Below are 57,671 nucleotides of genomic sequence, written 5' to 3'. Positions count from 1 at the left end.
AGCCCCACTTTGGTTAGCACAGCATCCTGACGTTATGGCTTTTCACCAAGCGCCACTAGAATTTGGTGGTGATGGTGCGTTGTTAGTGTTGCTTTCAATTCCTGAAAAGTAACAAGCTTGCTGTAGACACGACGAAACGAAAAGGCAGGGATCTCCTGCCTTTCTTATTCTGTCTCTAATTTGCAAACGCTTATTTTGGTTTAGACACTTATGGCGTAATATGCCATAGCACTTCACCATTTTGTGTTTGTAAATCATATTCAATGCACACTAGGCCTGATGTAGGAAACATCGGAGGTGTCATGTCTTTTACAAACTCTGAAGTCAGATAACCGACCAAAGGCAAATGCGATACGAACAAAAGCGAGTCCAATTGTTCGACTTCGATTAACGCACTTGCGAAATCGAAGACATGCTCGGACTGGCCATAAGGTGTAATATCTTCACAAGTTTCAATGCTTTTTGCAGAGAAATACGCACTGATCTCTTGCCAAGTTTGTTGAGCTCTAATGTACGGACTCACCAACACTTTATCGAATTGCGCAAAACCCTGTTCTTTACAGGCTCTAGCAACCGCTTCTGATTCGACTCTGCCTCTTGGGGTCAATTGTCGTGCTGCGTCTGAATCTGCAAAATGCTCGGCTTCACCGTGACGCATGATGAATATTTTCATGTTATTTCCTAGGGATAGCTAACGCTACCAAAAGGTTGACTGCTATCTTTATTAGATAGACGGGGCTAACTTTAACAATGACGAAACAAAAATACTGATATAATTATCTGTTCATTATACCAATTCGCTTGTTAAAGATAGCGACTTTCTTAACAATCTATTAAAAGAATGTACTCAGCTCATCACACTATTTAACTGTGCAATGAGTTCAGAGCATTCACTCAAACAGTTCTTCCCCATACGCAAACGCGATGGGCCTGTGCAGAAGTCTACGAATAACAAAAATACGGCAAGCAGTATTTGTCGAAACGCAAACTTTGCGCCCCCCGCGAGGGGAGCCTACATTACTGTAATGCGAAATCTGGAGACGCATCGTGCATCTAAGTCCTAACGATTCAAATCAATACCGCTACATTACCTTGAGCAATGAACTGCGTGTACTGCTGATTCATTCCGATACAGCTCAACAGTCGGCAGCTGCTCTGGCAGTGAACGTTGGACACTTCGACGACCCAAACGATCGCCAAGGTCTGGCACACTATTTAGAACACATGCTTTTTTTGGGTACGGAAAAATACCCTAAAGTGGGCGAGTTTCAAAGCTATATTAGCCAACACGGTGGAACAAACAACGCTTGGACTGGTACAGAGCACACTTGTTTCTTTTTCAATATTGCTCCAAATGCCTTTGAAAGTGCCTTAGATCGATTTAGCCAATTTTTTACCGCACCTTTGTTTAACGAAGAAGCATTAGACAAAGAACGCCAGGCTGTCGACTCCGAATACAAGCTCAAACTCAATGATGATTCTCGTCGCCTGTATCAAGTTAACAAAGAAGTCATCAATCCAGAGCACCCGTTTTCAAAATTCTCTGTCGGAAACTTAGATACTCTTGGCGACCGAGATGGTAAATCCATCCGCGACGAAATTGTGGAGTTTCACCACTCTCAGTATTCCGCCGATTTGATGACACTGACTCTATTTGGGCCACAGCCGCTCGATGAACAGCAAGCTTGGGTAGAAGCCATGTTTGCCGACATCCCAAATCACCATCTTCGTGGAAAATCGATTGATGTACCGATCGGCAATGAGGAAAGCACGGGCATTTTGGTTCAAGTCGAGCCGCTCAAAGAGTTCCGTAAACTGATTCTCACATTCCCCATGCCGGGAATGGATGCGCATTATAGCGTGAAGCCACTCTCCTACTTTGCTCACCTGTTGGGTTATGAAGGAGAAGGCAGTTTGATGCTTCAACTCAAAGAAAAAGGCTGGATTACCTCTCTCTCAGCGGGCGGCGGCGCGAGTGGCAGTAACTACCGAGACTTTACCGTAAGCTGCACCCTGACGCCAAACGGCTTAGATCATGTTGATGATATCGTTCAAGCGGTTTTTCAATACCTCTCGATGATCAAACAAGACGGGTTAGATGAATGGCGCTATCTCGAAAAACAAGCGGTATTAGAATCGGCTTTCCGCTTCCAAGAGCCATCGCGCCCAATGGATCTCGTCAGCCATCTGGTGATCAACATGCAGCACTATCAACCGGAAGACACGGTTTATGGTGACTACAAAATGGCGGGCTACGATGAGGAGTTACAGCGTTCATTGCTGCGATACTTAACCATCGATAATGTACGCGTCACTTTGATTGCTAAAGGCCTGGAATACAACCGTACTGCCGAATGGTACTTTACCCCGTACTCCGTCACACCTTTTAGTGAAGGCCAACGTCGTTTCTATCAACAAATCGACCCAAGCTGGCAATTCGTCTTACCGAAAAAGAACCCTTATATTTGCTACGACCTCGACCCCATGCCACTCGAAAATGGTGATTCGCTGCCAGAGTTGATTGAGGATCTCGAAGGGTTTCGGCTGTGGCATTTGCAAGATGACGAATTTCGCGTGCCTAAAGGTGTCGTTTATGTCGCTATCGACAGCTCTCATGCCGTTGCATCACCAAAGAACATCGTCAAAACGCGCTTATGTGTAGAGATGTTCCTCGATTCGCTAGCAAAAGAAACCTATCAAGCAGAAATCGCAGGGATGGGTTACAACATGTACGCTCACCAAGGTGGCGTGACCTTAACCCTCTCAGGGTTCAGTCAAAAGCTGCCTCAGTTGCTAGAAATGATTCTGCACCGTTTTGCTTCTCGAGATTTCAGCCCTGCTCGCTTTGAAACCATCAAACAACAACTGTTACGAAACTGGAGAAATGCTTCACAAGATCGCCCTATTTCGCAGCTGTTTAACGCACTTACTGGGTTACTTCAACCCAATAACCCGCCTTTCGCAACCTTAGTCAAAGCGCTAGAAGAAATCGAAGTCGATGAACTCTCGGTATTCGTAGAATCCATTCTTGCAGAACTGCACGTTGAAATGTTTGTTTACGGAGACTGGCAACGCCAGCAAGCCCATGACATGGCAACGACCTTAAAGGATGCTCTAAGAGTTAACGAGCAACGTTATGAAGAGGCACTTCGTCCTCTCATTATGCTAGGTAAAAATGGCAGTTTTCAACGTGAGGTGCATTGTAATCAGCAAGATTCCGCGGTCGTTATTTACCACCAGTGCGAGGATATTGAGCCTCGTAGTATCGCGCTATACTCATTGGCCAATCACCTTATGTCGGCAACGTTTTTCCACGAAATCCGTACCAAGCAGCAATTAGGTTACATGGTAGGCACTGGCAATATGCCGCTAAATCGTCACCCTGGTATTGTACTGTATGTGCAGTCACCTAATGCAGCACCTGCCGAGCTGGTTACCTCAATCGATGAGTTTTTAAATGCCTTTTATATGGTGCTGTTAGAGTTAAACGATTACCAATGGCACAGCAGTAAGCGCGGCTTGTGGAACCAAATAGCAACGCCGGACACCACACTTCGAGGACGGGCTCAACGTCTTTGGGTTGCGATAGGAAATAAGGACACTGAGTTTAACCAACGTGACAAGGTACTGGCGGAGTTGAAGAAGCTGACGCGCGCAGACATGATTCGCTTCGTTGTGAACGAATTGAAACCTCGTACTGCAAATCGTTTGATCATGCACTCTCAAGGTCAAGCGCATTCGGAGGCTCCGCGCATCCATCTAGGACAAGAAATAGGATCGATTGAAGAGTTCCAACTTCGGCCAAAAGATTGCGGCTTGGGGTGATCTAGTTGCGCAGAAATAAAATTGTCGATTACTAGAATGTACCTACAAACCCATGAGGTTGTCGGTCTCATAGATTGAATCGGCACCATAATTGGCAGAAAATTGAAATTACGCCATTGCGGCTTATCTCTAATTACCGCACTAAAAATAACTTAATGAGGTAATCATGAAAAAAGCACTTTTACTTGTGGCTCTTATACTGCCATTGGCATCTGCTTACGCTGAAATCTCAGTCAAAGGCGATGGCTTCGAATTAAGTGACGACTGTGTGCGCCTTAGCGGAGACAATGTATCCATCAAATCAGATGATTGCTCTTCAAAGCAGTGGAATGATAAAGACAAAAAAGGTAACAGCAGCGTTCACGGGGACGACAACCCAGGTAAAGGCCACAATAAAGATAAGAAAGACAAGAAGAAGTAACCATTTCTTCTTTATGAAAAAGGCTTGCCACTGGCAAGCCTTTTTCTCTACCGAAGCAACGTTTAATAGAACGTTGTCCCTTCACCAGCTCGAGTAAGCAAACCATCACATGGCGCGTAACGATCGCCATACTTCGATGCAAACTCATTCATTTTCTCTACGAGCTCTTTAATGCCAAATTGGTCCATGTAACGGAACGGACCACCCAAGAACGGTGGGAAACCAATACCAAATATCGCGCCAATATCACCGTCACGTGGCGAGCGAATGATGCCATCATCCAAACAACGTACCGCTTCATTCAACATTGGCAGCACACAGCGCAACGCAATATCGTTATCGCTTAGCTTAGATTCAGGGTCGAGCTTAAGCAGTTTGTAAATCGATTTGTCGACATCTTTCTTCTTGCCCTTGTAAGTGTAAAAGCCCTTACCACTCTTGCGTCCTTTACGTCCATCATTTAACAAGATATCAAACACATCCGGGCCTTTGAATCGGTCACCTAACTCATTAACCAGAATCGGCATAATTTTCGCGCCAATGTCGACACCGACTTCATCCAGTAAGGTAATCGGGCCGACAGGGAAACCAAAGTCAAGCAACGCCGTATCAATCTTTTCGATCGGTTCGTTAGCCAACAAAATATGCGCCGCTTCGTTCATGTATGGCGCAAGAATGCGGTTCACGTAAAAGCCCGCTTTGTCTTTCACTACGATCGGGGTTTTACCTTGCTTCTTAGCAAGTGCAACAACTGTTGAAACGGTTTCATCTGACGTCGTTTCATGCGGAATCACTTCCACCAAAGGCATTTTTTCTACTGGGCTGAAGTAATGCAAACCAACTACGTTTTCTGGACGCTCTGCTTTTTCTGCAATTTTGTGGATAGGCAACGAAGAAGTATTGGTCGCAAAGATAGTTTCTGTCTTAGCGTTTGCTTCAATGTCCGCCACCATTTTTTGCTTAAGATCTAAGTCTTCAAAAACCGCTTCAATTACGACATCAATATGATTAAAACTGGTAAAATCGACACCACCAGACAGTTGCAGCATTTTCGCTTGCAGATCGGCCTTGGATAGAATGCGACGTTTGCGCTGTTTCTCAAATAACTTGTAGTTGTAGTTGAGCGCATTTAAAACGCCATCGTTGCTAACGTCTTTGATGCGAACAGGTACTTTTGCTTTTGCAACAGACACATGGCTGATTCCGGCGCCCATCAGACCACCACCAAGCACACCAACTTTATGAACTGGTGCTGGTTTCGCATCCGTGCCATTTTCTTTCTTCATTTCTGTTGTGGCAAAGAAGATCGAACGGAGCGCTTTTGACTCTGAGCTCATCACAAGCTCACCGAAGCGCTTCGCTTCAAGTTCTTGACCTTTAGCGAAGCCTTTCTCTAAGCCATGTTGAATAACTTCTAGAATTGCAACCGTTGCTGGATAGTTACCGCGAGTTTTTTGATTCGTTTTCTTCGCAGCTTGCTCAAATACAAACTTGCGCCCTAGCCCGCTACCAGACATCACCTTTTCTTTCGTCGATAGCTTTTTCGTGCCCTTGTTTTTACCTTTGTCGATAAACTGTTTTGCTACGTCGAGCAAAATGGTGTCAGGCACACAGGCGTCCACAACGCCCAATTTTTTAGCTTTCTTCGCACGAAGTTGTTTACCCGTCAGGATCAAGTCCAACGACGGTAACAGGCCAATCAAACGTGGCAGACGCTGAGTACCACCAGAACCTGGCAATAAACCAAGTTGTACTTCTGGCAGACCTAAACGCGTTTTGTCAGAATCCGTACAAACACGATAATCACATGCAAGAGCCAGTTCTAAACCACCGCCCAAACATGGGCCATGAATAGCCGCAACGACAGGATAAGGTAAGTCCGATAGCTGCTGGAACAACTCCTGACCTTGCCTTGCTAAGGCTTCCGCTTCACTTGCTGTGGTGCATGCTTCTAGCATTCGAACATCAGCACCCGCAACAAAATTGTCCGGTTTTAGGGAGTGGATGATCATCCCTTTAATACCACTGGAGTCTTTTAGCTGAGCAAAAATTTCTTTCATTTCGTCAGCAAAAGCCGCCTGCAGCGTATTCATTTTTTCATTAGGAACATCAATTGCTAACCAAGCAATATTTTGCTCATCAACCTTTAGACTAAATGCTTTTTGCTCGCTCATTACTCAACCTCCAGAATCATTGCCGCACCAAGACCACCAGCAGCACATGCGGTATTCAATGCAATACCACCGCCACGGCGTTTTAGCTCTCGTAGGGTTTGCGTCATCATACGCGCACCAGTCGCAGCAAATGGGTGACCATAAGCAATTGATCCGCCAAGCACGTTGAACTTATCCATGTCAATTTCACCAATCGCTTTTGAGCGACCAAGGTTTTCTTGAGCAAACTTATCGGAAGCAAACATCTTCACATTCGCCAATGCTTGAGCAGCAAAGGCCTCGTGCATGTCGATCAACGTCAGGTCTGACAGTTCCAAGCCTGTATTTTCAAGCACTTTCGCTGTGGCATAAGTCGGCCCCATCAGCATGTCCTTTTCCACGCCGATAGCAGAGAATGCATAACCTCGGATGTAACCAAGAACCTCCATTCCGAGCTCTTTCGCTTTACCTTCTCGCATCAACATCACTGCCGCACCACCATCAGTCAATGGCGTACTGTTCGCAGCCGTAACACTGCCATACTGACGATCAAACGCAGGTCGCAATTTCGCGTATCCCTCAACCGTTGAGTCATGACGGATATTGTTGTCTTCCGAAATCCACTTTTTGTATGGTTCAGGGAAAGCCGTCATCACTTCATCTTGGATTTTTCCTTCTTTCCAAGCTTGAGAAGCCAGCGTATGAGAACGATGTGCAAGCGCATCCTGTTCTGCGCGAGAAATACCATGTGTTTTAGCCATTTGCTCTGCAGTTTGTCCCATGGATAAACCCGTAGAGTACTCTGCTACTGCTGGTGGCACTGGCATCAGGTCTTTAAAGCTCAAGTTTTTGAGGATACTAAGCTTCTGACCCATTGTTTTTGTCTTACTAAGAGCAAGCAGATTAGCGGCCAGTTTCTTTGATACGCCAATAGGCAGGACGGAAGAAGAGTCTGCACCGCCAGCAATACCAATATCGATGGTTCCCGCCATGATGCTTTCTGCGACATTAACCGCCGCTTGAAAACTCGTCGCACACGCTCGAGTCACACTGTATGCATCAGTATGGATGTTCATACCAGTGCCTAACACGATTTCTCGTGCGATGTTTGGCGCTTCAGGCATTTGTACTACTTGTCCAAATACCACTTGTTCGATTAGCTTCGGATCAATATCTGTTCGAGCAAGCATTTCGCTTACTACCATTTTCCCTAAATCGACCGCTGGCACTTGGCTAAATTCCGTGCTTTGACGAGCAAAGGGAGTTCGAAGCCCCGCGACAATAGCGACACGCTCACCATTGCGTGTTTTTACTTCCTGCTTGCCCATTGTTTCTCCTTAAATACAAGAGGTCTGACCTGATGCATTGTAATGAATTTGTTAAATTTATCAAACGTGCGTTTAAATAAACGTGAAGCAAGTAGTTCAATTACTCTACTTCTTTGATTCTTATGCGATTACTAATGGTTAACTATAGAGAGTTAAAACGGTAAGAGGTATACGGAAAGTAAAATCGAAGCAAAAAAAAACCACACATAACTGTGTGGTCGGAATATCTATAAAACAATTAACTTACGCCAATTGAAAAGTAATCAGTTTCCTGATTAGGAGAAAGTAAAGTCAGCCTTCAAAAGGAAGTGTCATCTTGCTCAACATGTTAGTCGCAATGACTAACGAGATGACAAGGTGTACTATAACCCCTTCACTGCTTGATATTTTGAAATAGATCAATTTTATAGTGATTTTACGAGTTTTAAGCTCACCTAAAGCGATTATTGATTCAAAACAATTCAAGAATCCACCATCAGAAGTCCCTTTTAATGCTCCATCGAGTGAACTTATCCAAGCCATTGATTACTAATGATGATATTGTTAACAATATATATCAATTCGTGTTCGATGATATCTGACATTTGCGTATACACTTTTAGGTAACCACATGGCTTATTGTGTCAAAGGGGTTGCATGACAAATCCTGCAACCAAAACCGCTAAGCGATGAAGCAAGTAAAGTCATGCTCAGAACAAATAAGAAACTCACAGAGCGAGGATGGAGGCTCCTGTGGCCATATTAAAAATGTTTGGAAAGAAAAATTCCAACAGTCCGGTCAACTCTGATATGGACAAGCAAAGAAAATACGAAGCGCTCGTCCGAGGGTATCATCGTGACTTGTACCGCTACGCATATTGGTTGTGCAAAGATAAAGCGGTCGCGGAAGATCTAGTTCAGGAAACCTGTCTTAGAGCTTGGAAGTCACTCGATAGCCTCCAAGACGAAAAAGCTGCCAAGTCTTGGCTCATCACAATATTGAGACGAGAAAATGCGCGCCGCTTCGAACGTAAACAATTTGATTTAGTTGATATCGATGATTACGGCAATGATGCTAAAGTCAGCGATGACTCACATCATCAGCAAGAATGGCTGCAGGCACAGATCATGAAGCTCGATGTTGAATATCGTGAGCCTTTATTTCTCCAAGTTGTTGGTGGTTTCAGTGGAGAAGAAATTGGTGACATTCTTGATTTAAATAAAAACACAGTGATGACTCGACTATTTCGCGCTCGTAATCAACTTAAAGAGATGTTGGATTCTCAAGATACCAAGAGAGGACAAAAGAATGGATGATTTAGAATTTCGTCGTCGTATTTTGTCGGATCCAAAACAAAAGGATGAAGAGATTCTGCAAGCTTTAGCTGGTAGCGACGCCAACAATAAGTTTGTTGATGACGTTTTGGATCTCGATGTAAAAATTAAACAAGCCATGAATGTGGATGTACCCGAAGATCTCGCAGATAAGATTTTATTTAGCCAGACGTCGAGTGCACTTGATGAAGAGAAGGTCGTAAGACCAAACTTTGTCCGCAAAGCAATGGCACTTGCCGCTTCTATTGCGTTCACCGCAGGGTTATTAGTTGGCCAAGTAAACTGGGGAAATGTTTTGGTGTCTCCAGCACAAGCCAGTTTAGCGGATACCGCGATGAAACACGTTATTCATGAAGAACCGTTTGTTCGTCATCTTGATGAGGATGTACCGAGCTCGCAAATTAATGCGAAAATGTCGCCATTTCATTACCAGTTTAGTGAAAACTTTCCATATCACGTTTACTACCTAAACCACTGCGGTTTTGGTGAATCCAATGCGGTGCATATGGTGTTCCAAGGTCCAAAAGGTAAAGTAACGTTATTTATTACTGGTATTCCAAGCGAACAAAGTACCGACTTTAATAAGGATGGCATGACCGGAATCGTTCAGCCCGTCGGGAGTTCAAGCCTGATTTTAGTCGGGGAAGAAGGTGAAAATATTGATGCGCTCGCTACGACTCTTGCATCAATGATTAAGCCGATGTAACAACTTCGACGATTTCCAGTCTTCAAAAGGTTAAATGCCGCTAAATGATCTTATTTAGCGGCATTTTTGTATAAATAGAACGCAAAACATTCACCATCGCTATACCATTTAGAGCTTAAACTCTAAATTATGCATTTTAAGTGCAATTTCCCGTCTTTTAGACATCATTTCTGCAATTTTTATTCAATTTTATCCAATGGTCGGATTTGTCCAAGCAATTATTGATACTACTATCTGCGCCACTGAGCAAAAGCTCAATTTATCGTCCAAAGAGACGAATCTAATAAGGAAAAACAAATGACTCAGAACACGCGTCTGTTTAAAAAGACTCTCCTAGCAGTAACGGTAGCTTTTGCCTCAGGTCAATCGATGGCAGCGGGTTTCCAAATCAACGCTCAATCAGCAACTGGCATCGGCCGTGCATTTGCTGGTGATGCAGTAATCGCAGATAATGCAGCAGTAATGGCTCGTAACCCAGCAGCAATGGCTCTGTTTGATAAAATGGAACTTTCGCTAGGTTTCGAAAGCATTACTTCAATGATTGAAGTGAAAGATGCGAAATATTGTGGTTCAACGTGCCAAGTAGCACCAACACTGTTCAAGCCTGTCGACTCAAACTATGACGACGCTGGCAATACTTCTATTGCACCGAACATTCATCTAATCGTTCCTGTAAATGACAAGTTTGCATGGGGCGTAAACGCATACTCTAATTTCGGTACTAAAACAGAATTCGACAATAGCTTTGCGGCAAAAGAATATGGCGGCTTAACTGATGTTAAGAGCGTAAACTTTGGCCTTGCAGGTTCTTACCGTCTCAATGAACAATGGAGCTTTGGTGCTGGTTTAGATTTAATCTACGGCCAAGGTACAATGAAGCGTGAACATGCTGCAATAGGCACACTCGTCGATGTAGACGAAGCTGATGGTTGGGCTGTAGGTTTCAATGTTGGTACTGTGTACGAGCTAGATGAAAACAATCGATTTGGTCTTGCATACCGTCATAGTCCAGAAATGGAAGCAAAAGACGATAAAGGTCAAAAAATCACACTACCTTTACCAGATATGGCCGAGTTCTCCGGCTTCCACAAAATTCAAGACACTAAGTTTGCTGTACACTACAGCATCCAATACATTGGCTGGGAAACTTTCGATCAAATTGAATTCTCTAACTTAAAAGGCTCTCCTCTTGGCTCATCGTACGATAAACAGTACCAGTGGCAAGATGGTTGGCACTACTCGATTGGTGGTACATATTACCTAAGTAATAACTGGACACTTCGTGCTGGTTACATGTACGACACGAGCGCCCAAGCTGACTTAACGTCTGTTTCCGTTCCTGACTCAGATCGCCAATGGTTCTCTACCGGCTTTACTTATCACATTGATAGTAAATCAAATGTCGACTTTGGCTTTACGTACCTAATGGGTAAAGATGTTGAGGTAAATGAATCAACACCTAACCCAATGTACAACCCAAGTGACGCTCAAAGCCCTCAAAATATCTCGAGCTTGTCAGCAACAACACGCGCTGATGCTATTCTATTCGGCTTACAATACAGCCGTAGCTTCTAAACGCTTCGCTGTTAGTTAGTAGAAAAATACTTTATATAAAAGGCTGGATTTCCAGCCTTTTTTCATATCTGCGATTTATTGCCCACTCAATTTGAGTGAACACGTGTATCTAAATCTCACAATTAGGACGCACAGCTGTTCGCTGAATTCCGTTTACAAGCCTTTCACAGTTAGATAATTAAACCACCCAATCAACACTTGGAAGCATAATATTCCAAATGACTACTTATACTGGATTTTCATTTCTAAAGTAAAAACTCTACCTTTAAACTTTCGTCCCACGTTATAAATAAATCAGCGAACATTCGAATGAAAACCAACAAGACTCTTCTATCAACAGCAGTGGCATTAAGCCTACTTGGCGCAACGGGCATGGCTAACGCAGCAGGTTTCCAACTTGCTGAATATTCTGCAACAGGCCTAGGTCGAGCATATGCTGGTGAAGCTGCAATGGCTGACAACGCAAGTGCACAATGGCGTAACCCAGCAATGCTAACTTATTTGGAAGGCACTCAAGTGTCCGTTGGTGCAATCTATGTGAACCCAAATATTGATATTGAAGGTGATGTAAACTTCCACGGTAGCACTTCTTCTGCATCTTCAGATGACTTCGCACATGATGCAATCATTCCAAACTTCTACCTATCACACCAATATAATGAGAAATTCGCGATTGGTTTGGCATTTGGCACCAACTACGGCATGGAAACCGATTTAGGTAAAGGCTTTGGTGCCTCGCACTTCGGTAACGAAGCAAGCGTAACGACAATGGAAGCGAACTTGAACGCAGCTTACAAAGTCAATGAATCAATCAGCGTTGGTGGTGGTATCCGTTACATCATCGGCGAAGGCAGCTTTGGCGCAGCAGCTCCTAAGAATAACGTTGTAGGGTTAAATCCTGAAACTAATCAACCAATCAGTGTTCCTCAAGGTACCGCTCTAAAATACATGGAAGGTGACGATACCGCTTGGGGCTGGCAAGTTGGTACAGCATGGCAGATCAATGAAAATAACCGTATCGGCTTCGCGTACAAATCTGAAGTTGAACTAAAGCTTGAAGGCCATGCTGAAGGTCTTGGTTTTGGCTTCGGTACTTCTGAACGCGACAACGGCTACATGTATCTAAACCTGCCTGCAACGGCTGAGTTAGCAAGCTTCCACCAAGTAACAGACCAACTTGCGTTACACGCAAGCGTTAACTGGACGGATTGGAGCTCTTTCGAGAAATTGGAAGCACGTCTAAATACTGCTGGCACGCATATGGTTAAAGTAGAAAACTGGGAAGACAACTATCGCTTTGCTGTTGGTGCTACTTACCAGCTTGATCCTAAGCTAGCGCTACGCACTGGTATTGCATACGATACTTCAGCGGTAAGCGACAAAAACCGCACGATTACTATTCCAGAAACTGACCGTACTTGGCTAAGTATTGGCGCAACGTACGATTGGACGAAAGACTTCAGCCTAGACGCTGGCTTCACCTATATTTTTGCGAAAGACGCACCAATCGTTGAGTCTCGTGGTTACAAGTCAGACGACACTGCAGAACAAGTCGGCGGCCAATTTGTAGGCGAAACTACGGGTAATGTTTGGCTAATCGGTGTTCAAGCAAACTACCGTTTCTAACCAAGCTGCAAAATACAAAAAAGGCTTAGCATCAGCTAAGCCTTTTTTCATTTCTCTATTGTGAAGAACAACGCTTAAAAGTCTTCTAGATATTCATCTAAATACTCTTCTTCTTCGATGTTAACTTCTTCTACCGTTTCAACTTCTGCTTTAAAGTTTTGACGCTGGATATAAACATCGCGAGTTAGAATATATGGATCCGGCGACGAGTCTAGCTGCGCTTCTTGCGGTACTAATAAAGCACGCTTCTCCATTCCTTCAAACGCCCACTTACCCAAACTCGCCCAGAAGTTGAGATAAGAGAGGGGTAAATACGTACTATCTACGGTATCTGTCACTTCACGTAAGGTATACGGACCATAACCTGGAACCATGAAGTAAGGACCATTTCCAACACCATAGTGGCCTACTGCATCACTGAACGCTTTCTCGTCGTACTTCGTAATACCCGCGGCACTTGCAATATCGAATAAACCGAAAATACCGAACGTCGAGTTAATCCAAAAACGGTTAAAGTGGTCCACGGCTTTCGTACCATTACCCATGATTAAGTTATTAACCATGCTTGCTGGCTCATCTAAGTTCGATAAGAAGTTAGCGATACCAGAACGAATAGGAACTGGCGTGTATTCTACATACGCAAGTGATACAGGACGAACCAAATACGGATCTAAATATTCGTAGTTGAGTTCCCACATGGTTCGGTTAAAGCCTTCCAACGGGTCATACACATCAGAAGTCGTTTGATTTGTTTCTTGTCCTGTTACTGCTTCATCAGGCGCACTTGAACAGCCAACCAGTCCAACGGCTAACAGCAACAAGAAGGTAGATTTACCCTTGTTATACATTTTATTTTCCATAACGACTATTAATGTACCTAAGTCACCCCGATTAACCATTGTACGTATGTTGAGCAGGATACATAGTAAAGATGACTCAGATATGGGAATAAATAAAGGCCAGCAATCGCTGGCCTTCGGTATTCTACTCGATCGTTTAGAGTCATACCACTAAAGGCAACTGACTCTACCTCGTTGTCATGTTTCAGAGACAGATGTTAACAATTAATACTGCTGATCAATGGTCACTTCTACTGGTGCGCCAAATTCAACGACGTCACTTTCTCCGTGCCAATCTTGATCACGCGTTGCTACGTTACCGTCAGAATCTACACGCACACGGACGATTAGCTTATCGAGTGTAGATAACTTTTGCCCTTGCATCATGGCATTGCCATCATCTAATACGACTGTGCGAGGGAAAGTACCTAGCGGATAACGAGCAGCAGCCACAGGCATTGGGGAGCCATCTGAACGATGTACTGACACAATCAGAACTGCGTTTGGATCCAACTGAGCATTTGGTGCCACATTAATTGTCACAGCTACACTCTTATCCGGTGAAACCGCTTCGCCCATTTGCTTACGAGCACTCTCAATACTGCGTGACAACATCTCGTAGCGACTATCTTCTGGACCAATCATTTGCTGCATGATTCCCCAGTACTTGATGGCAGCCGGGAAGTCTTGACGCTCAAACGCATCGAACGCTAACAAAGAAAACACACGCAGATCGACATAGTCTTGCTGCATCAGCTTGCCGAGTAATGAGCGAGCCGTCGCTTGATCCATTTCCTCTTGAGACAGCATCAGAGCTTGTGCATAACCCAACATCACATCAGGATCTTTTGGCTCTAGGCGGTACGATTTTTCCATCGCATCGATAGCTGTGGTGACATCACGATTTGCTAACGCAATACGACCTAGCAGTAACCAACCTGTCGAGTCTTCCGGCTGGTAATGTAAGCGAGTTCGAAGGGCTAGGGTCAAATCCGCCATTTCATCGTCACTCAGCGGCTCAGAAGAAGCCGACATCAGCTTTTTCGATAACTCAGGTAGATTTGCAGACACTTCTTGCCATTGAACAATATCGTCTGACGCGCCAAATTTATAATACAAACCATAGCTCAGCACCACCGTCAGAATTACCGATGGAACTAAAACCGCGATTGGAGAAACCTTGGTTTCTTTTTGCGCTTTATCACCAGGGATATCGTCAAGCAGTGATTGCTTTAGATCAGAAATCAGTTCGTCTTCACTTTCAACCAGACCTTCGTCAGTTTCTTCTGCAAGCTCAGATAGTCGGTCTTTATAAAATGCCTTGTTGAGCTCATCGCGTAACACATCATCATTGTTCGCTTTTTGTTTAAGCAGCGGCAAAGCCACCAGCGCACAAGCAATAAGCGTGAGAGCAACGGTGGAAATCCAAAATAGTGTCATTACTTCTTATCTCCGTTGTTCTCTTCTTCAAGCAATGCTTTTAAACGAGCTTCTTTTTGCTCATCCCATTGCTCGTCACTGCTCGCTTTTGCCTTAACTTTAGATTTACGGCTACGCAGTACAATCAAACCAAAACCACCCAGTACTACAGCGAGTGGCCCTAGCCACAAAATCGCAGTCGCGACCGTAAATGGTGGGTTGTAAGTCACGAAGTTACCGTAACGGGCGATCATGTAATCAACAATCTCATCTTTGGACTTACCTTCTTTGGTCATTTCGTACACCTTATGGCGTAAGTCCTGAGCAAGTTCAGCGTTAGAATCCGAGATCGTGTTGTTCTGACATTTAGGGCAACGGAGCGTATGGCTTAACTCTTTGAACTGCTGTTCTTGTTCCAAATTATCAAACTCGTACACTTCAATGGCCGCATGAGCAGCAAGAGATAATGTCATCGCAGCAAAAACGGCAAGAATTAGCTTTCTCATTGCTTCGCCTCCTCAACCAATTTGTTGTAAAGCGGCTCCAGTGTTTCTGACCAATTACGTGGGTTTACATCCCCTACATGGCGATAGCGAATCACACCATTTGCATCAATAATGAATGTTTCTGGAGCACCATAAACGCCAAGGTCAAGGCCAAGCATACCACTGCCATCAAATAGGCTGATCAAGTACGGGTTGCCGAGATCATTCAGCCAACCTATTGCTTTATTACGATCATCTTTGTAATTCATACCGATGATCTTAACGCCCTTACCCGCCAATTCGTTTAGGTATTTATGCTCTGCATAACACGTTGGGCACCACGTTGCCCAAACGTTCAAGAGCAACGGTTCACCTTTAAAAATTGATTGGTCGTACTGTTTTCCAGGCTCAGCCAGGTCTTCTAAATGAAACTCAGGAACTGGCTTGCCAACCAAAACCGACTCCAATTTAGTTGGATCATCGCCCTCTTGGTTACGCATTAATTGGGTTGCGAAAATGCCCGCTAGAATCATGAAAGCGACAAGCGGAATAAATAAGATTTTCTTATTCATGTTATGCCTCCTGCTCTTTTGACTTCGCATTTTTCTTCGGCGATTTACGGAAGCGGTAGCGTTTATCAGAAATCGCTAGTGCGCCGCCTAATGCCATAATCAAAGAGCCAGCCCAAATCCAACGAACGAACGGTTTATAGTAAATACGAACAGCCCAAGATCGGTTGTCGTCTAAACGTTCACCCATTGCAATGTATAAGTCGCGGCTAATACCACGGTCAATGGCTGCTTCAGTCATCATAGACTTAGCCGTACGGTAGAAGCGCTTCTCTGCGTGAAGCGTATTCACGTATTTGCCATCGTGTGTGATCTCAAAGTCTGCGATGTAGCCATCGTAGTTTGGACCATCTTTATCACGCAAGCCTGAGAAGTAGAAATCATAGCCTTGAATTTGGAAGTGTTCGCCAGGTGCTAAACGTACATCACGCTCGATGCTGTAGTTCTGTACCATCGCAATACCGATAACAGATACCGCCAGACCAACATGACCCAACATCATTGCCCAGTGGCTACGTTGCAGCTTGCGAACACCTTCACTAAAGCTATGACGGTGCGTTGCGCGCTCGTACAGTTCAAAGCCATGCATCGCAATAATCCAAATCGCCATCACCCAACCAATGTAAGCCATGGTTGAGAAGAAATCGGCAAATAGGTACACGCATAGCGCGGCCAAGGCGAAAGCAAGAACACCTGAAACGAGCATTGGTTTCACAAGTTTAGATAAACTGTCTCGCTTCCAGCGAATAAGAGGACCAATACCAAGCAGAAAAGCAAATGGCATCATTAACCACGCAAATAGCATGTCAAAGAATGGCGCACCGATAGAGACCGACCCCAAACCAAGCTGCTTGTGTACGAGCGGCAACAGTGTCCCCACTAACACCACAACAAGAGCGGCGATAAGTAATACGTTGTTGGCTAAGAGCGCATTTTCACGTGAGACTAAGTCGAAGTTACCTCGTACACGCACTGCTGCCCCTTTTACGGCAAACAGCAATAAAGAGCCGCCGATAACGAAAACGAGGAAGCCTAGAATAAACATACCGCGCGACGGGTCAGACGCGAACGCGTGCACCGATACTAAAATACCGGAACGGACTAAGAAGGTGCCCAACAAACTCAACGAAAATGCAGAGATTGCCAATAGTACCGTCCACGCTTTAAATGTGCCGCGTTTTTCTGTCACGGCAAGAGAGTGCATTAATGCGGTACCCGCTAACCAAGGCATGAATGATGCGTTTTCTACTGGGTCCCAGAACCACCAGCCACCCCAGCCAAGTTCGTAGTAAGCCCACCAAGAACCTAGTGCGATACCAAGTGTTAAAAATACCCATGCAGCGGTTGTCCAAGGACGAGACCAACGAGCCCAAGCCGTATCAAGGCGTCCGGTCATTAGGGATGCGATCGCAAAAGAGAATGCAACCGAGAAACCAACATAGCCCATGTAAAGCATTGGCGGGTGAACAATCAAACCAGGGTCTTGAAGCAGAGGGTTCAAGTCACGTCCGTCAACCGGGAAGAACGGTAACGTACGTAGGAATGGATTTGACGTTAAGATGATAAACAGTAGGAAACCCACTGAGATCATGCCCATAACAGCAAGTACACGTGCAACCGACTCTTGCGGCATACCACGACTAAACGTCGCTACAGCGACAGTCCAAGCAGCTTGGATTAAAACCCATAGCAACAGTGAACCTTCGTGCGCACCCCATACTGCGGTTAAACGGTAGTACCAAGGAAGCTGACTATTCGAGTTGCTCGCTACATACTGTAACGTGAAGTCGTTGGTATAAAATCCCCAACATAAAATGGCGAAAGAGAACAACAGCATCAGGAACATAGACCAAGATAGCGGTCGCGCTGTGTTCATGAGCATGGTGTTATTATTCGATGCTCCCCACAATGGCAATACGCTCAACAGCACTGCCATTGCAAGCGAAAGAATGAGAGCAAAGTGACCGATTTCAGCAATCATTGGCCGCTTCCTTGTTTCTGTTCGGTGCTGTATTGAAGCGGTTCATGCGTTTTCTTCATCGCTTCTGCAATTTCTGGTGGCATGTATTCTTCATCGTGCTTCGCTAGGACCTCAAATGCCTCAACTGTTGTGGCATCTTTCAGTACACCTTGAGCAACAATACCCTGCCCTTCACGGAACAAGTCAGGAAGAATACCGTCATAGGTAATCGTCACTTTCGGACCGACATCGTGCAGGTCAAAACTCACTTTCAAAGAATTAGGATCTCGACGAACTGAGCCCACAACCACCATTCCACCGATACGCAGACGCTGGCCTACTTCTGGCTTGGTGCCATCTGGCTTACCATTAACCAATTCCGTTGGAGTGTAGAAAAGGTCCATATTTTGGTTAAGCGCATAAAGTATCAAACCAATGGTGGCACTAATACCGATAAAGATCGCTAGTACAATACCTAGCCTCTTTTTACGTCTCGGGTTCATAAGGTGTTCTCCATGTTCTTCGCTGCGTCGATACGAGCTTGACGGTCAATTTTTGCTTTCACTTCTTTCAATAATGCATCACCGCGGCGAAGGCTAGTGATCAGAAGAATCAGCATGGATAAGAAAGTAATACCAAACGCACTCCATACGTATGATGCGTAGCCACCCATGGCAAAAAAGTCGCTCAGAGATTCAAAATGCATAATCAGTTACCTCACTGAGTTTGTTCTGTTGCGAGTTTGCGCACCCAAGGGCGGTGACTTTCTTTACTGATGATTTCGTTACGAAAACGGACCATCGTCACGGCACCAAAGAAGAACGCAAAGCCAAAGATGTTCAGCAATAACGGCCAAAGCATGTCGGATGAAATAGAAGGTTGTTCAAATTTCGTGATCGTCGCACCTTGATGAAGCGTGTTCCACCATTCCACGGAAAAGTGAATGATAGGTAGGTTTACTACGCCTACGATCGCTAAGATACCAGCGGCTTTTGCAGCGGTTTTTTGATCGTCAAACGCATGGTAGAGCGCAATCACACCAAGGTAGAGAAATAGCAGAATCAATTCAGATGTAAGACGGGCATCCCATACCCACCAAGTGCCCCACATAGGCTTGCCCCAAACAGCACCTGTAAGTAGAGCAATAAAAGTAAATACTGCACCAATCGGAGCCATCGCAAGTGCCGCCATATCAGATAGGCGAACTTGCCATACTAGGCCAATAAATGCAGCGATCGCCATCGACATATAAACGCCCATAGACCAAATAGCTGATGGGACATGAATGTAGATGATTCGGAAACTGTCACCTTGCTGGTAATCTGAAGGCGCAAATGCAAGCCCCCAAACCGTACCAACCGATAAGCATACGAGGGCCAATACAGAAAACCAAGGCAGAAACTTACCACTCAAACGATAAGCTGCTTCTGGCTTGGCATAAGGATGTAGCCATTTCCACATGTTTTGTTCTCACTCTTACTTCAGGGACACTGTCTAAAGGGTTGAGACCGTAGCAGTGCTTTAATAATAATTCTTTGATCAAGCGCCGCTTCATTGGCACTTTATTGGGTTAGTTGACACTAACTCGTAATGCGGCACTGATGGCAAAAGGCGTTAATGTCATCGCCCCCATTAGCATCGCACCTAAAATCGCTAGTTGACCGTTATACGCCATACCGAGTGCGGCAGCATCAATTGCCGATGTTGCGAAAATCAAAATTGGGATGTAGAGCGGAAGAATAAGCAAACTCAAAAGAACGCCACCCTTTTGCAACCCAACAGTCAACGCCACACCAATGGCGCCAATAAAACTTAGTGTTGGTGTACCGATCATCAAGGTTAATACAACCGATAGCCAAGTATTGAAGTCGAGCGAAAGTAAAACCGCCAATAATGGGCTAATTAAAATCAGAGGTAACCCTGTTAACAACCAATGTGCTATGACCTTTGAAACCACTACAAGTTGCAATGGAATCGGCATTAGCATCATTTGTTCTAGTGCACCGTCTTGAAAATCATCACGAAATAGACGCTCTAATGATAATAAGGCGGACAGCAATGCGGCAACCCAAACGATGCCCGCTGCAATACGTGCTAACAAATTAGGCTCTGGTCCAATACTCAGAGGAAAGAGAGTAATGACAATAATAAAGAACCACAGCGGGTTCAGAATGTCTGCCTGACGGCGAAATGCGATTAGGAGCTCACGACGAATGATGGTGGTCATCGAGGAAATCATATCAGTCACCCAGCTTTATTTTTCTAAGTTTCGGGCTGTCCGCAAACATATCTTGATGCGTCGTCAACACAACAATACCGCCATTATCAGCATGACTTGCGAACAAAGATTCAAGCACCTTGACACCTTGCTTATCAATGGCAGTCAACGGCTCATCTAAGATCCATAAAATTTGCTTACTGAGCCATAACCTTGCCAATGCGACTCGTCGTTGCTGACCTGCGGAAAGTTGTGCTACAGGCACATCTTCTCGACCAGCTAATCCTACTTGAGTCAAAGCGATAAAGATTTCTTCGTCTGAAGAGCGATTATTTTGAATAGATTGATAAAAACGTAAGTTTTCTAATGCGGTAAGCTCTCGTTTCACTCCTGTTTGATGTCCTAAGAAAAGCAGATCTTGATGGAAAACATCACGAGATTTTTCAACCTCTTCGCCTTTCCATTTAATGACACCTTCTTCTCTATCACCTAACCCTGTCACAATCCGTAGCAATGTAGTTTTACCAGTACCATTACGCCCTTCGATCTGGACCAATTCACCAGGCTTAATTTCAAACTGCAGGTTTTCAAACAGAACCCTTTCATCACGGATTGCTGTCAGGTTAGACACTTCTAACATAGAGCTTCAACTAAAAAATGAACGAGCCGCTATATTAGCACAGCTTAGTTATGACAAAACAGGATAAGAGGGCTAGGTTACATGTAAGTTCATGTATTTTTGTTAATTAATCATCACACTTTAATAAAATTAACTATAAGTAGTTATAAGCGCTCATTTTGAATTTGAGAGGCCAGAACTAAGAGCAAGATCGACTGAAGGTTGTCTAGGGTTGTATTTAAGAAGAGCATTAGAGGCTAAAAACAAAAAAAGAGGCGTAATAACGCCTCTTTTTTTCGCTTGATAACCTTTAGCGTCGACGACGTCCACGCGTTGGATATTCTGAGTCATCTGATGGCTGACCACTTCATGGTGGAATCTTCTCTTTCCCCGCCAGTTTCTTCTGCAGTGAAAGCATCAACTCAGCTTCGGCTTTTGGTAGTTCGCACTCTTCAATCAGCTCGTTGATATCAGCGCCAAGCTGTACCATTTTAGAAGCGCGACTGTACAAGCGACCATCAGTATCAGCGTGTTCGAGTTCGCGAATTCTCTCGTTTAAGTGCTGAATAATGTCTTGTTGCTCGGTCACTTTTTGTCCAAGACCAACAACAACCGAGCGCACTTCGAGTAACTGCTTACTCAACTTTTGCACTTCTTTATCTGCGTGTCGAGATTGAGCTCGTCGTTGATCTAACTGCTTTTGTAACCCCGAGCGAATCCGCAGTTGCAAAACAACCAATACCAACACGATAAAAGCAACGCCACCCGCAAGGAATGGGGCAGATAAAAGAGTCTCTTCAGCCATCATCATTCAGCCATTAAAGGTGAGCCATCTCGTCCCACTCGTCATCTGTTAGCAGCTTGTTCAAATCCACAAGGATAAGAAGCTTGCCGTCACGGTTGCTCACACCCTGGATGAACTTCGCACTCTCGTCGGTACCAACTGAAGGCGTGGTATCAATTTCAGAAGAACGCAGATAAACAACTTCTGCCACGCTATCTACTAAGATACCAATCACTTGACGCTCAGACTCGATCACAATAATACGAGTGTTGTCAGTGACTTCGCCTTCCATCAGGCCAAAACGTGAACGTGTATCGATAACAGTAACTACATTACCGCGTAGGTTGATGATACCAAGTACATAATCTGGTGCACCTGGAACAGGGGCAATTTCAGTATAACGAAGTACTTCACGAACTTGCATTACGTTGATGCCGTACGTTTCTTCCTCTAGCTGGAACGTCACCCACTGAAGAACTTCGTCATTCGATGCATCTTTCTTCACTTCTACTTCAAAAGCTTGAGACATAGTTAATCCTCGTTAATGTCGTTCCCGACTTAAATCTAATTCAGTGATTTGACATCTAAACCGGCGTTTAGCATGTCAATGAGCGCCTGGACATGAATTAAGGCACACATTTTTTCTTTTACCATGCCCGCTAGCCAAGGGCGTTTACCCGCCTGCTCACGCCAGCGAACCTTGTCGATATTAAGCGTTTCAGTCCCCATTAATTGGTTACTGGCCAACCCCCACATGCTCTCACCAAGCATGACGACATATTGGTAGTTATCTTTATAGCTATCATCACGAAGCTTATCTGCCATCACCCATTTCGCGGTATCGACGACATCAAACTGTTGCTCGCGATTTGTTTGTAGCCCCAAATACCAGGCGGGTTTTCCTATCAAATGGTTAAGCTCGCTAATGCGATGAATACCACCTAACTCATCAAGAGGTACAGCAAACGTGACACCATTCACATCAAAGTAAAGAACTTGGAAGTCCTCACTTCGCTTCGTGCTTTCCCAGACCGTTGGTATATCGGAATCTGCTTGTGTTTCGAGTTCAGTATCGACGTTCGATTCTATATTGATACTTTGTTCGATCACTGCGTGAGGTTCATCCACCTCTGGTTGCGCTTCCTCAAAAACTGGCTCATCAATCACCCAGTCCTGTATTTCCTCAACACCCTGAAGCTCAGGCACCTCACTAAAGGTTTGTACCTCAGGCTCAGCCGCTTTTATCTCTGCTGCAATATCAATCGTATTTTGTTCAAGAATACTATCAATATCCAACTCAGCCACTGGGTTGCTTGCTTCAAGCTGACTTAATAGCCTTTGAACATCTTCCAGGTTTGGAGCTTCCAACTCTGGCGGATATGTTTCTTGAAACTGGTACGTTTCTGGCTCCGAGTATTGTAGCTGTAATTCTGGCTCTGGCTCTGGCTCTGGCTCTGGCTCTGGCTCTGGCTCTGGCTCTGGCTCTGGCTCTGGCTCTGGCTCTGGCTCTGCAGATGATACCTCTTGAGCCAACAGGTCAAGGTCTTCCTCAAGAGTCGTTATTTCAGTTTCATCATCCAGTAATGCATTAAAGTAGTCATCAAGTGCTTGTTCACTGGACAGCACATCATTACTGCTCATCGAACGCCAACCTCTCCAGGTAAATCAGTAGCTGTTTATAGGCAAACACACCACGGCTACCAGATGCAAAATGCGAAGCTGGCAAGTGCTTTAAACTGGCATCGCGGAACTTAGTATCAATAGGCACCGCTGAGGTCCACACTTGATTTGGGTAATCTTTTTTCAGTTGCATCAATGTCTGCAATGACGCTTTCGTGCGCTTATCGTACATGGTTGGGACGATAGTCACTTTGAAACCGCCCGGGCGAGATTTTTGCATAATGGTTAGCGTACGCATCATGCGCTCTAGACCTTTCATCGCCAAAAACTCTGTTTGAACAGGAATCAAAATTCGGTCACTGGCTGCCAACGCGTTCACCATCATCACGCCAAGGATTGGCGGACAATCAATCAACACATAGTCATAGTCTTGTGAGACAGTTTGCAGCGCCCGTTTTAATATTAATCCCATACCACTGCGATTACCCATTACGCGATCAAGCGTGGCAAGGGACATATGCGCGGGAATGATATCCATTCCTTCCAGCTCTGTTTCTAAAATCAACGGTTTAACCGTCTCACGAGAAAACGTCTTCAACTGGAATAAATCAAATAGGCTCGAAGTTACTGCATCAGGATCATAACCGAGATAAGTAGTCAGTGAGGCGTGAGGATCAGTATCAACCATCAATACTCGATGGCCTTTCTGGCTCAATAAGCCCGCCAATGTCACTGTTGAGGTGGTTTTACCCACGCCTCCTTTCTGGTTTGCTACACTCCAAACAATCATGATGAATCCTAAGCTAGGCCAACTTCCACCAACATGCGTTCAGCAATGCGGTCAAGCGGTAAATCTTCTGAAGAAATGCCTGCTTTAGCAACCGCTTGGGGCATGCCATAAACAACACAACTTTCTTCATCTTGTGCCCAAATAGTTGAGCCTGAAGACTTCAACATGCGAGCGCCCTCACGACCGTCTGCACCCATGCCTGTCAACACTAAAGAGAGCACTTTGTCGCCATATACTTTTGCGGCAGAACCAAAAGTCACATCCACACATGGTTTGTAGTTCATGCGGTCGCCGCCATCAATAATGCGAAGACGAGCAGCGCCCGCTCGTCCATCCACCATCATTTGTTTCCCACCTGGTGCAAGGTATGCCACACCGGGCTGTAACACATCGCCATCTTGTGCTTCTTTCACTTGAATCTTGCACAAGGTGTTCAAACGACTGGCAAACGCAGCAGTAAACGTTGCTGGCATGTGTTGAATCAATACAATCGGATGCGGATAGTTCATCGGCAAACGCGTCAGAATTTTTTGTAGAGCAACGGGGCCACCTGTTGATGTGCCAATTGCCGTCAGTTGATACTTCTTACCAGAAGCACGGTACTTTGTCGCAGCAGGTCGAGTTGGTGTTGGAGTCACAGGTGAAGCCGTTCTTGAACCTAATGATCGAGTAGTCGTGCTGGTACTCGCTGTTGGGCGAGCGATAGGTCGACGCATGAAAGCGCGCTTCGAGGCAATCTGAATCACACGCTGTTGAAGTAATGACACCGCTTCTTCACGGTTACGCGCAATGTCCTCAAACTTTTTCGGTAAGAAGTCCAATGCGCCCGCATCTAGCGCATCAAGCGTAGCTTTCGCCCCGTCGTGGGTCAGGGACGAAAACATTAGAATTGGCGTTGGAGCAGCGGCCATTATTTCACGTACAGCTGTAATGCCATCCATCACTGGCATTTCAATATCCATCGTGATGACGTCAGGTTTGAGAGATTTGGCTTTCTCAACCGCCTCTCTACCATTTACCGCAACGTCAATCACTTCTAGGCGCGATTCTGAGTTGATGATTTCGCTCACGCGACGTCGGAAAAAACTCGAATCATCAACGACTAGTACTTTAATCGCCATCTTATTCCTTTTAATAACGTCAGCTTTGCTTAAAGGCGTGAAGCCGCAGCATATCGCTTAAGTAAATCAGGCACATCTAGAATTAATGCAATATGGCCATCGCTAGTAATTGTCGCACCAGCCATACCTGGAGTGCCCTGTAATAGATTATCGAGTGGCTTAATAACCACTTCTTCTTGACCAATAAGCGTATCCACAACAAAACCAACGCGCTGGTTACCAATCTGTACAATCACCACGTGACCGTGACCAGTACGCTCTTGGACGTTTTGCGATTTGGATGCCAACCAGTTTTGTAAGTAAAATAGTGGGATAGATTTCTCACGCACAATAATCGTCAGCTGACCATCTACCACGTTTGTACGACTAAGATCCAAGTGGAAAATTTCACTCACCGAAGCCAATGGTAGAGCAAAAGGATGACCGCCAACACCAACCATCAGAGTCGGTAAAATCGCTAACGTTAGTGGTACTTTGATCGTAATCTTAGTGCCCTTGCCTAGCTCAGAATCGATATCGATTGAACCGTTTAAGGTATTGATCGCCGTCTTAACCACGTCCATACCCACACCACGACCAGAGATGTCAGAAATTTTATCTTTACTTGAGAAACCAGGTGCGAAGATAAGGTTGAAGCACTCTTTATCTGTTAAACGTGCCGCCGCATCTTCATCCATCATGCCACGCTTCACCGCGATGCCACGCAGTTTGTTCGGGTCCATACCGCCACCATCATCTACGATGGATAGTTCAATATGGTCCCCTTCTTGCGATGCTGACAAAATCACTTTACCTGTGCGTGATTTGCCTGCCTTCGCGCGTGCGTCTGGCATTTCAATACCGTGATCAACCGAGTTACGCACCAAGTGAATCAACGGATCGGCCAATGCTTCTACAAGGTTTTTATCGAGATCGGTTTCTTCACCGCGCATTTCTAGCACGATGTCTTTATTTAGGTTACGAGCCAAGTCACGGACAACGCGTGGGAAACGGCCAAACACTTTCTTAATTGGCTGCATACGCGTTTTCATTACCGCGCCTTGTAGATCCGCAGTTACCACATCAAGGTTAGCGACCGCTTTGGACATCTCTTCGTTGTCGCTATTCAAACCAAGGCTTAGTAGACGGTTACGCACCAATACGAGCTCACCCACCATGTTCATGATGGTATCAAGCGTCGAGGTATCAACACGAACGGTTGCTTCAGCCTGAGGTTTTTTAACCGCTGGTGCTTTGGCTTCTTCTTTTACCGCGACTGGTTTAGATTCTGGCTTTGGTGCTGGCGCTGCTTGAACAGGTGCAGGCTTAGCAACAGGCTCAGGTTTCGCAGGGCTTTGCTCTACGTTTGCTGAAGCAGGCTTCGTTGCCATGTCCAATTCTTCTAGCGTTGGGCCTTTACCTGAACCATGTAGCTCATCGAGTAACTTTTCGAACTCTTCGTCCGTCATTAAGTCACTGTCTTGATTTGATGAAGATGCCACTGGAGCGGAAGGCTCTGCCGCTTTAGGTGGCTCTACTGGTACGGATGCAGATGCAGCAGCCTCTGCCGTAGAAGGGCTTTTTCCTACACCGTGCAGTTCATCGAGTAAGCGTTCAAACTCATCATCAGTGATATCACCACTTTCAACTGATGGTGCACTCGATTGAGGCGGTTCAGATGGCGTTGTAGGTGTCGCAGACATTGAGGTGCCTGGCGCTGAACCTTTACCATGAAGCTCATCAAGTAGCTTTTCGAATTCGTCTTGGGTAATTTCATCAACAGAGCCGACACTTGATGGTGCTGACGGCGCAGCAGGTTCTTCGATGATAGGCTCGGGAATAATAGGCTCTGGAGTAGCCACTGGTTCTTCAACTACGGTTGCCGCTACTTCATCTTCTGACTCAGGTTTGCATAGACGATGAAGTTCTTCAAGAAGCTCAGGGTCCGCAGCTTCTAACGGCTCACGATCTTGAACAGCCTGGAACTGGGTATTAACCGTATCCAAGGCTTTTAGCATCGTATCCATTAAGTTTTGCGTTACCGTGCGTTGACCGTTTCGTAAAACGTCGAACACGTTCTCCGCACCATGACAAGTATCGACTAGCTCTGCCAATGAAAGGAAGCCGGCACCGCCTTTTACGGTATGAAACCCGCGGAAAATAGCATTAAGTAAGTCTTTGTCTTCTGGGTTATTTTCCAATTCAACCAACTGCTCAGAAAGCAGCTCGAGAATTTCCCCAGCCTCAATGAGAAAGTCCTGAAGAATATCTTCGTCTAAATCGTAGCTCATACGTTACCTTTAAAATCCAAGACTGGACAACAAGTCATCGACTTCGTCCTGCGATGAAACCGCATCTTCTCTCAGTTCTGGATGAAGAATCGGGCCTTCGGCTTCGCTTGTTTGTGTATTCTTTTTATCTGCCGGTTCTGACAAAACTTGAATATGTTCTTCAAGTTTATTTCCAGAGAATACGGTTAGGATTTCCACTAAGCGGCCTTCAACTTCATTAACCAACGTAATTACGCGGCGAATGATTTGGCCAGTTAGGTCTTGGAAGTCTTGCGCCATGAGAATTTCGGTCAATTGGCCGCGCAATTCAGTGCTGTCACCTTCGACTTGCACTAATAGCCCGTCGATTCGGTGGCACAGTGCTTTAAATTCGCTTAATTCTATGCGCCCGTGCATGAGTTCATTCCATTGAGGACGAACTTTTAGAAGGCAATCATGCAGGTTGTCAGCGATAGGAAGGCAGCAGTCGACCGCATCCATTGTTTTGTTGGCTGCAAGCTCTGTCTTCTCGATCACATAATTGAGACGATCCCTAGCGTTAGGGATTTCGTCTTTCGCAATTTCGGTCATGCGCTGATCGAGACTGAACTGCTTGAGTGATTCGTGAAGGTCTCGAGTTAACGCTCCAATTTCTTGCAGCATTGGGTTATCGGCACCTTCGTAGATCGAGGCAACAAGCATATTGGCTTGGTCTTGTTCCCCGTTTTCTAGCATTTGAACGAGTGACTTCGCCTGCTCTAGTGAGATCATTCTGAATAGACCCTTTTACGTTTAGTTCTTCTTATCACTTTGAAAACGCTAAACGAGTCATTTAATAGGTATTTAATAATTGGTATGAATGACTCGAATAACAAAGAGAAAGAGAGAGTTATAAACGCTCGAAAATTTTATCTAATTTTTCTTTTAATGTTGCAGCAGTAAATGGCTTAACAATGTAGCCGTTTACACCTGCTTGAGCAGCTTCAATGATCTGCTCACGCTTCGCTTCAGCCGTGATCATTAGAACTGGCAGATGCTTAAGTTCTGCATCCGCGCGGATGTGTTTAAGCAAATCGATGCCTTGCATACCTGGCATGTTCCAGTCAGTTACAACAAAATCGAAGTCACCTTTTTTCAGCATTGGTAATGCGGTTAAACCATCGTCCGCTTCTTGAGTGTTATTGAAACCCAAGTCACGAAGCAGGTTTTTAACAATACGGCGCATTGTTGAGAAATCATCAACAATAAGGATCTTCATGTTTTTATTCAAAATTGCCTCCACTGAATCGTAAAATCAGTGTTTTTAGTCATTTTGTGTCCACGCACTGAGCTTGGTACGTAAACGTTGCATCGCTTGACTCAGTATTTGACTTACGCGAGATTCGCTTACGCCTAACACATCGCCAATTTCTTTCAAATTGAGTTCTTCATCATAATAAAGCGAAAGAACCAAAGCTTCACGCTCTGGAAGCTGTTTTATTGATTCAACCAGTGCTTTTCGAAATGATTCATCAACTACCCCTTTGAATGGGTTGCTGTCATCGGTTTCATCCGCCGGTGAAATCACATCATCAGAAACGCCTAAATCTTCAATACCGACTAATTTTGAGCAGTTGATATCGGTAAGAGCACTATGATATTGATCCAGTGTCATACCGAGATGCGTGGCTACTTCAGAATCAGTAGGATCTCGATTTAATTCGCCTTCCAGCTCCGCAATCGCTTGGTTAATCTCTCGATTATTTTTATGAACAGAACGCGGTACCCAATCGCCTTTACGCATGTCATCTAACATTGCGCCACGAATACGGATACCTGCATAAGTTTCAAAGCTCGCACCTTTAGAACCATCATAATTCTGCTGAGCTTCGATAAGACCGATCATGCCGGCCTGAATTAAATCCTCTACCTGAACACTCGGCGGTAAACGGCCTAGTAGGTGGTGAGCAATGCGCTTAACCAACACTGAATAACGTTCAATGAACGCCTGCTGGCTATTAAATTTGCCATGTTGGTCATAGGTTATCGCTTTATTCACCAAAAGGGTCCTCTGCGAATTCGGTACGATTTAGCAACCTTTCCACAAAAAATTCCAAGTGTCCACTTGGTGTTTTCGGTAGTGGCCACGTCAACGCTTTGTTTGCTAGTGAGCTGATAGCTAAAGCGGCAGGCGAGCGTGGGAACGCATCAACGACAATTTTTTGTCTTTTTACAGCCTGTCGTACTTTATCATCTAATGGAATACATGCTACGAGTTCAAGGCTAACATTCAAGAATCGCTCTGTGACTAGTGTCAACTTTGCAAACAATTCTCGCCCTTCACGGTAGCTTCTGACCATATTTGCTACAACTTTAAAGCGTTGAACTTGGTGTTCTTTACTCAACAGCTTGATTAATGCATAGGCATCTGTGATTGACGTCGGTTCATCACACACAACTACAACCACATCTTGAGCTGCTCGCGAAAAACTGATTACCATGTCAGAGATACCAGCAGCGGTATCAATCAGCAGGACATCCATTTCGTCTTCAAGACTACCAAATGCTCGGATGAGTCCGGCATGCTGAGCGTGAGAAAGCTCTGTCATGCTCTGTGTGCCAGAAGTTGCAGGAATTATCTTTATACCATAAGGCCCTTCGACAATCGCATCTTTTAGCTCACATTCACCCGCTAAGACATGTCCTAGATTACGTTTTGCACGAATTCCGAGCATCACGTCCACATTGGCCAGACCTAAATCAGCGTCGAGAACCATCACCTTCTTGCCTTGGCGAGCCATACAAATCGCCAGACCCAGTGTTACGTTTGATTTCCCCACACCACCTTTGCCGCCAGTAACAGCAATCACTTTGGTCAACGATGGTTGTGTTAAGCGACGGAGGCCGCTTGCTTGATCGTGTATCATATTCTCAGTCATAGTAGTCCGCCGCCTTAGAGTCCTTCACTGTCACTGTTCCAAAAGTGAGGTTCGTTCTCTGTCGACTTCTCTAACAGTTCATTTGCTTTCGCAAGCATATATTTTGGTTGCGCTATCACAATGTCTTCTGGTACGCGCTGACCATTAGCGATGTAAGCTACTGGCATTGCGTTTTGAATCACTACACTGATGAATTCGCCTAGGCTTAATGACTCATCAAGCTTCGTCATAATACAACCCGAAAGTGGTATACGTCGGAAGTGATCCAGCGTTTCTTGTAAAACACGACGTTGTGCGGTAGCCGGCAAAACAAGGTAGCTGTGAATCACTTCTCCGCTCTCTTGCATTAGAGTGTCGAGCTGCTCGGAAAGCCTCACATCTCGTTGCCCCATCCCTGCCGTATCGACCAAAATCAGTCTTCTGTTTCTTAGCTGATATATAACATCGGCTAACTCGTTAGAATCTTTAGCAACTCTTACGGGACAACCCATGATTCTTCCATAAATTGAGAGCTGCTCATGTGCACCTATGCGATATGTATCTGTTGTCACAAGGGCCACATTGTCGGCACCGTATTCCATGGCTGCGCGTGCTGCGAGTTTCGCTACGGTCGTTGTTTTCCCAACCCCCGTCGGACCCAACAATGCGACTACGCCACCACGTTTTAAAATGTCCTGTTTAGGAATATTGATTTGGTCCGCCACCAGCGACAATAACGCTTTCCACGCTCGCGCTGGCTTTGTATCTTCCGGGATGTAACAGGCCATCTGGTCTGCTAACTCCGGAGAAACGCCCATTCGCTCTAAGCGCTTAATCAGCATTGCTCTTAGCGGCTCACGGCGTTCTACTTCTTGCCACATCAGGCCAGAAACTTGGTGCTCCAACAGACGACGAATTGACGTCATCTCTTCGCGCATGCTTTCTAGCTCATCGGCCGATTCGTCACGCTCATCACTTGGGCGACGTCGGTCATAGCGCGTCGGGTCCAGCTTGGGCGTCGGACGTTCAAATCGATTGTCCTGTGCGATTAGCTTCGCCAAAGGTGAATCTGGTTGATATGGCGCTGGCTTTTCTTGGTTGTAGCCGTCGCGATGCTTATTTTGGCGTTGCAGCAAAGCAGAGAGCGAATCTTCATTTTCCGCTACGTGGTCGTCAGCATCTGCTGCACCACCGCTATATTGCTTAAGCATATTAGCGAATCGCTGCGTCATTGAGCCTGTTTTTTCATTGTTACTGTTATTACTGTTCAGGCTAATTTTATCTTCATCTAAATGACGATCTTGGTAACGATCAGCAGAAGACGATGACATTTGACGATGTTCGTTATAGCGATTCGTTTGAGAAGCACCGCGATTTTGCTGTGACGCTGCGCTTGCTTGAGACGGATTAGATTCACTATCTATCGCCGCAACAATCGCTACTCCACCAGCCACTTTCTTGTTTGACATGATCACCGCTTCCGCGCCTAACTCCTCTTTCACTTGGAGCAGCGCCGTTCTCATGTCTTTGGCAAAAAATCGCTTTATTTTCAAACTATGAATCCATTAATGATGCGTGAGATCAGTTACCCACGGCTTGCACAATTCTGATCTGTTTTTCATCCGGGATTTCTTGGTAAGACAGTACCCGGAGATTAGGTATTGTGTTCTTCACAAATTTAGCCAACGTCGAGCGTAATACACCGGAAGTAAGCAGAACGGCAGGTTCGCCTTTCAGTTCTTGTTCCTGTGTCGCTTGGCTTAGTGAAGACTGCAATCGCTCAGCGAGTCCCGGTTCAATCCCCGCGGATTCGCCTCCTGATGCTTGCATAGTTTGATGCAATATTTGTTCCAGTTCGGGTATCAAAGTAATCACTGGTAGCTCAGGCTCTATACCATTGATTTCTTGAACAATTAGGCGTTTAAGACTAATTCGAACTGCTGCCGTCAATATGTCAGCTTCTTGACTCTTACTTGAGTACTCAGCCAAAGTTTGAACAATCGTGCGAATATCGCGGATTGGAATGGCCTCGTTTAACAAGTTTTGTAGGACTTTCACCACCACACCTAATGGTAATTGGTCAGGAACAAAGTTCTCGACCAACTTAGGCGCGCTGCGTCCCAACATTTCTAATAAATTCTCTACTTCTTCATGGCCAATTAGCTGTGATGCGTTGTTGGTCAATAGCTGGCTTAGGTGCGTCGCTAATACCGTTGATGAATCAACAACCGTATAACCCAGAGCCTGCGCGTGCTCTCGCTGATCTTCTCGGATCCATACGGCTTCCAGTCCAAAAGCAGGGTCAATGGTTGGCTCACCATCAATCATGCCATACACCTGACCTGGGTTAATCGCTAGCTCTTGATCCGGACGAATCTCTGCTTCGCCCACCGCAACCCCCATCAATGTAATTCGGTAACTGTTTGGGGTCAGCTCAAGATTGTCACGAATATGAACCGCTGGAATTAGGAACCCAAAATCTTGCGATAACTTTTTACGCACGCCTTTTACGCGCTCTAACAGTTCCCCACCTTGGTCTCTGTCCACCAAAGGGATTAAGCGATAACCGACTTCCAAGCCAATAATATCGACTGGCTGGACGTCATCCCAAGACAGTTCGCGCTGTGAGGAAGGTTCTGTACCTTCGTCTGCTGTTGCTGGTAAAGCGGGCTCTTTCGCTTTCTGCTTCTGCCGTTTGTCGATGAAATATGCCGCTGCACCGGCCGCGACTGCCAGGCTCAAAAACGCAAAGTGTGGCATGCCCGGTACGATGCCCATCACACCAAGAATAGCCGCAGTAATCATCAGCGCTTTTGGGTTGTCGAACATCTGGAAGACCAGTTGTTCCCCCATGTCTTCATCGGTGTTTTGGCGCGTCACCATCATTGCCGCTGCAATCGACAGCAATAGCGATGGGATTTGTGCGACCAAACCATCACCGATTGTCAGTAAGGTATAGATTTCAATCGCTTCACCGAAACCCAATCCATACTGCGCCATACCGATCGACAGACCGCCGACGATGTTGATAAACAGAATCAAAATACCGGCAATCGCGTCACCTTTTACGAACTTCGAGGCACCATCCATCGAGCCATAGAAATCCGCTTCTTTGGTCACTTCAAAACGACGAACTCTTGCCTGCTCTTGGTCTATCAATCCGGCATTCAAGTCCGCATCAATCGCCATTTGCTTACCCGGCAACGCATCAAGCGTAAAGCGAGCACTTACCTCAGAGATACGACCCGCACCTTTGGTCACCACCATAAAGTTGATGATCATTAAGATGAGGAAAACCACTAGGCCGACCGCGTAGTTACCACCAATAACGACGTTACCGAACGCCTCAATTACGTTACCTGCCGCATTACCGCCTTCATGACCATGCAGTAAGACGACACGAGTCGAGGCAACGTTCAAAGCCAAGCGGAGCAACGTGGCGATCAGCAATACCGTTGGAAAAGCAGCGAAGTCCAAAGGGCGACGTGTGTAAACGGTCACTAACAACACCACCATCGACAGCGCGATGTTAAAGGTGAAGAACATATCCAGCAAAAATGCTGGAATCGGCAGTACCACCATCGCTAGGGTGGCCAAAACCATCACCGGAGCACCAATAGCTGGCATTTCACGTTGAGGGATTCGTGGCAATTTATCTGCAAACGGCAGGCTTAACTTCATACTGCGAGAGATCTCAATCGATTGAAGCGTCACGTAAGCTCTTACTATTAATACGCGACCGCTTTAGCCTAAAAGTTTAGGTAGGGTTGATAATTAAAGCGTTTTAAGCAATCTATGTACCAGAATTAGCGCCAAAATAATGACTAAACACTCAAATAGAGCTTAGCTTTTGATCAAACGAGCTTTTTTAAGGCTTTACCGCTTTTCGTATCAATGGCGGTGTTCGGGTGGGATTGGCAAATCATAATCTTGAATTTTGGGACGCTGTCCACCTCGTTTTCGGTATTGCTTCAATTGGAATACAAATGCCAAAACCTGAGCGACGGCAGTAAATAACCCATCGGGGATCTCTTGCTCGAGTTCTGTCGTGTGGTACAACGCACGAGCCAAAGGTGGTGCAGGCACAATCGTAATGTCATGTTCGCGGGCGACTTCTCGAATCTTCATCGCCATGTGGTCAGTACCTTTAGCGATCACGACTGGCGCACGGTCTGTCTTCTGTTTATAACGAAGCGCTACCGAGAAGTGCTCTGGGTTAGTAACAATAACATCAGCTTGAGGAACATCCGCCATCATTCGACGTTGAGCCGCTTCCCTTTGCAACATACGAATACGGCCTTTCACTTCCGGCTTACCTTCAGTCTCTTTGTATTCGTCTTTGACTTCTTGCTTCGTCATTTTTAACTGATCAGCGTGCTGCCAGATTTGAAATGGAATATCGATGGCAACCACAATCAATAGCGAGCAACTGATCAGCAAAATAAAGTTCAGCAAAATATCTAAAGCATGGAAGATGTTTTGCGGATACACATCCATGCTCAATTGAATCAGATCGGCCTGCGATGCTTGGATCAAATAGATGGCGACACCAGTGACCAGAACCACTTTAAGGATTGATTTGATCAACTCTACCCAGCTTTGCATTCCAACCATTCGCTTTAAGCCGCTAAGCGGATTCATTTTCGACAGCTTGGGCATGGCCGCTTGGGCAGAAAAACTGATTCCTCCCACACCTGCTGCTCCAATCATGGCAGCGGTAAACAATGTCGCTAACACCAAAAATAGTGGGAACAACAAATCACTCATCGCGCCCAAAGCGATATCAAACAGTTTTGCAGTATCGAAAATCTCTTCTCGTTGAAGATCAAATAAACGGCTCATTATGGAAAACAATGAACGTGCTAACGCCTCGCCAAACCACATCAATGAAATGGCGCCAACGATCAGCACAGATGCTGATGCCAGCTCTTTAGATCGAGCGACCTGCCCCTTTTCTCTGGCTTGTTGTAACCGTCGGGGCGTGGCTTCTTCGGTGCGTTCCTGACCGTCTGATTCTGCCAAATCTTAGCACTCCAAGCGAATAAGCCGACAAATCTGCGCCTCACCCACTGTCCAGAACATTTCATAATGACTGTATAGACCAGCCAGTATGTACCAACAAAGTAATAGACCCACCATCAAAGCAAAAGCAAAACCAAGCGAGAAGATATTCAGCTGTGGTGCGGCACGGGTCATTACACCAAACGACAAGTTAATGGTCAGTAGCGCAATAATGCCAGATAGAGACATACTCAGTGCCGTTTGGAACATAATACCAAGCCAGCCTGCCATTTCACGGAAATCAACCGCGTTGAGCGAGCCGGAGCCAATCGGCAAAGTTTTAAAACTGAACACCACCAATTGCAGCATTTTTAAGTGTCCATCGGTGGCAAGGAAAAACATTGTCGTTAAGAACATGAATAACTGGCCAAGCAATGGCGTGTTCTGACCATTTGCGGGATCAACCATAGAAGCAAAGCCCAAACTTGATTGCATACCCAATATTTGACCAAGTAGGACAAAGGTTTGAATCATAAATTGAGTAACCATACCCATCGCTATGCCGATGATCATTTGCTCGGCAATGGTCATGAAGCCACGAAACGAGAGTAGCTCAATGTCTTGAGGTACGGCGGGGATAGCTGGCATGACAGCGAAAGTGATGGCTAAACCGAGGTAAAGGCGGATTCTTGGCGAAACAAATCGGGCCCCGGTTACTGTCATCACCATCAACATGGATGAGATACGAACATAGGGCCAGAAGTAGTTTGCGATCCAATCTAAGACAACGCTAGTGGGGTACTCCATAGGCGCCTCTAATAAAGCACCTGAGGTAAGCGTTCAATCAAGCCATAGAAATATTCCATCAACATTTGCGTCATCCAATGCCCAAACAGCATCAGGGCCAAAAGCGTGACAATCAAACGCGGTAAGAAGCTCAATGTTTGTTCGTTGATGGATGTCGCAGCTTGAAAAATCGCGACTACAAGGCCGATAAGCAAGCTTGGGATGATAATAGCGCAGACCATGATAAGCACCATCCAAAGTGCTTCACGGAAAAGCTCGACAAACATTTCTGGTGTCATGTCTTATCCTCTATCTGCGCTTATCTAAAGGGCAAAGCTGCCCGCAAGTGTCGAGAGTATCAAGTTCCAACCATCGACCAATACGAACAACATCAACTTGAACGGCAACGAAACAATCATTGGTGACAACATCATCATACCCATTGCCATCAGTACCGAAGCGACTACAAGGTCAATAATCAAAAACGGCAAGAAGAGCATAAAGCCAATTTGGAATGCAGTTTTTAGCTCTGAGGTGATAAAAGCCGGAATCAACACCGCCATCGACACATCTTCTGGATTCTCGACTTGCTCTCCTGACATGGTTACAAACGTCTCCAAATCTTTGATTCGGGTCTGTTTAAGCATAAATGCTTTCATTGGCGCTTGTGCAGCATCAAACGCTTCTCGCGCCGTAACTTGCTCGTTCAAATAAGGCTGAACAGCTTTGTCGTTGATTTCGTTCAGGACAGGAGACATAACAAAAAAGGTCAAAAACAGCGCAATACCAATAATGACCTGATTAGAAGGCGTTTGTTGCAAACCCATTGCCTGACGCAATATCGACATCACCACTACAATTCGAGTGAACGAGGTCATCAGAATCACCATGGCAGGCAAGAAGCCAAGCATGGTCATTAACGCTAAAATTTGTAGTGTAACCGAGTAGTCTTCACTGCCATCAGGGTTCGTGGTCATGGTGAATGCTGGAATACCACCGCCACTAGAAACGGACATAGCACGGCTAGCACCAGTATCACTTTGCATAGCCTGAACTGTAACACCACTTCCATCGGTTAAGTTATCTGGCAGCGCTGACTCCTCTGCTTCAGCAAAGGTAAATGAAGAAAACAGCACGCCGACAAAAAGTAACAACGTACTCAGGAGCAAACGAATTGGATTACCCTTTGTCATGTTTTTTGATCAGCTGGCTAAATTGAGTCGCAAAAGCATTGGTCGCCAACTCTTCCTCTTTCAGTGGCTTATCTAACTTGGCTAAAGTTTGGATCGATTGGCTAGTAATCCCAACCAAAAACTGTTCTTCACCCACTTGAACTACTGCGATTCTTTCTTTTGTACCCACTGGCAACTGACTCACTATACGCAAGCCCTTTTGTTGTCCCATCGCTGGCACTTGCATACGTTTCAGCAACCAAGCCAGCAAAAGAATCACGCCGATTACAAGCACAAGCGAGCCAAGTGTCGTCGCAAGATCCAGATTATTTGGTGCGGCAGCAAATGCATAAGGAGCACTTAGCATTAAGCTCAGTGCTCCAGTGATTTGCTTCAATCGCATTTTGATTGAACGACTCATCTTAACGCAGCTTCTTAATTCGTTCAGTTTGGCTGATCACATCCGTCAAACGGATACCAAACTTATCGTTGACGACCACGACTTCGCCGTGAGCAATCAAAGTACCGTTAACCAATACGTCGAGCGACTCACCGGCTAGACGATCCAACTCAACAACCGAACCTTGGTTAAGCTGCAACAGGTTCCGAATGCTAATTTGAGAACGACCGACTTCCATCGAAATCGTCACCGGGATATCCATAATAGTGTCGAGTTTACGACGCTCATCTTCGCTAATTGGGCTTGAAGTGTCTTTTAGCTCTTCCAGTGGCGCAGCCAATACTTCATCTACGTCTACAGAATGGGCAGACGGGTCTTCGCCAAGAGCGGCTGCCCATTCGTCTGCTAGCTTTTGATCGTCACTTGGTTCCATTTTTCTATCCTGTGTTACGCCTAACTCATGCCATAGCATGTCTGTTTAATAAGGTATCTTAATGGTCTATATCGTCTTCACTCTCAAGCTCGGACATGATGTCTTTACCTAAGAAAGCTAAATCTGTTTTGACGACATGTGGGCGCTCAATTTCCTCAGAAATTTGCACCGCTAATTTGTCTTCCGATCGACCCATTTTTACGCGATAGGTCGGTAGGTCTTCCACAAACATCGTCGCATGTTCTGGCATTTCAATCGGGATGATATCGCCCGGTTGCAGCTCCATGAGATCACGCAAAGAAATGTCTTTTTCGAGCAAGTTCACGCGGAAGTTAACCGGACAATCCATGATCTCTTCACGTAGTGCTGAGCTCCAGCGAACGTCCGTTTCCATCTTGTCGGACTGAACACCTGCATCCAATAGTTCACGGATAGGCTCAACCATGGAGTAAGGCATAACGACATGAAAATCGCCGCCACCGCCGTCAACTTCTATATGGAAGGAACTCACGACAATCACTTCTGTCGGGCTGACAATGTTTGCCATACTTGGGTTTACTTCAGAGTCGAGATATTCGAACTCTACCCCCATCACTGGCGACCACGCTTCTTTATAATCTTCAAATACAATTTTCAGTAACAACTGAATGATGCGGCGTTCCGTTGGGGTAAATTCGCGGCCTTCGATTTTGGCGTGGAATCGACCATCACCGCCAAAGAAGTTTTCTACCAGAATAAAGACTAAACGAGCCTCCATGGTGATCAACGCAGTGCCTTTTAACGGACGAAAACGCACCATGTTCAAACTGGTTGGCACGTACAATGTGTTCTGGTATTCACCAAACTTCATCATCTGCACGCCATTGATCGACACCTCTGCCGTTTTACGCAGCATATTAAACAGACTAATACGCATGTGCCGTGCAAAGCGCTCGTTGATAAGTTCGAGCGTCGGCATTCGACCACGTACGATTCTGTCTTGCGACGAGAAATCAAAATTGACGGCACCCTCAGTGTCGTTTTCTATCGGTTCATCGACGTCATCAACATCGTCAACCCCATGCAATAGCGCATCAATTTCGTCTTGGCTTAATAGATCGGTCACGTTTTACCTATTGAATAACAAAATCTGTAAACAGTACTTTTTCAATCACTGGCTTACCGACCGCAGCATTCAGCGCTGCTTTGATATCTTCGGAAGCACGATCGCGCAATTCCACTCGTCCTGTAGGAGAGCGCAATTGATCAACCGTCGCGGAAGCAAACGTTGATAGCATAGAGCTTTCAATCAGTGGCGAATGATACCGCGCCAACTCTTCATTTTCTGCACCGCGAACCATTAACTGCGCTTTAATTTGAACCAACCTATCGCGGCTATCCCCAGTAACGTTAAATACAAATGCCTGAGGAAGATTCACATACGCGATGGGCGCAGCATCCGATGCCTTCACTTGAGCCTGTTGAGACGATTCAGCCTGAGCAGGTTCATCAGAGCCCATTAGAAAAAATGCCGCTGCCCCGCCACCAAGTAGTAATACTACAACAGCGATGATGATGATAAGTAACTTGCTTTTTCCTTTCGGCGCATCGGCCCCTTGTAACTGTTCTTCTGCCATTCTTGTCTCTTATTGTTCTTTTGAGTTACCAAGACGTTTTAGTGAGTTGCTTGGTAACCGTATGCCATTGCCGTTAAACGGCCTTTTATGCGTAAAAACTAATTCCATCACGCTTTGAAGAGACATTCAAATCCAGGTTGACATCAGATTCAAAACCCTCTTCGGACTGTCCAGAAAAACCGCCACTTTGCGCGCTTTGACCATGTTGTTCAGCAGTATACCTACCTTGCTGTTGCCCGCTGTTTTGTTGCTGGACGGAAGAATCAGCCAGCTGCATACCTTGTTGCGCTAGCATTTCTCTCAAACGAGGGAGCGTCTGTTCAATAATGTCACGAGCTTGCGGGTTGTTCACTGTAAAATGTACATTGGCAACGTCGTTATTCATGGTCATACGAATTTGCATACGACCTAACTCTGGTGGATCAAGACGAATATCGAGATTTTTCAGATTCTTCGACATCATCATTTGCACTTTTTCCGCAACTTGCTCGTTGGCTAGCTCTTTAGTTAGTTGCAACGGAAGCTGAGCTTGTTGTGCAGCATCAATACGCGCTTGTTGCTGTACATTAATTCCTTGCTGACCTGCCATAGCCTGAAGCTGTCCAGCGAAACCGTGTTGGAGGTCCGGCTTATCTTGTTTATCAGCAGTCGCCTTTAGCGCACCAGTCGCCAATGCTGCGTTCATCACTTTCTGGCTAATCTCTCCGTCTTTCACACCTTGAAGCGACGTCGGCACTTGCGCGGCTATCAACGTATCAGGCGTTGGAGATAATGCGACTTTATCTCCACTATGAGCAGTTTGTGGCTGGGGTACTTGAGCCGCTGTATGCTGGATTTGCTGAGACACTGCCATAGGTCCAGCCTGGCGAGTTAAATTATGTTGTACTTGTTGCTCTGCGAGAATCTGTTTAATGTCATTAGGGAGCGCAACAAATTGGGCAAGGTCTTGATCAGGAATATCCGCCGTGATCCTTCCTTGTTTCAACCCTTCAATGATCTGAGCTTCTTGCTGAGTCAGTGGTTTTCCTTGCGCCAACTTAGTATCTATAACTTCAAGCTCATCCAAGGAGACTCGTGGAAGCGCGTCGATGTTGGAACCATCAACGTCTGTTAACAACGGCGACAGATCATTAGCTACTTCACCACTGACTGCGCTCTTATCCGTCGGATGGCTGGCTTGTTTCGCTAGCTCTTGCCAAGCAGCAAACTCAGGCGAAAGTTTGTCGACATCGATAGGTTGACCATTCTTATCTAAAATTGGCTCTAAGTCTTGTCCTGGGATCATCTGTGCTTGTTCAAGCGAATGAACTGATGGCGTTTCATTCAAAGCCAGCTCATCAAGGTGTGTCGAAACGGTTGCTTGCTCGTGGAACGAATGCACTAAATTCGCGCTCTGAGGCAAAACTTTGCCACTATCGATGGATGCATTACTCGCATTCAGGGTTTGATTCGCTTGTTCAATTCGACCAAGAAGCTGTTGTCCTTCGCCCATCGTGCTTTTTACGTCCACTGTATTTGATGGGTTGCTCGTATCGATTGATGTTGATTTCACTTTTTCAATAGCTTCAACATCATTCTCCAAAGGTGTGCTGTTACTCGCCTTTTGTAAACTTGCTTCTTCACTTAAGGTTGCATTCGGTTTGTTTGCTGATATTTCATCAAAACCATGGGTCTCGTCACTGACGGATTCTTGGCTTTCTTGCGCCAACAATTCGTCCGAGACGTTAGCAGAAGAAGTACTGCCTACATCCGCTCTTTCTTTTTCTTCAACCACTGTCGATTCTGTTGCTACTTTTTCGGGCTTTTGTTTACCAGCAAACGCATCGGTTAACGTTTCTAAAAATCCCTTGCTCTCAGTGCTCTCTGCGGACGCTTTAGCGGACACATCAGAAACTGGCGTCTTGGTAGTCGCAGATACATGGGACAAATTCACACTCATTTAGAAACTCTCGTTCTCGTGGCTCTGAGTATATCGCTGGCAGGCAGCAATACTGGCGGCAAACTAAGGTCAAAAAGACCCGACACTGACAGCTAAAATGCAAAAATCACACCACAATATTGGGCCAATTCTCGGCAAGCTAATAGATGGCATGTTTATGGAACAAACATCAACAATACTATCCGATAACCTGGTTCCTAACATGATGTACAGCTACTTGATTGACTTTGAAAAACGATAAGCGTAAACAGACACTTGGCTTAACAATTAAGGAATCACTTTGAAGATCACAGAATTACGCCAATATAGAATCAGAGCAGGCAAAACAGAACAGTGGCTAAGTTGGATGAAGGAAGAACTGTTGCCCTATCAACGCTCACAAGGCATGCGTGTACTGAATACTTACGTCCACACTGGTGATGATGGACATGACTATTTTGTTTGGCTTCGAGAGTTCGACAATGAACAAGCACGCCAGGCTCTCTACGAAAAAACATACAACGAGTGGTGGGTTCGCGAGATTCGACCGAAGGTATTTGAGCTAATTGAACAAGACTCAATCAAAGTTACCTTACTTGAAACGGTAGAGATGTAGTCAACTGCAACACCGTAATGCAACATCGAACCGATAACCTTTAGAAACGATGTGGTTTTCGACTGTAAAGTAAGGTGGAAAACTCGTCCATTTGCTTTTGTTCGCGCTTAGCTTCAGCAAGTTGTTTCTCTTTTTCGCGTTTGTCTATCATCCACTCATAGGATTTGCGTTCTTTACGCACGGTTAACCAATATTCTTTACAGTTTTCAACCTGCTCTTTGAAATGACTTTCTGCTTGCTTTTGCTTAGATAAAGTTTCATCTAGCTGGGTAAGGAATCGATTTAGGTGTCCATATTGACTTGCCGTTAGGCCCGCCTGACCACGGTCGACGAGTTGCTGGCAATAATCAAGCCGATACTTTTCAATTTGTTCAACCTGACGGTAATAATCTTCGAGTTCAGAACGCGCTTTGTTCAGTGCAAGCACAGCTTGGTCTTCACGATCCTTAGTTTGCTCAAGTAGAAACTCCATCGCATTATTCACGCGCTATCACCCGCCCAAAATGTTTCTAAGCATATTGACGCACATATCGTATGGCACCGATTCTTTCATGCTCTGCTGCAAGTATTCGTCTAACTTCGGTTTCAAAGTAAATGCGCCATCAATAGCAGGATCGGTACCCGGTTTGTACGCTCCAATCGAGACCAAATCTTGATTCTTGCGACAAATAGACAAGACCTGTCGCACCGCTTTTGACATCAGAACGTGCTCTTCGGTCGTGATTTGCGGCATAACACGGCTCACCGACTTCTCGACATCAATCGCCGGATAATGGCCTGCATCCGCCATTTCACGAGAAAGTACAATATGGCCATCAAGAATGGCTCGCGATGCGTCCGCTATCGGATCTTGCAAATCATCCCCTTCGGTCAACACGGTAAAGAACGCCGTAATCGAGCCTTGTTCGGCACTTCCATTACCCGCTCGCTCAACCAGCGCTGGCAGCTTGGCAAATACAGAAGGCGGGTAGCCTTTCGTCGCTGGCGGCTCACCAACAGAAAGTGCGATTTCACGCTGTGCTTGTGCAAAACGAGTCAACGAGTCCATCAATAGCAGAACATCTAACCCTTGGTCCCGGAAGTATTCAGCAATCGTTAATGCCGTTTGGCACCCCTTTAAGCGCATTAGAGGTGAAGCATCGGCAGGCGCCGCGACCACCACTGAGCGGCGACGACCGTCCTCACCCAAGATCTCTTCGATGAACTCTTTAACTTCACGTCCACGCTCACCTATCAGGCCGACGACCACAACCTGTGCGGTGGTGCCTCGCGTCATCATGCCAAGCGTGACCGATTTACCCACACCAGAACCTGCAAACAGACCGATACGCTGACCTTTACCAACCGTCAACAAACCATTGATGGCTTTTAGGCCAACATCGAGCGGTTCAGAAATTGGCTTTCGAGCCAACGGGTTGATTGGTTCGGCATTAAAAGAGGCACGGTGATCGGTATACAAAGGGCCAAGTCCATCAAGTGGATTCCCAACCCCGTCTATCACGCGCCCAAGTAACTCCATGCCGACAGGCAAACCAGCGTCACTGGTTAAAGGGGTGACTCTCGCGCCAGGTAAAATGCCCGTAATTTGTTCGCTTGGCATTAAAAATAGGTTGTCACCTGAAAAGCCGACAACCTCGGCTTCCATCTGACCTGACATGGTTTCCACTAAGCATAAACTGCCAATTGGTGCGCGACAGCCGGTCGCTTCCAACGTTAACCCAACCACACGCACCAGTTTGCCAGAGGCGACAGGACGCGTCGTAATGCCTTCAACTTTGTAGCTTTTTAAGCGGTCAGAGAGTGCTTGCATGGATTACTCGCCCTCTTGATGACGGTTTGCGCCACAAAAGCTGTGCAATACGCTTTTGACGCGTTCTTCCATGCGATAATTAATGCTTGATTCACCGGCTTCAATCTGGACGTCACCTCGATTGAGCGATGGCTCAGCAACTAACGTCCAGTTGCGACAATCAAGGTCTTCTTCACCATAAGCTGAACGAATAATAGCGACATCTTCTGGATTCAGGTGCAAGGTAATAGGGTGGCCTGATATTGGTAGCGCCTCGACCGACTGCTTCACTGTATCTAAAATAATTTGAGGGTTGGTTTGTACTTCAACGTGCACCACTTCTTTGACTAAGCAGAGCACCATATCCACCAGCTGCTTTTCAACCTGAGCATTCATCAACTCCAAAGGTTGAGCAAACTGATTGGCCAAGTTCATAAAAGTTTCAACTTGCTGCTGAATGTATTCTTGCCCTGCAGTTACCCCTTCAGCTTTTCCGAGCTCGAGACCTTCAGCATGGCCGGCTTGCAACCCTTCTTCTTTACCTTTGTCGTAACCTTGCTTAAAGCCAGCTTCCTGACCTTGATGTAAGCCTTCTTGATAAGCACCTTGCTTAATCAGTTCAATTTGCTCTTCGGTTAGCGCAAGTGGCTGCTCTTCTTCAGGCTCATCAAAATTCGGCACCCATCCCGGGTCATAGTTGAACGCGGTTTGTTTTGCTTGTTTGGCTTTAGGCTCGCCATAATCAGGCAGCCCCCAACGTTGAGGTTCGATCATCGAATCATCTTCATCAGGACGGATAAATCCACGTTTTCTATCGCCAGCCATGGGTTACCTATTGTGTGTTCGATTAAGAAGTGAGGGTGCTCCGCAATAGGATAATTGCGAAGCAATAGAAATTATAAGAATTCGTCAGCACCGCCAGACAACATGAGCTCACCAGCATCCGCCATTCGACGGGCAATTGCTAAGATTTCTTTCTGAGCGGCTTCTACATCTGCCACTCGTACTGGCGGCATCGCTTCTATGTCATCACGCATCATATCAGCAGCACGTTTAGACATGTTCTTGAAGACTTTCTCACGTAACGAGTCATCTGCACCTTTGAGTGCTTTTTGCAACACGTCTTGTGGTACGTCACGCAGCAACTTCTGAATACCTTGGTCGTCCACCTCGACTAAGTTTTCGAAGACAAACATTAGGTCTTGGATTTGCGTCGCCATGTCTTCGTCCTGATCGCGAATTTGTTCCATCAACAAACCTTCGACGTTGTTGTCTAGGTAGTTCATGATCTCCGCTGCTGCTTTCAGGCCGCCAATTTTGGCTGCTTGTGCACCCGCTTGACCCGCGAACTGTTTCTCCATGATTTCGTTCAGCTCTGCCAATGCTGATGGCTGAACTTCTTCAAGGTTGGCAATACGCATCATCAGATCCAAACGCACGCGCTCAGGGAACTGAGACAAAATCTCTGCAGATTGGTCTGCTTCTAAATAAGACAATACGATAGTTTGAATCTGTGGGTGTTCATTGACAATAATGCTCGCCACTTGGCGTGGGTCCATCCATTTCAAAGAATCCAAGCCTTTTGAGCCCGTACCAAGTAGGATCTGGTCAACTAAGTTGTTGGCTTTGTCTTCACCAAGAGCGGCAACCAGTGCATTACGCATAAAGTCTTCACTGCCCATACCAATGTTGGTGTATTTCTGGATATCCTCCAAAAACGCACGATGAACAGCAGATACCTTGTCTTGGCTGAGATCCTTCGCGCGAGCCATCGCACTACCAACACGCTGAACCTGTTTTGGTTCTAGGTGACGGATAATACCAGCTGCATCTTGTTCATTAAGGCTCAGTAGCAAAATTGCCGCTTTTTCTTCGCCAGTAATGGTTGAAACATCCAGCTCTACTGGCATTCCCGCGGCGTTGTCATCTTGAGGTACGATATCGTTAGCCATTGTCATTCATCCAGTTTTTCACTACTTGAGCAGCCAGTTCAGGTTCATTCGCAACCAGAGCGCGAACCGCTTTCAATACATCTTCATCTTTATGAAGGTTTGGCAAATCAATACTTGAGCCAAACTCGAACAGTTCGCTGCTTTCGATGTCACTGCCAATCAAGCTAGTTTCACCATCCGCACCAATCGGCAAGCCGTCTGGTCCGTACATTTCGTCTTCATCATCGCTGGTAGGGTTAAGCAATTTCTTCATTGCTGGGCGAACCAGAACCAACACAACCACAATAATCACTAATGCACTTGCGAACCAACGAACCCAATCACTGAAGTTAGGGTGCTCCCAAATTGGTGGTTCTTCTAGCTGCTCAGCCTCTGGCTCAGCAAACTTTACACTCAATACATTCAGTAAATCGCCACGACCTTGATCAAAGCCAACGGTACCAATTAATACTTGGCGAATGGCATTGATTTCAGATTCGGACATTGGGGTATAAGTCACTTCACCCGTATCAGGGTTAACTTGACGACGGTCTTTAATCGCAACAGAAACGGTCTGACGAGCCACCGTCCCGGTCTGCTTTCGCTCGTGGCTGATGGTGGTATCTAGCTCAAAGTTACGCGTGGACTCTTTACGAACTGACCCCTGCCCCATGACAGAACCATCTTTCATTTGAGCCACATCTTGCGGAATAGAGGCATCCGCTGGAGGCTGATTACTCAACGCACCCGGAATACCCGCTACCATGTTACCGTTATTGTAATCTTCGAGTGCGTACTCACTGCGGGTCGCAGGGGTGTTCGGATCAAAGCGTTTGCGAGTTTGTTCAACCGCACTGAAATCCATTTGGATATCAACCTGCGCCGTATAGTTGCCATAACCTAAAATCGGTAATAGTACGGAATCAATTTTTTCGCGCAGCGCTTGCTCTTGGCTGCGTTCTAATTCTTGTTCTTTGCGTCGCGCCGCAGAAGCGGGATCTTGGGAGCCTGAGCTGAGTAAGCGGCCATGCTGATCTGTGACGGTAATTCGAGAAGTTTTCATTCCCGGCACGGCACTCGCTACCATGTCGACAATAGAATCCACTTCTTGCTGCTTAAGGTTCGTGCCTGTCGACAATGTCAAAAATACCGACGCAGACGCTTCTTGGTTATGACGCACAAACACGCTGTGCTTTGGCAGTGCCAATAACACTCGTGCTTTGCGAACTTGCTTCATTTCTTCAATTGCTTGAGCCAATTGGCGCTCTCGACTGAGTTTGAGACGCTCTTGCTCGAGACGTTGTGAAACACCAAAACCCATGTCTTGCAGCAAAATATCATCGCCTGCTTCTGTAGCTTGGTTAACGCCGGAACGAACCATGCCAAGTTTGATCGAGTTGTACTCACTCGATTCAACAGAAACAGTATTGCCATCAAGCTTATAATTGATTTTCTGCTGGTCCAGATAATCCAGAACGGGGATCAATTCTTCGGTCTCGTACGCACCAAGTGGGCGCATCTCCGGTTCTTTGACCCAAAAGAACAGCATCACGATCAATGCAACACAGATGGAGATCGACAGCACAAGCACAACCTGACGAAGTAAATCGAGGTCGCCCACTGCCATATCGAATTTTGACGCACTGCGCTCCTCTAGATCTGGATTTTGACTCTCCACATCCACATCGGAACTTGCTACCAGTGCACCATCTGAGCCGCCTTCAGTGACGGTTAAATCTGTAGACTTGTCTGCCACACTTATTACCTAAATTACACTGGCATGTTCATGAGGTCTTTATATGCCTCAACGAGTTTATTGCGAATTTGAACCGTCGCATCAAAAGCGACACTAGACTTGTTACGAGCGATCATAACGTCAGAAAGGGATACATCGGCATCACCACGATCAAAACGGGTTTGTAAATCACCAGATGCTTTTTGAAGTGTGTTCACGTTATTGATGGCTTTAGTTAGGAGATCGTTAAAATCTGCTCCAACTTTCGCCCCACTTGCAGTAGGAGCCGTATTGGTTGCTTCTACCATCATGGCGCGCATTTCTGCCTGAATACCATCAATTTTCATTAGCACCTCTAAGCCAAAAGATTGACTATTAACAAAACTGATTATTGACACAGCAATTAACGTGCCATAAGACATTAGTAATCAATTTACTTACACTTTTTGTCTTATGGCCGTTGTCTGTGTTAATTCGGGATATCTATACCAGCATCACGCATTTTGGCAAGCTTATAGCGCAAGGTTCGAGGGCTTATACCCAGTTTCTCCGCCATTTCTTTGCGTCGACCATTACACTCAACCAAAGTCTCCAAAATAATGGCGTATTCTTGATCGCGCAGCTCGCTGCCTAAGCCTTCTCCACCAGTTACTGGGCGGCTGACACTCTCAGCTTGAGCAACTGGCTTAACATTGGGCACGACCATATCTGCATTTTGCACCACGTGTTGCAAGCTATTGGCATCTTGCCAATCTACGCCCTCAAGCAAAATGTGCTCTGCATCGATGTCGCCATTTTCACTTAATATCAGCGCTCGTTGAACCACGTTATCCAATTCACGAACATTGCCCGGCCAAGGGTATTGCAATAGTTTTTCTAACGCAACGGTCGAGAATTGAGGCACTGGCATGCCCATTTTGCTGCAATGACGCTCAGCAAGATGCTTGGCAAGCGGTGCAATATCGCCTTTACGTTCTTTAAGTGCAGGCCACGCAATTGGGAATACATTCAGGCGGTAATATAAGTCCTCTCTGAAGTTTCCTTCTGACACGTATTGCTTAAGATCACGGTTACTCGTCGCTAACACACGAACATCTAACTTGATGCTTTTGCGACTGCCAAGGCGCTCTACTTCTCGCTCTTGCAAAACACGCAACAACTTCGCTTGCAGGTTCAAGTCCATTTCGCTGATTTCATCAAGCAAGATTGTGCCACCTTGCGCTTGTTCAAACTTTCCTGGGCATGCCTGAACAGCACCAGTAAATGCGCCCTTTTCATAGCCAAACAGTGTTGCTTCGAGCATATTGTCAGGAATCGCGGCACAGTTAATTGCGACAAAAGGACCATTTTTACGATTTGACGCGTTGTGAATATAACGCGACATCACTTCTTTACCTGAGCCACTCGGACCTAGCACCATAACATTCGCATCTGTACGCGCCACTTTATCGGCCAACGCGAGTAAGCGCAGACTTTTCTCATCAGCAACGATAGCATCACCGTTGTCATCACTTTTTATCGGTGCATAACGACTGACCATATTTAGCAACACTTCTGGTGCAAATGGTTTCGCCATGTAGTCAATCGCGCCATCTTTCATTGCAGACACGGCATCTTCAATATTGGCGTACGCCGTCATTAGCAATACTGGTAAGTTAGGCCAGTTCTGCTTGATGCTTTTGAGCAGAGCTAAGCCACCCATACCCGCCATTTGCACATCAGAAACGACGATATCAACCGTATTCGATTTCAGCTTTAACAGTGCATCTTCAGCACAGTCCGCTTCCAACCACTCATACCCTGCCAGAGCCAGAGTATCGACTAGGGCTTCACGAAGACCTTCATCGTCTTCTACGATCAGCACTTTGCTTTGCGCCATTATGATTCTCCAGAAATTGTTATTACCAAAAGCCGCTTATTGCGCTTCTGTTTGCACTCGCTCTAGCGGAATGCACATGGTGAAGCAGGCTCCATCACCCTGCTCTGAAATAAGTTCCAATCGACCGTCATGGGCACGGCAAACCATTTGAACAACTGCCAACCCTAATCCAGTTCCTTGAGAACGTGTGGTAAAAAATGGCTCCATGATTTTGGCTTGCAGTTCTTCGGGCACTCCCGGTCCGCTGTCTTGCACAGAAATGCGTAACTCACCATTTACCGGGCGGAAAAAAATATCGACTTGCGATTCTTTACCAGACATTTGAATCGCATTCATGACCAGATTACTTAATGCGGATGCAATGGCGTTCGCATTGCCTAGTAGCTCAGTTTGTTCTTCTTCCACTTCTAGGCAGTAATCAATACTGTTGTTTTTTAGCGCGGTTTCGACCATCGGCTGATATTCCGCTACCAACTGGGCAATCGTGAATGGCTTAATGACTTTATTATCACCACCTTTAGCAAAAAGCAGCATATCATTAACCTGCTTTTCCAAATCGTGCAGTCGATCCATTAATTTGGTTTGGAAGCGATCTTTTGTCGCTGGAGGAAGATTTGGCGCTCCCAAATTGGATGCATATAACATAGCGCTCGACAGCGGCGTTCTTACTTGGTGAGCAAGCGACGCAACCATACGTCCTAACGACGATAAGCGCTGTAAATCACTGACACGAGCTTGAAGTAAACGGGTTTCGGTTAAATCGGTAATCAGGATCAATTGACCTGTTGTAGACGCCGAGATGGCGAGTCGAACTTTACGGCCATTCCGCAGGGAAACTTCATGGCCATCATCTTCACGTGGGTCAAACACCGCCTGGATAACGTTGAACCATTTTTCGTTAACCAGTGGAATCTCAAGAATTCGGTGCGCTTCTGGATTTGCTTCACGCACTACTCCGTACGTATCGAGCAAAATCACTCCAGCAGGCATCACATCGAGCACCTGTTTGTAGCGCTCAACCTGATTCTCTACGGAATCTAAATGGGATTGATTGGTGTTGTTATCCATTACTGCCTGTCGAAATATCGCCGCTAAAACTAAAATAGCTTGGTAAGCAATTAGCGTACCAAGCTATTTTCTATATTTATCAGGACGTTAAGCTATCGACAATAAGTTGACACTCAGAGATAACGGTTTTGGATGCCAGAAAAACGATGTTAACCAGCCCAAGTGATTATTCAGATATCGTCTTAAAACTTCACTTTACCTAGCGCTGTAAGTTGTACTTACGCATTTTTTCCACCAGCGTAGTACGTCGCATACCCAGCATGTCGGCCGCTCTTGCTACAACGCCACCCTGCGCTTCTAATGCTTGGCTGATCATATTAACTTCTAAATCAGCCAGCAGCTCTTTCAAATTAACCCCTTCCGGTGGCAGCGCTTGCGGGGCGTTCATGCTGTGATCAAGGTCGTCTTGATCTTCAAAGCTAAAATCTTCAGAGAAGATATCTTGGAATACATCACGCTCTTGCTCTTCCACCGAAACAAATGGGTTGCTCTCTGGTTGGAACTCTGGGATGTCACTGTAGCGATATTTGGTTGGTAGATGGTTTACATCCACCAAGCTATTTGGATACAGAATAATCATTCGCTCAACAAGATTAGCCAACTCGCGTACGTTGCCCGGCCAGTTATGCTCCATCAGTGAGTTGATTGCACGAGGTGTAAAGCAGATAGGTTGTCCGCCCTCCGCCTCTAAACGTGTCATCAGTTCTTGCAGCAGCAATGGTATATCTTGTTTGCGCTCTTTCAGCGCTGGCATCTCAATTGGAAACACGTTCAGACGATAGAACAAGTCTTCTCGGAACGTACCTTCTTCAATCATATTTTCTAGATTACGGTGTGTCGCCGCCACAACTCGAACATTTACCTTGATGGTACTATTGCCACCTACACGTTCAAAGCAGCGTTCTTGCAATACACGAAGCAACTTTACTTGCATCGACATTGGCATATCGCCAATCTCATCAAGAAAGATCGTGCCACCGTCTGCGAGCTCAAATCGACCTTTACGGGCAGTTAACGCACCAGTAAACGCGCCTTTTTCGTGACCAAATAATTCGCTTTCTAGGAGCTCAGGCGGTATTGCACCACAGTTAATAGGTACAAATGCGCCATCGCGGTATGAAGAGTGATAGTGGATGTTACGCGCAACAACTTCTTTACCTGTACCGGACTCACCTAAGATCAACACGTTTGCTTCCGTGTTTGATACTTGCTCAATCAGGTGTCGAACTTCTTGAATACCTCTACTTTGACCAACTAAGCTGCGAAAAAGCGTGTTTTTGCGTGCACTAGCAACAACATTCACTCCTTTTCGCCCCAGAAAATCTTTGCAGTGGCGTAACGCTTCACTAAGCTGTGGGTAATTAAGCGGCAGCTCTAGTTCACCAACAAAATTTGGAAGATCATCAACAGGCAAAGGAAAACGGCCCATGACTAGAAGAGGGATGTGGTAAGCGCTGTTTAAATGAGAGATAACCGTACTCGCCGCTTGACCTGCTGGAATATTACCAACAATACAGCACGACCATACGCTAGACCAATCAACAACGCTGAGCTGATCAGAACTGACCGCTTCGCAATTTTCTCCAACAAATTCCAATATATTGCTTAAATTTAAACGACTTGATGCGTCATCATCAATTACAAGCAGCTTTGCCAAACCATGCATAAGTAAGAATGATTGCCTTTATTTTAGGTGCGTTGCGGCCAAACCTTGATTTGCGCAATTGGGTGCTAAAGAAGGCAGAACCACCACACTCAATTTACGATAGACAAAATAGGAAAATCAGCAACAAAAAAGCCATTAGGGCTACTAATGGCTTCTATTTTATTTGAATATAAAAATAAGGCAACCAAGCAATGGAGAGGTGTGAGCTTAATAGAAACTTTGCTACACAACTCGTTGCGCAATTGACAAATATATTCGTCTAGTATCTTAACGCATTGTTTTGACTATTAAATACCAACTTCAGCAGCGGTAAGATTATGAAACTCTGTTGGGATTTGGTCCCAAGCGGACTTGATCTCACGGATAATGTCGATAACGTCGTCGATCAGCTGAGGCTCATTTTGATGGTTAGCAGCAGAAATTTGCGTGATCATAAACTCATACAGTGAATCTAAGTTTGAAGCAATATCACCACCGTCATCCATAGATAGACAGCTGCGTAGCGCGATAATGATGTCTAACGCTTTACCTAAGCGCTCACCTTTTGCTGGAATATTGCCTGCTTGCATGGCTGCTTTACCTTGAATAAGGCGCTCAATCGCACCAGCCATAAGCATTTGAATGACTTTGTGCGGAGAAGCCGCGCTAAGCTGGCTGTCGACTGATACCTTTTTGTATGCTTGCAAAGAACCGCGCATAGTAATCCTCTTTTAAATAAATTTTTTGTACTGCTGAAGTGAACGCTGGCCATAACGAAACTTATGGAGCTCTTTTCCGACCTTTGACGTTTCCGATTGCATCAGCTCGACAATTCTTTTGGTACGAGTTAGCAATGCTTGCCACTCTGCATCCTGCTTAACCAAAGGATTTTGATGAATAATTGGTAACAGGTTTTGCAATAACCGTTCCCTGATATCGACCAAGCGAAGAATTTCTTCAGCATTAAAATCAATTTTTTCTAATTCTTGCGTAATTAGTTGATCTATATCACTAATTTCCATGAGTTCTTTTTGCATTTATTAACCCAACGCACTCATCAAAGCGCCTAACTGGCCTTGCATTTTACCGGTCGCATCTTGCATCGCGGTAAACTTCGCATGAGTACGCTTCTCTAGGCTTTCCATGCGGCGATCTAATGCCGCTTGATCGTCACTCAAACGGTAGTTTTGTTCTGTGAGACTTTTTTCTCGAGTACGAATACTGCCTGTAATACCTGTGATACCGTGAATCGCATCTTCTACTCGTTTAGCAAAACCTGTGTTGCCACCGAAGAACTTTTCTAACTCGTTGAAGTTATTGTTCAACTGGCGATCTAGCATGTCATAGTTGATTTCTAGGGTGCCTTGACGTGTGGTCGTAATGCCAAATTCTGTTAAGGACTTTAGGTTTTCAGGCGCCTTATCGATTCGAGTAGAAAAGACCGATTTTAATCGTGAATCTGCACTGCGTACGGTGCTGTCACCTGACAACGGCCCTTTTTGACCAGTTACCGGATCCACACTCGCCAACGCTTGGGAGGTTTGATAAAACGAGTTATACGCTGCCACAAAGTTTTCGATATCGTTGCGTACACTTTGACGGTCGTACTCGACACCAATTTCAGCAGGCGGTTTATTCGGTTCTGATTTGCCTTTTAGTGTTAAATCAACACCTTCGATCGCATCTTCAATCACATTGTTGTGGCTAGATAGCTTTGCCACGCCATCAAGCAGAACTTCTGAATCTTGCCCTGCTTGTACTTCTGTCATTCCAAGGTATTGTTCAAAAGCAGATTGTGCCTTTGCGATTTTCGCTTCTGCTTCATCAATTTTTTCCAGACGCTCACGTTCTTGAGGATCAAGTTTAGCGCGATGAATTTGCTTAGCTTGCGCTTCGGAAAGTTCACCACGTGCCACTTTTTCGTCTAACGCTTGCTTTTCACTCGCAATTTTTTGCTCGATTTCCGCTTTTTCTTGCTCAAGAAGCTGCTTAGCCTCTTTCGTCGTAACGTAAGAATCGGTTAGGGTGCCCGATGCGGCATTATTCCAGCCTGGAACATCTGGTGCCTTCTCTATTGCCTTTTCGTCGAGTTCGAGCTCTGGTTCTTCATAAGAGTCCAACAAAGTACCTGACGCAGTTTCTGTCCACCCTGGAATTCTGTCTTCAGGGCGTAAACTCGCGCGTCGGTTGGCTTCATCAATGGCTTCTTGACCAGCTTTTGCTGCTTCCGCACCCGCCGCAGAGATTAGCGCTTGCGATGCATCATCTTGTACATCGTCTGCCGCTTTTTGCTCTTCTGGAGGTAGAGGATTGCCGTTTGCATCCAGCTCTTCTGCTGGTTGTTCCGGAAATTTAAGAGGACCTAAGACATCTTCCGCCGCTGAACGAGCTTCTTCAAGCACGTTGACGCGGTCTTCAAGTGTTTGGTATTCGAAATATTTAAGAGGGTTGCCTTTTTCTGCCTCCACACTGACTCTGATTTGATGATCCTTACCAGAGAGGTTAGAAGCAAGGATAAGGCGTGGACCTTCGACGTCGTTAATAAGAGATGCACGAACGCCAGGGTTATCTTTAGCGCCATTGATGCCACGTACGACATCGATGAGCTTAGATCGGGAACGAACATCGATATTAAAACGCTCATCACCAAGCGAAATCTGCAGCTTACCAGGGCCAAATTTTGCGTCTTCTGGCAATACGTCAGAAGCGACTTTATGGCTCTGAGCAAGCTGCAACACATCGATAGCATATTTGCCAGCGATAGCATCTGTGGTTGCCGTGGCAGATACGATATTGTCATCGGTCGTTTCGACAGTGCGAACGGCAAATGCTTTCTCCTGACGAAAGTTCGCCATGAGATTTTTCATCGTATCCAATGATTCTCTGAGTCGTCCGTAAGCACTGATACTGGCATTAATTGTCGTGCGTTCGTTGTCGATGCGTTGCTGCTTTGGTACGCGTTCGGCATCCACAATTTTGCTGACCATGGAATTAATATCCATGCCGCCAGACATCCCCAAAGGGCCTAAACTCATCAAATCACCTCTAAAAACGACTTACACTTTTTCAGTCAACAACCCGCTGTTGGCTGTGTGCTCAGCTAGGCGACGCAATACCACTAGCATTTCTTCATCAGGAATTTGACGAATCACGTCACCGGTATTGGCTTCATAAATCGTCACCACATCTCGTCCGGATTCTTCATCCACTCGAAATGCGACTCCTTTGTTTATGGACGTGACAAATTCATTCATTTGCGCGACCAATTTTTCACGTTCTTCTTTGTTCAGTTCTTGACGGCTTTCAGCCATCTCGAGCGCAGCTTGAACAGAGAAGTCGTATTCGGTGTTTTTCGCTTTTTGCGGCGAAATCTCACCATTTGAATTTGCTGGGCTAGACGTGCCTATATCATTGCCATTTTTATTTGCAAACTTTGTGCCATTTGGCGTGCCGTAAGGCTGGATGTTCGATGCGTAGGAGGATATATCCATTACAATCTCCCTTCCACCTTATGGGCTAACGATAGAATCTATCGCTTTGGTGCCCCAGCACTAAGGTGTTGACCTCAGGCTGGGTTTACCACTTAGCCCAACAAGCTTAGCGCTGCAGATGGAGACTGCTTCGCTTGAGCCAGGATTGAAGTACTTGCTTGCTGAAGAATTTGCGACTTAGTCATCGCAGTGGTTTCCTTCGCGTAATCAGTATCTTTAATACGGCTTTTAGACGCGTTAACGTTCTCGTTAATGTTGTCTAGGTTGCTGATTGCGTGGTTGAAGCGGTTTTGGAAAGCACCGAGTGAAGCTCGTTGGCTGTCTACGGACTTAAGAGCACCGTCGATAACCGCTACTGCTTCTTGAGAGCCAGCTACTGTGGTTACGTCGATGTCTTTCACTGTTACGTCTTTCGGGCCACCAAAGCCGATCTCGTCTGCTAGGTTGCCAGAAAACTCAACATCACCTTCAACTTTTTGAGAAGAAGCAAATACTTGTAGTTTGCCATCTTCGCCAACAGAGGCTTTTACATCATCGTTTTGACCGTTGATGTATGTCGCTAGCTGCTCAATATCATCGCCTTGCTTAGCGCTGATTGATAGCTCTTTCTCTTCACCCTGCTTGTTGGTGTAGCTCATTTTGAACTCTGTTTTCTCACCAACAGTCCAAGATGCGTCTTTACCCTCTTCTGCTGCGTAGCTCTTACCACCCATTGCTGAAGTGTCTGAGCGTAGGTTACCCATAGAAAGCATCACGGCTTCACCTGAGTCCGCACCGATTTGGAAAGATTGAGTACCGTAAGTACCGTTTAGAAGCTTGTTACCACCGAAAGAGGTAGTTTCAGCAATACGGTTTAGCTCGTCGTTTAGCGCTGTTACTTCTTCTTGGATCGCTACACGTTCTGCTTTTGAGTTAGAGCCGTTCGCCGATTGAAGCGAAAGATCACGCATACGTTGTAGGATGTTGGTAGATTCATTCATTGCACCTTCAGCAACCTGTGCAATAGAAATACCGTCGTTTGCGTTTTTCACTGCCATATCTAGGCCACGGCTTTGTGCATTCAAACGGTTTGAAATCTGTAGACCTGCAGCATCGTCTTTCGCGCTATTGATTTTATAACCCGAAGACAAACGCTCCATTGATTTTTGTTGACCGTCAGCTGCCTGGTTTAGGTAACGCTGTGCAGTCATCGCAGAAACGTTAGTATTAACGTTAATCGCCATAATTGATCTCCTTAAGGCTTTAGTGAATGTACCGTCGTGTCTCTCACCTCACTTAGGTACATCTCATTTCTCTCAGTCCCTTTAACGGCGACCGATGAATATCCTTTAGAAGAAATTTTCAATTTTTTGCGATTATTTTCTTTGGCTTACTGAAATGTGATGAAGCTCTAATGTCGTGATTCGCAGAAATCCTGGGGGCCCAAAAGACAGAAAAAAACCCAGCCGAAGCTGGGTTTACTCGCTCATCTCTCACCACGAGCCAATGAGGTTCTCGTCTTAGGTTTGAAATTAACCTAGCAGACTTAGCGCTGAGTTTGGCGCTTGTTTCGCTTGCGCAAGGATTGAGCTTGACGCTTGCGATAAAATTTGTGACTTGGTCATTGCCGTCGTTTCTTTCGCGAAATCTGTATCTTTGATACGGCTCTTCGACGCATTCACGTTCTCGTTAAT

General features: G+C 45.7%; 57 protein-coding genes (1 of these 57 running past the window's edge). 8 read left to right on the top strand and 49 right to left on the bottom strand.

Annotated elements, in window-relative coordinates; translation table 11 throughout:
• Positions 1-112 carry the final stretch of an endonuclease SmrB gene (gene smrB / locus R8N28_RS18440; RefSeq protein WP_065274739.1) on the top strand. 419 nt of this gene lie to the left of the window's left edge, so only the last 112 of its 531 coding nucleotides appear in the window; its start codon lies off the left edge, out of view; the stop codon is at positions 110-112.
• Positions 113-208: 96 nt separating this feature from the next.
• Here smrB and sixA read toward each other — a convergent pair whose 3' ends face one another.
• Positions 209-673, bottom strand: coding sequence for a phosphohistidine phosphatase SixA (gene sixA / locus R8N28_RS18435; RefSeq protein WP_005380537.1), 465 nt, complete (start codon positions 671-673; stop codon positions 209-211).
• A 374-nt stretch (positions 674-1,047) separates the two neighbouring features.
• Between sixA and R8N28_RS18430 the strand changes: the two genes are divergently transcribed.
• Positions 1,048-3,825 carry an insulinase family protein gene (locus tag R8N28_RS18430; protein WP_065274740.1) on the top strand — a complete coding sequence of 926 codons (2,778 nt, stop codon included), beginning with the start codon at positions 1,048-1,050 and terminating at the stop codon, positions 3,823-3,825.
• Between the two features lie 166 nt (positions 3,826-3,991).
• Positions 3,992-4,246 carry a CG2 omega domain protein gene (locus tag R8N28_RS18425; RefSeq protein WP_065274741.1) on the top strand — a complete coding sequence of 85 codons (255 nt, stop codon included), beginning with the start codon at positions 3,992-3,994 and terminating at the stop codon, positions 4,244-4,246.
• Positions 4,247-4,308: 62 nt separating this feature from the next.
• Here the strand turns inward: R8N28_RS18425 and fadJ are convergent, their stop codons facing one another.
• Both fadJ and fadI read right to left on the bottom strand, forming a co-directional pair.
• A complete protein-coding gene (fadJ, locus tag R8N28_RS18420; protein ID WP_065274742.1) occupies positions 4,309-6,420 on the bottom strand; it encodes a fatty acid oxidation complex subunit alpha FadJ in 2,112 nt (703 codons plus the stop codon).
• Positions 6,420-7,727 carry an acetyl-CoA C-acyltransferase FadI gene (gene fadI / locus R8N28_RS18415; protein WP_065274743.1) on the bottom strand — a complete coding sequence of 436 codons (1,308 nt, stop codon included), beginning with the start codon at positions 7,725-7,727 and terminating at the stop codon, positions 6,420-6,422. Before fadI ends, fadJ begins: the two co-directional genes overlap by 1 nt.
• A gap of 720 nt (positions 7,728-8,447) precedes the next feature.
• Between fadI and R8N28_RS18410 the strand changes: the two genes are divergently transcribed.
• From R8N28_RS18410 to R8N28_RS18395, 4 genes are all read left to right on the top strand, one after another.
• Positions 8,448-9,023, top strand: coding sequence for a sigma-70 family RNA polymerase sigma factor (locus R8N28_RS18410; RefSeq protein ID WP_005380528.1), 576 nt, complete (start codon positions 8,448-8,450; stop codon positions 9,021-9,023).
• Complete coding sequence (locus R8N28_RS18405) at positions 9,016-9,747, top strand: DUF3379 domain-containing protein (protein ID WP_025767180.1); 732 nt, start codon at positions 9,016-9,018, stop codon at positions 9,745-9,747. The genes R8N28_RS18410 and R8N28_RS18405 overlap by 8 nt, the downstream gene beginning before the upstream one ends.
• Before the next feature lie 297 nt (positions 9,748-10,044).
• Positions 10,045-11,322: an outer membrane protein transport protein gene (locus R8N28_RS18400; RefSeq protein WP_065274744.1), complete on the top strand. Its 1,278-nt coding sequence runs from the start codon at positions 10,045-10,047 to the stop codon at positions 11,320-11,322.
• Between the two features lie 309 nt (positions 11,323-11,631).
• Positions 11,632-12,948, top strand: coding sequence for an outer membrane protein transport protein (locus R8N28_RS18395; RefSeq protein ID WP_054576273.1), 1,317 nt, complete (start codon positions 11,632-11,634; stop codon positions 12,946-12,948).
• A 74-nt stretch (positions 12,949-13,022) separates the two neighbouring features.
• On the opposite strand, the gene R8N28_RS18390 is transcribed toward R8N28_RS18395, so the two are convergent.
• The 31 genes from R8N28_RS18390 to R8N28_RS18240 all read right to left on the bottom strand — a co-directional run bounded on the left by R8N28_RS18390 (position 13,023) and on the right by R8N28_RS18240 (position 41,865).
• The gene (locus R8N28_RS18390; protein WP_005380523.1) at positions 13,023-13,796 is read right to left on the bottom strand and encodes a VacJ family lipoprotein; all 774 of its coding nucleotides are present in this window, start codon (positions 13,794-13,796) and stop codon (positions 13,023-13,025) included.
• A 216-nt stretch (positions 13,797-14,012) separates the two neighbouring features.
• Positions 14,013-15,227, bottom strand: a complete 1,215-nt coding sequence (gene ccmI / locus R8N28_RS18385) for a c-type cytochrome biogenesis protein CcmI (protein ID WP_065274745.1) — start codon at positions 15,225-15,227, stop codon at positions 14,013-14,015.
• The gene (locus tag R8N28_RS18380; RefSeq protein WP_005380519.1) at positions 15,227-15,712 is read right to left on the bottom strand and encodes a cytochrome c-type biogenesis protein; all 486 of its coding nucleotides are present in this window, start codon (positions 15,710-15,712) and stop codon (positions 15,227-15,229) included. The genes ccmI and R8N28_RS18380 overlap by 1 nt, the downstream gene beginning before the upstream one ends.
• Positions 15,709-16,263, bottom strand: coding sequence for a DsbE family thiol:disulfide interchange protein (locus tag R8N28_RS18375; RefSeq protein ID WP_005380518.1), 555 nt, complete (start codon positions 16,261-16,263; stop codon positions 15,709-15,711). Before R8N28_RS18375 ends, R8N28_RS18380 begins: the two co-directional genes overlap by 4 nt.
• Before the next feature lies 1 nt (position 16,264).
• Positions 16,265-18,241, bottom strand: coding sequence for a heme lyase CcmF/NrfE family subunit (locus R8N28_RS18370; protein ID WP_021034009.1), 1,977 nt, complete (start codon positions 18,239-18,241; stop codon positions 16,265-16,267).
• Positions 18,238-18,723: a cytochrome c maturation protein CcmE gene (gene ccmE, locus R8N28_RS18365; RefSeq protein ID WP_005380516.1), complete on the bottom strand. Its 486-nt coding sequence runs from the start codon at positions 18,721-18,723 to the stop codon at positions 18,238-18,240. The genes R8N28_RS18370 and ccmE overlap by 4 nt, the downstream gene beginning before the upstream one ends.
• Positions 18,720-18,926 (bottom strand): heme exporter protein CcmD, encoded by a 207-nt coding sequence (ccmD, locus tag R8N28_RS18360; RefSeq protein ID WP_005380515.1) that lies wholly within the window; start codon positions 18,924-18,926, stop codon positions 18,720-18,722. The genes ccmE and ccmD overlap by 4 nt, the downstream gene beginning before the upstream one ends.
• Before the next feature lie 11 nt (positions 18,927-18,937).
• Positions 18,938-19,681: a heme ABC transporter permease gene (locus tag R8N28_RS18355; RefSeq protein WP_005380513.1), complete on the bottom strand. Its 744-nt coding sequence runs from the start codon at positions 19,679-19,681 to the stop codon at positions 18,938-18,940.
• 109 nt (positions 19,682-19,790) lie between these two features.
• Positions 19,791-20,459, bottom strand: coding sequence for a heme exporter protein CcmB (gene ccmB / locus R8N28_RS18350; RefSeq protein ID WP_005380512.1), 669 nt, complete (start codon positions 20,457-20,459; stop codon positions 19,791-19,793).
• Between the two features lies 1 nt (position 20,460).
• Complete coding sequence (gene ccmA / locus R8N28_RS18345; RefSeq protein WP_005380511.1) at positions 20,461-21,078, bottom strand: cytochrome c biogenesis heme-transporting ATPase CcmA; 618 nt, start codon at positions 21,076-21,078, stop codon at positions 20,461-20,463.
• Between the two features lie 346 nt (positions 21,079-21,424).
• Complete coding sequence (locus R8N28_RS18340) at positions 21,425-21,862, bottom strand: DUF2802 domain-containing protein (protein WP_318183394.1); 438 nt, start codon at positions 21,860-21,862, stop codon at positions 21,425-21,427.
• A 13-nt stretch (positions 21,863-21,875) separates the two neighbouring features.
• A complete protein-coding gene (locus R8N28_RS18335) occupies positions 21,876-22,370 on the bottom strand; it encodes a chemotaxis protein CheW (RefSeq protein WP_005380507.1) in 495 nt (164 codons plus the stop codon).
• Positions 22,371-22,405: 35 nt separating this feature from the next.
• On the bottom strand, positions 22,406-23,482 hold the full coding sequence (locus R8N28_RS18330) for a chemotaxis protein CheW (RefSeq protein WP_017635946.1): 1,077 nt from the start codon (positions 23,480-23,482) through the stop codon (positions 22,406-22,408).
• Positions 23,472-24,251, bottom strand: coding sequence for a ParA family protein (locus tag R8N28_RS18325; RefSeq protein WP_005380505.1), 780 nt, complete (start codon positions 24,249-24,251; stop codon positions 23,472-23,474). Before R8N28_RS18325 ends, R8N28_RS18330 begins: the two co-directional genes overlap by 11 nt.
• Before the next feature lie 8 nt (positions 24,252-24,259).
• On the bottom strand, positions 24,260-25,372 hold the full coding sequence (locus tag R8N28_RS18320; RefSeq protein WP_005380504.1) for a protein-glutamate methylesterase/protein-glutamine glutaminase: 1,113 nt from the start codon (positions 25,370-25,372) through the stop codon (positions 24,260-24,262).
• A gap of 29 nt (positions 25,373-25,401) precedes the next feature.
• Positions 25,402-27,642, bottom strand: coding sequence for a chemotaxis protein CheA (locus R8N28_RS18315; RefSeq protein WP_005384459.1), 2,241 nt, complete (start codon positions 27,640-27,642; stop codon positions 25,402-25,404).
• Positions 27,643-27,651: 9 nt separating this feature from the next.
• Positions 27,652-28,392 carry a protein phosphatase CheZ gene (locus tag R8N28_RS18310; protein WP_005380502.1) on the bottom strand — a complete coding sequence of 247 codons (741 nt, stop codon included), beginning with the start codon at positions 28,390-28,392 and terminating at the stop codon, positions 27,652-27,654.
• Between the two features lie 118 nt (positions 28,393-28,510).
• Complete coding sequence (cheY, locus tag R8N28_RS18305) at positions 28,511-28,879, bottom strand: chemotaxis response regulator CheY (RefSeq protein ID WP_017635949.1); 369 nt, start codon at positions 28,877-28,879, stop codon at positions 28,511-28,513.
• A 45-nt stretch (positions 28,880-28,924) separates the two neighbouring features.
• The gene (locus tag R8N28_RS18300) at positions 28,925-29,659 is read right to left on the bottom strand and encodes an RNA polymerase sigma factor FliA (RefSeq protein WP_005380499.1); all 735 of its coding nucleotides are present in this window, start codon (positions 29,657-29,659) and stop codon (positions 28,925-28,927) included.
• The gene (locus tag R8N28_RS18295; RefSeq protein ID WP_005380498.1) at positions 29,652-30,539 is read right to left on the bottom strand and encodes a MinD/ParA family protein; all 888 of its coding nucleotides are present in this window, start codon (positions 30,537-30,539) and stop codon (positions 29,652-29,654) included. Before R8N28_RS18295 ends, R8N28_RS18300 begins: the two co-directional genes overlap by 8 nt.
• Before the next feature lie 14 nt (positions 30,540-30,553).
• Positions 30,554-32,071: a flagellar biosynthesis protein FlhF gene (gene flhF / locus R8N28_RS18290; RefSeq protein ID WP_025767171.1), complete on the bottom strand. Its 1,518-nt coding sequence runs from the start codon at positions 32,069-32,071 to the stop codon at positions 30,554-30,556.
• Between the two features lie 28 nt (positions 32,072-32,099).
• Positions 32,100-34,199 (bottom strand): flagellar biosynthesis protein FlhA, encoded by a 2,100-nt coding sequence (flhA, locus tag R8N28_RS18285; protein WP_025998722.1) that lies wholly within the window; start codon positions 34,197-34,199, stop codon positions 32,100-32,102.
• 210 nt (positions 34,200-34,409) lie between these two features.
• The gene (flhB, locus tag R8N28_RS18280) at positions 34,410-35,540 is read right to left on the bottom strand and encodes a flagellar biosynthesis protein FlhB (protein WP_005380490.1); all 1,131 of its coding nucleotides are present in this window, start codon (positions 35,538-35,540) and stop codon (positions 34,410-34,412) included.
• A 3-nt stretch (positions 35,541-35,543) separates the two neighbouring features.
• The gene (fliR, locus tag R8N28_RS18275; protein WP_005384463.1) at positions 35,544-36,326 is read right to left on the bottom strand and encodes a flagellar biosynthetic protein FliR; all 783 of its coding nucleotides are present in this window, start codon (positions 36,324-36,326) and stop codon (positions 35,544-35,546) included.
• A gap of 8 nt (positions 36,327-36,334) precedes the next feature.
• Entirely contained in the window at positions 36,335-36,604 is a 270-nt protein-coding gene (fliQ, locus tag R8N28_RS18270; RefSeq protein WP_005380488.1) for a flagellar biosynthesis protein FliQ, read from the bottom strand.
• Positions 36,605-36,628: 24 nt separating this feature from the next.
• Positions 36,629-37,498 carry a flagellar type III secretion system pore protein FliP gene (gene fliP / locus R8N28_RS18265; RefSeq protein ID WP_053306691.1) on the bottom strand — a complete coding sequence of 290 codons (870 nt, stop codon included), beginning with the start codon at positions 37,496-37,498 and terminating at the stop codon, positions 36,629-36,631.
• Positions 37,485-37,898, bottom strand: coding sequence for a flagellar biosynthetic protein FliO (fliO, locus tag R8N28_RS18260; protein WP_005380480.1), 414 nt, complete (start codon positions 37,896-37,898; stop codon positions 37,485-37,487). Before fliO ends, fliP begins: the two co-directional genes overlap by 14 nt.
• A gap of 1 nt (position 37,899) precedes the next feature.
• Positions 37,900-38,310: a flagellar motor switch protein FliN gene (gene fliN, locus R8N28_RS18255; protein ID WP_065274748.1), complete on the bottom strand. Its 411-nt coding sequence runs from the start codon at positions 38,308-38,310 to the stop codon at positions 37,900-37,902.
• Between the two features lie 58 nt (positions 38,311-38,368).
• Positions 38,369-39,415 carry a flagellar motor switch protein FliM gene (gene fliM / locus R8N28_RS18250; protein WP_005380478.1) on the bottom strand — a complete coding sequence of 349 codons (1,047 nt, stop codon included), beginning with the start codon at positions 39,413-39,415 and terminating at the stop codon, positions 38,369-38,371.
• A gap of 7 nt (positions 39,416-39,422) precedes the next feature.
• A complete protein-coding gene (gene fliL, locus R8N28_RS18245) occupies positions 39,423-39,926 on the bottom strand; it encodes a flagellar basal body-associated protein FliL (protein ID WP_005380477.1) in 504 nt (167 codons plus the stop codon).
• An 85-nt stretch (positions 39,927-40,011) separates the two neighbouring features.
• Positions 40,012-41,865, bottom strand: a complete 1,854-nt coding sequence (locus R8N28_RS18240; protein ID WP_065274749.1) for a flagellar hook-length control protein FliK — start codon at positions 41,863-41,865, stop codon at positions 40,012-40,014.
• A gap of 280 nt (positions 41,866-42,145) precedes the next feature.
• Here R8N28_RS18240 and R8N28_RS18235 point away from each other — a divergent pair, with 280 nt between their 5' ends.
• Positions 42,146-42,460: an NIPSNAP family protein gene (locus R8N28_RS18235; RefSeq protein WP_033907108.1), complete on the top strand. Its 315-nt coding sequence runs from the start codon at positions 42,146-42,148 to the stop codon at positions 42,458-42,460.
• Positions 42,461-42,500: 40 nt separating this feature from the next.
• Here the strand turns inward: R8N28_RS18235 and fliJ are convergent, their stop codons facing one another.
• From fliJ to R8N28_RS18160, 15 genes are all read right to left on the bottom strand, one after another.
• Positions 42,501-42,944: a flagellar export protein FliJ gene (fliJ, locus tag R8N28_RS18230; RefSeq protein ID WP_005380474.1), complete on the bottom strand. Its 444-nt coding sequence runs from the start codon at positions 42,942-42,944 to the stop codon at positions 42,501-42,503.
• A gap of 6 nt (positions 42,945-42,950) precedes the next feature.
• Complete coding sequence (gene fliI, locus R8N28_RS18225) at positions 42,951-44,270, bottom strand: flagellar protein export ATPase FliI (protein WP_033907107.1); 1,320 nt, start codon at positions 44,268-44,270, stop codon at positions 42,951-42,953.
• A gap of 3 nt (positions 44,271-44,273) precedes the next feature.
• Complete coding sequence (fliH, locus tag R8N28_RS18220) at positions 44,274-45,074, bottom strand: flagellar assembly protein FliH (protein ID WP_005380472.1); 801 nt, start codon at positions 45,072-45,074, stop codon at positions 44,274-44,276.
• 71 nt (positions 45,075-45,145) lie between these two features.
• Complete coding sequence (gene fliG, locus R8N28_RS18215; protein ID WP_005380470.1) at positions 45,146-46,201, bottom strand: flagellar motor switch protein FliG; 1,056 nt, start codon at positions 46,199-46,201, stop codon at positions 45,146-45,148.
• Positions 46,194-47,936: a flagellar basal-body MS-ring/collar protein FliF gene (gene fliF, locus R8N28_RS18210; protein WP_005380462.1), complete on the bottom strand. Its 1,743-nt coding sequence runs from the start codon at positions 47,934-47,936 to the stop codon at positions 46,194-46,196. Before fliF ends, fliG begins: the two co-directional genes overlap by 8 nt.
• 14 nt (positions 47,937-47,950) lie before the next feature.
• Positions 47,951-48,262 carry a flagellar hook-basal body complex protein FliE gene (fliE, locus tag R8N28_RS18205; RefSeq protein ID WP_005384482.1) on the bottom strand — a complete coding sequence of 104 codons (312 nt, stop codon included), beginning with the start codon at positions 48,260-48,262 and terminating at the stop codon, positions 47,951-47,953.
• A gap of 122 nt (positions 48,263-48,384) precedes the next feature.
• Positions 48,385-49,794 (bottom strand): sigma-54-dependent transcriptional regulator, encoded by a 1,410-nt coding sequence (locus R8N28_RS18200; protein ID WP_005394318.1) that lies wholly within the window; start codon positions 49,792-49,794, stop codon positions 48,385-48,387.
• Between the two features lie 36 nt (positions 49,795-49,830).
• Positions 49,831-50,862, bottom strand: coding sequence for a sensor histidine kinase (locus R8N28_RS18195; RefSeq protein WP_005380459.1), 1,032 nt, complete (start codon positions 50,860-50,862; stop codon positions 49,831-49,833).
• Positions 50,863-51,061: 199 nt separating this feature from the next.
• Positions 51,062-52,528 carry a sigma-54 dependent transcriptional regulator gene (locus R8N28_RS18190; protein ID WP_053304424.1) on the bottom strand — a complete coding sequence of 489 codons (1,467 nt, stop codon included), beginning with the start codon at positions 52,526-52,528 and terminating at the stop codon, positions 51,062-51,064.
• A gap of 287 nt (positions 52,529-52,815) precedes the next feature.
• On the bottom strand, positions 52,816-53,226 hold the full coding sequence (gene fliS, locus R8N28_RS18185) for a flagellar export chaperone FliS (RefSeq protein ID WP_005380457.1): 411 nt from the start codon (positions 53,224-53,226) through the stop codon (positions 52,816-52,818).
• Positions 53,227-53,238: 12 nt separating this feature from the next.
• Positions 53,239-53,544 carry a flagellar protein FliT gene (locus R8N28_RS18180; protein WP_005380456.1) on the bottom strand — a complete coding sequence of 102 codons (306 nt, stop codon included), beginning with the start codon at positions 53,542-53,544 and terminating at the stop codon, positions 53,239-53,241.
• A 3-nt stretch (positions 53,545-53,547) separates the two neighbouring features.
• Complete coding sequence (fliD, locus tag R8N28_RS18175) at positions 53,548-55,542, bottom strand: flagellar filament capping protein FliD (RefSeq protein ID WP_065274750.1); 1,995 nt, start codon at positions 55,540-55,542, stop codon at positions 53,548-53,550.
• A gap of 21 nt (positions 55,543-55,563) precedes the next feature.
• Positions 55,564-55,998 (bottom strand): flagellar protein FlaG, encoded by a 435-nt coding sequence (flaG, locus tag R8N28_RS18170; RefSeq protein WP_005380451.1) that lies wholly within the window; start codon positions 55,996-55,998, stop codon positions 55,564-55,566.
• A 92-nt stretch (positions 55,999-56,090) separates the two neighbouring features.
• A complete protein-coding gene (locus R8N28_RS18165) occupies positions 56,091-57,221 on the bottom strand; it encodes a flagellin (protein WP_005380449.1) in 1,131 nt (376 codons plus the stop codon).
• Between the two features lie 288 nt (positions 57,222-57,509).
• Positions 57,510-57,671: flagellin (locus tag R8N28_RS18160; protein ID WP_254845721.1), on the bottom strand; the 162-nt coding region annotated here is incomplete at its 5' end.

It is taken from the genome of Vibrio sp. Vb1554, assembly GCF_033344235.1.
This window is presented reverse-complemented; position numbering and strand designations above follow the sequence as displayed.

Coding starts and splice junctions, on each gene's coding strand:
- R8N28_RS18390 (WP_005380523.1), bottom strand. CDS start 13,796: ATGTATAACAAGGGTAAATCTACCTTCTTGTTGCTGTTAGCCGTTGGA.
- ccmB (WP_005380512.1), bottom strand. CDS start 20,459: ATGATTTCCTCGATGACCACCATCATTCGTCGTGAGCTCCTAATCGCA.
- R8N28_RS18240 (WP_065274749.1), bottom strand. CDS start 41,865: ATGAGTGTGAATTTGTCCCATGTATCTGCGACTACCAAGACGCCAGTT.
- fliD (WP_065274750.1), bottom strand. CDS start 55,542: ATGAGTTTAGGCCCTTTGGGGATGTCTGGCGGCATGGATATTAATTCC.
- fliQ (WP_005380488.1), bottom strand. CDS start 36,604: ATGACACCAGAAATGTTTGTCGAGCTTTTCCGTGAAGCACTTTGGATG.
- fadI (WP_065274743.1), bottom strand. CDS start 7,727: ATGGGCAAGCAGGAAGTAAAAACACGCAATGGTGAGCGTGTCGCTATT.
- fliO (WP_005380480.1), bottom strand. CDS start 37,898: ATGAGTCGTTCAATCAAAATGCGATTGAAGCAAATCACTGGAGCACTG.
- R8N28_RS18380 (WP_005380519.1), bottom strand. CDS start 15,712: ATGAGAAAGCTAATTCTTGCCGTTTTTGCTGCGATGACATTATCTCTT.
- R8N28_RS18200 (WP_005394318.1), bottom strand. CDS start 49,794: ATGGCGCAAAGCAAAGTGCTGATCGTAGAAGACGATGAAGGTCTTCGT.
- R8N28_RS18405 (WP_025767180.1), top strand. CDS start 9,016: ATGGATGATTTAGAATTTCGTCGTCGTATTTTGTCGGATCCAAAACAA.
- cheY (WP_017635949.1), bottom strand. CDS start 28,879: ATGAAGATCCTTATTGTTGATGATTTCTCAACAATGCGCCGTATTGTT.
- flaG (WP_005380451.1), bottom strand. CDS start 55,998: ATGGATATATCCTCCTACGCATCGAACATCCAGCCTTACGGCACGCCA.
- R8N28_RS18315 (WP_005384459.1), bottom strand. CDS start 27,642: ATGAGCTACGATTTAGACGAAGATATTCTTCAGGACTTTCTCATTGAG.
- fliH (WP_005380472.1), bottom strand. CDS start 45,074: ATGGCTGGCGATAGAAAACGTGGATTTATCCGTCCTGATGAAGATGAT.
- fliS (WP_005380457.1), bottom strand. CDS start 53,226: ATGCGCGGTTCTTTGCAAGCATACAAAAAGGTATCAGTCGACAGCCAG.
- R8N28_RS18425 (WP_065274741.1), top strand. CDS start 3,992: ATGAAAAAAGCACTTTTACTTGTGGCTCTTATACTGCCATTGGCATCT.
- R8N28_RS18400 (WP_065274744.1), top strand. CDS start 10,045: ATGACTCAGAACACGCGTCTGTTTAAAAAGACTCTCCTAGCAGTAACG.
- R8N28_RS18330 (WP_017635946.1), bottom strand. CDS start 23,482: ATGAGCAGTAATGATGTGCTGTCCAGTGAACAAGCACTTGATGACTAC.
- fadJ (WP_065274742.1), bottom strand. CDS start 6,420: ATGAGCGAGCAAAAAGCATTTAGTCTAAAGGTTGATGAGCAAAATATT.
- R8N28_RS18295 (WP_005380498.1), bottom strand. CDS start 30,539: ATGACTGAGAATATGATACACGATCAAGCAAGCGGCCTCCGTCGCTTA.
- R8N28_RS18355 (WP_005380513.1), bottom strand. CDS start 19,681: ATGTGGAAATGGCTACATCCTTATGCCAAGCCAGAAGCAGCTTATCGT.
- ccmE (WP_005380516.1), bottom strand. CDS start 18,723: ATGAACCCGAGACGTAAAAAGAGGCTAGGTATTGTACTAGCGATCTTT.
- ccmD (WP_005380515.1), bottom strand. CDS start 18,926: ATGCATTTTGAATCTCTGAGCGACTTTTTTGCCATGGGTGGCTACGCA.
- sixA (WP_005380537.1), bottom strand. CDS start 673: ATGAAAATATTCATCATGCGTCACGGTGAAGCCGAGCATTTTGCAGAT.
- fliG (WP_005380470.1), bottom strand. CDS start 46,201: ATGGCTAACGATATCGTACCTCAAGATGACAACGCCGCGGGAATGCCA.
- fliI (WP_033907107.1), bottom strand. CDS start 44,270: ATGCAAGCACTCTCTGACCGCTTAAAAAGCTACAAAGTTGAAGGCATT.
- fliR (WP_005384463.1), bottom strand. CDS start 36,326: ATGGAGTACCCCACTAGCGTTGTCTTAGATTGGATCGCAAACTACTTC.
- ccmI (WP_065274745.1), bottom strand. CDS start 15,227: ATGACACTATTTTGGATTTCCACCGTTGCTCTCACGCTTATTGCTTGT.
- fliE (WP_005384482.1), bottom strand. CDS start 48,262: ATGAAAATTGATGGTATTCAGGCAGAAATGCGCGCCATGATGGTAGAA.
- R8N28_RS18320 (WP_005380504.1), bottom strand. CDS start 25,372: ATGGCGATTAAAGTACTAGTCGTTGATGATTCGAGTTTTTTCCGACGT.
- R8N28_RS18165 (WP_005380449.1), bottom strand. CDS start 57,221: ATGGCGATTAACGTTAATACTAACGTTTCTGCGATGACTGCACAGCGT.
- R8N28_RS18370 (WP_021034009.1), bottom strand. CDS start 18,241: ATGATTGCTGAAATCGGTCACTTTGCTCTCATTCTTTCGCTTGCAATG.
- R8N28_RS18340 (WP_318183394.1), bottom strand. CDS start 21,862: ATGGCTGAAGAGACTCTTTTATCTGCCCCATTCCTTGCGGGTGGCGTT.
- R8N28_RS18395 (WP_054576273.1), top strand. CDS start 11,632: ATGAAAACCAACAAGACTCTTCTATCAACAGCAGTGGCATTAAGCCTA.
- fliN (WP_065274748.1), bottom strand. CDS start 38,310: ATGGAACCAAGTGACGATCAAAAGCTAGCAGACGAATGGGCAGCCGCT.
- R8N28_RS18310 (WP_005380502.1), bottom strand. CDS start 28,392: ATGATCTCACTAGAGCAGGCGAAGTCACTCGTTCAAATGCTAGAAAAC.
- flhA (WP_025998722.1), bottom strand. CDS start 34,199: ATGAAGTTAAGCCTGCCGTTTGCAGATAAATTGCCACGAATCCCTCAA.
- R8N28_RS18335 (WP_005380507.1), bottom strand. CDS start 22,370: ATGTCTCAAGCTTTTGAAGTAGAAGTGAAGAAAGATGCATCGAATGAC.
- fliP (WP_053306691.1), bottom strand. CDS start 37,498: ATGACAAAGGGTAATCCAATTCGTTTGCTCCTGAGTACGTTGTTACTT.
- R8N28_RS18410 (WP_005380528.1), top strand. CDS start 8,448: ATGGAGGCTCCTGTGGCCATATTAAAAATGTTTGGAAAGAAAAATTCC.
- R8N28_RS18195 (WP_005380459.1), bottom strand. CDS start 50,862: ATGGATAACAACACCAATCAATCCCATTTAGATTCCGTAGAGAATCAG.
- R8N28_RS18375 (WP_005380518.1), bottom strand. CDS start 16,263: ATGAATAAGAAAATCTTATTTATTCCGCTTGTCGCTTTCATGATTCTA.
- ccmA (WP_005380511.1), bottom strand. CDS start 21,078: ATGTTAGAAGTGTCTAACCTGACAGCAATCCGTGATGAAAGGGTTCTG.
- fliL (WP_005380477.1), bottom strand. CDS start 39,926: ATGGCAGAAGAACAGTTACAAGGGGCCGATGCGCCGAAAGGAAAAAGC.
- R8N28_RS18180 (WP_005380456.1), bottom strand. CDS start 53,544: ATGCAAAAAGAACTCATGGAAATTAGTGATATAGATCAACTAATTACG.
- R8N28_RS18190 (WP_053304424.1), bottom strand. CDS start 52,528: ATGCATGGTTTGGCAAAGCTGCTTGTAATTGATGATGACGCATCAAGT.
- R8N28_RS18325 (WP_005380505.1), bottom strand. CDS start 24,251: ATGATTGTTTGGAGTGTAGCAAACCAGAAAGGAGGCGTGGGTAAAACC.